Raw genomic sequence first — 57671 nt, forward strand, 5'->3', positions numbered from 1 at the left:
TAACAAAGTTATCGCGATTATCGGTGACGGTGCGTTAACAGGCGGTATGGCATTTGAAGCATTGAACCATATCGGTCATGAGCAACGTAAATTGACAGTTATTTTAAATGATAACGAAATGTCGATTGCTCCAAATGTAGGCGCAATGCACAAATATCTAGGCAAAATTCGCTCGGATAAAAATTATTTGCGTGCTAAAGATGAAATGGAATCATTGATCAAAAAGATTCCAGCAATCGGTGATAAAATTGCCAAAACGGCTGAAAAGCTTAAAGATACGCTGAAATATGCTATGGTATCGGGTGTACTATTTGAAGAATTAGGATTCACTTATCTAGGACCTGTCGATGGTCATGATATTCCTAAATTGTTGGAAACGTTGCAACAAGCGGATAATGTAGAAGGCCCTGTAATGATCCATGTAGTAACGATCAAAGGTAAAGGATATCTACCAGCAGAAGCCGATTCTTACAAATGGCATGGAATTACACCATACAAAATTGAATCCGGTCAAGTACTCAAAGCAGCAGGCGGTCATCCGATGTATACTGAAGTATTCGGTCAGACATTGATCGAACTTGCAGAGCAAGATGAGCGTATTGTAGCAGTGACACCGGCAATGCCGGGTGGTTCAGGATTGTTCCCATTTGCAGCGCGTTTCCCTGATCGTATGATTGATGTAGGGATCGCAGAGCAACATGCAGCTACGATGTGTGCGGCACTTGCAATGGAAGGCATGAAACCTGTCTATGCGGTATATTCTACATTTATGCAACGTGCGTATGATCAGATTGTGCATGATATTTGCCGTCATAATGCAAATGTAATGTTTGCAATTGATCGTGCTGGCTTTGTCGGTGCAGATGGAGAGACTCACCAAGGGGTATATGATATCGCATTTATGCGTCATATCCCGAATATGGTCATTATGATGCCGAAGGATGAGAATGAACTTCGTCATATGATGAAAACAGCTCTTGATTACAATGAAGGCCCTATCGCTTACCGTTATCCACGTATTAACGGCTTAGGTGTTCCTTTGGATCAAGTGTTAACAGCTATTCCTATCGGACAATGGGAAACGGTACGTGAAGGGGAAGGTTACGCGATTCTAGGTTCTGGGCCGATGGTTCAGCTTGGATTGGAAGTAGCCGATGAACTGAAACGTGACGGTATGAACGTGTCGGTAGTGAATGCGCGCTTTATGAAGCCGTTAGATGAGCAATTATTGCTTGATCTAGCTGCAAAAGGTACACGTATGCTTGTTGTCGAAGAAGCTTCCCAAGCAGGTAGTATGGGTAGTGCTGTGCTTGAGTTCTATGCTTCAAAAGGATTACACGATGTTGCTGTAGGCATCATGGGTGTACCGGATGAATTTATCGAACATGGCAGTATCAAAGACCAACAACGTGAAGCAGGATTAACTACTGAAAATATCGCTACTGCTCTCAAAGCGCTTGCGCCAGGCGAAGCGATTACATTTCACAAAAACTCAGTCTAATCTTTTTATAAATACACCATAAGATCAACAGAAGCGAAGCGGAGAGTATTTTGTCCGCTTCGTTTCATGTTGTTATCTCATTTTGCAAGCTAGGAGATATCCAATCATGGCAAGTGATAAAGAACGAATTGACGTCTTACTCGTCGAACAAGGCTACTACGAGAGTCGTGAGAAAGCCAAAGCAGCCATTATGGCTGGATTAGTCTATGCAGGAACAGAACGTCTGGAGAAGCCCGGTATGAAGATCGCTCGGGATACAGATCTTAATGTCAAAGGTTCTGTTCATCCCTATGTAAGTCGTGGCGGATTGAAGCTAGAGAAAGCACTTAAACATTTTGAAATCCCGATGACAGGACGAACGATGCTTGATATTGGTTCTTCAACAGGAGGATTTACCGACTGTGCATTACAACATGGAGCCGAATATGTATATGCGATTGATGTTGGTTACAATCAGCTTGATTGGTCACTTCGGAATCATCCACAAGTACAGGTAATGGAGCGGACGAACTTCCGTTATATGACACCGGATCAACTGGAAGGGCCACGTCCTAATTTTGCAAGTATCGATGTATCCTTTATCTCGTTACGATTGATGTTACCACCGCTCAAAGATTTGCTAGATCGTCCTGCTGATATTGCAGCACTGATTAAGCCTCAATTTGAAGCCGGTCGTGACAAAGTGGGCAAAACAGGCGTTGTACGTGATCCGAAGATTCATGAAGAAGTATTGCTACATGTGCTTACTTTTGCCAGAGAAATCGGATACGTATTGAAAGGTGTTACTTTTTCACCGATTACCGGGGGAGAAGGGAATATTGAATTTCTAGCTCACTGGTATCTGCCTTCCGGTGAAGGAGACGATACTGCCGAGCAACTAGATGTTATTGATATTCCTGCACTTGCTTCGCAGACCGCACTTGAAGCGGCTCATACGTTTCGCGGGGGTTCTGCTAAAAAGTAAAAATAATAAAGATCGATATGGATTCAAACACAACAAAGACCTGATGTTCGGTGTATGTTACTGAGCTCAGGTTTTTTTGTTCGTATGTATTGATTCAACTGGAAGAAAAAACTAATTCCAAAAGACTATTGATTTACGAACAGGTATTCCTATATAATGAGAACGAACGTTCCGACTATAGCGCTTAGCACTATCAGTGTAGCCTATATGCTTCACAGCGAATCGACTCAATCAAGATCGCTGAAGCTTGGACCTTCTCGTTCTGGATGTTACAATAGGATAATCTGTTCGGCTAATGATCAATGATCCTCATATCTACAGTATTTTCCATTCACAAAAAGGAATATACGTATATGTTCACGAATAAAGATGTGAGCATGTTCTGTGTATGGTGCATAAATACACACAGATAGAGATAGCGGAAGGTTAAGACTATAGAGAGCACATCACAAACGGAGGTCTTTATGAAGGGACAACGACATATTAAAATACGGGAGATTATCACCCATCAAGATATCGAAACTCAAGACGATTTAGTCGAAGCATTGCGTAATGCAGGCTTTCAAGTAACACAAGCAACCGTATCACGGGATATTAAAGAACTATTACTAATCAAAATTCCAACGGATGACGGAAGGTATAAATATTCATTACCAACGGATCAACGTTATAACCCGGTGCAGAAGTTAAAGCGTGCATTGGTGGACAATTTCTTGCAAGTAGATTTTACAACTAATCTGGTGGTTATGAAGTTCTTACCAGGTACAGCGAATTCAATCGCAGCGCTTATCGACAATATGGAATGGCCTCAGATTATGGGAACTATTTCAGGAGACGATACGCTACTGATTATTTGCCGTCAACCGGAAGACAGCCAACAGGTGATTGATCAAATTATGAGCTTTATCTCGTAATCATCAATCTCGTTGTAATGGATACGTTAATGTTCGGCTCGGCACACAAGCGGTCAGCCTAACAGCATGAGCTTGATCCATCTCGGTCTAAAAGCGTTGCTCTATAGTCTTTTATACGAAGAGGAGTGAGGCTCATGCTAGTTATGCTGAGCATTAAAAACCTGGCTGTTGTTGAAGAAATCGACGTTTATTTTCATAAAGGATTCCATGTACTGAGCGGTGAGACAGGTGCAGGTAAATCAATTATTATTGATGCATTAGGTCTGATTGCAGGTAGTCGAGGTTCAGCGGAATTGGTACGTTACGGAAATGATAAAGCTGAGATGGAAGCGTTATTCGAGCTACGTGGAGATCACCCGGTATGGGATACGATGTCACGGCTTGGCATTCAGGGAACCGCAGAAGAACATCTAGTCATTCGCCGTGAAGTGACAGCGAGTGGTAAGAGTACTGCGCGTATTAATGGACAGTTAGTGAATCTGACGATGTTGCGTGAGATCGGTGAGCAACTGGTCAATATTCATGGACAGCATGAGCACCAATCTTTGATGAAGCCAGAACGTCATCTGAGCTTGCTAGATACATTCGGATTTGCTGATATCAATCCAGTGAAAATTCAATATCAACAACAATATGCAGACTATGCCAAAGTAGAACGTGAATTACGCGATCTACAAGAAACCAGTCAGAAAACATATCAAATGCTAGATCTATACCGTTTCCAGCTTGAAGAGATTTCTTCAGCAGGGCTAGAGATCGGTGAAGATGAATTATTACAAGAAGAACGTCTACGTCTATCTCATAGTGAGAAAATGATGGAAGCCATCGTAGGTGGATATCATTCGATCAATGGAGACGGCGGTATGGGTTCTGTAACGGTCGCTATTTCACAGCTAGAAGATGTAGCTCGTTACGATTCCAAAGCATTAGACCCAATTCTAGAGCAGTTACAATCGGCTTTTTATCAGTTGGAAGATGCTGCTTATCAATTGCGTAGTTATCGCGAAAATATTGAATTTAATCCAGGTCGTCTGGAAGAAGTAGAGACTCGTCTGAATCAAATCTCTGGTCTGCGTCGTAAGTACGGAGACAATGTAGAAGAAATTCTAACGTACTATGAGAAAATTCAACATGAGACCGATCTACTTGAAAATAAAGACGAACGTCTGGCTGAAATGACAGAACGTCGTGATCGGTTACGTGATAAGTTGCTTCAGACCGGTGAGAAATTAAGTAAGATTCGCCGTAAAGCAGCAGATGAACTGGCTAATCAAGTCGAAGCAGAGCTTAAACATTTGCAAATGGAACGTACTTCACTACGTGTCAATATGGATTATATTGATGATCCTAATGGGGCAGAGTGGAATGGACGAACAATTCGCGTTACCCGTCAAGGGATCGATAATGCAGAATTCCTGATCTCTCCTAACCCGGGTGAACCTTTACGTCCACTAGGTAAAATTGCTTCCGGTGGTGAGTTGTCACGTATTATGCTTGCACTGAAAAGTATCTTTGCTCGTCATGATCAAGTCCCTGTACTGGTATTCGATGAAGTGGATACAGGGGTGAGTGGTCGGGCAGCTCAGTCGATCGCAGAGAAATTGTTCAAATTATCTGCTGATTGTCAGGTATTCTCGATTACTCACTTACCGCAAGTAGCTTGTATGGCAGATCATCAATACCTGATCGAAAAGCATATTATTGGAGATCGCACAGCGACTCGTGTAACTTCGCTTCATGAAGATGGACGTGTCGGTGAACTTGCTCGTATGCTAGGTGGAGTAGAGATTACCGAGAAAACGAATCATCATGCTCATGAAATGTTGAAGCTTGCTGAAGCGCGTAAAGATAGCTCTACGTATGCAGTACACTAAGCAAATGCATAAGTGATGCTCAAGTCAAAAGGAAGAGCTTAAAGCTCTTCCTTTTGTGTTATACATATAGATAAGGTCTGTTCATCAACCAAGTTAGCAAATATGGAAAAATAATCCGCTTTTTTACATTCGACAGCAGGAATACCCTTGTTGATGTCGAAAACTATACTAAAGAGTCCAAAACAGTCAAATTTCTGTAAAGACTTTGTGATCACTGTGATTAAAGTTCAAATATAGTCTTCAATCATTCCCAAACAGTCTAATGATGCAAGTCCAACGAACCGCTATATCATAGTTAAAGAAAACTCATAAGGAGGAATTATACCGTGTCAGATATCAAAGTATTATTAGCGGACGATAATCGTGAATTTACCAATATGCTTGCTGAATATATTTCCAATCAAGAAGATATGGAAGTAGCAGGTATCGCATTTAATGGGGAAGAAGTATTGCAGATGATCGATCAATTACCAGATCTTCCAGATGTGTTGATCCTGGATATCATTATGCCACACCTCGATGGATTGGGTGTATTGGAACGCTTGCGGGATATGAATCTATCTCCAGCACCGAAGATTATTATGCTGACTGCATTTGGTCAAGAAAATATTACACAACGTGCAGTACAACTGGGTGCGTCTTACTACATCCTCAAGCCTTTCGATATGGAAGTACTGGTAAGTCGTGTGCGCCAATTGGTAGGATCTCCGATTACTAATAGCGGTGGCAATATGCAACCAGGTAATAGCAGCAATAGCATGGGCAACAAAGTGAATAACGGTCTACCGCCTGTAACAAGAGGCAAAAATCTGGATGCGAATATTACAGCAATCATCCACGAGATCGGCGTTCCTGCACATATCAAAGGCTACCAATACTTACGTGAAGCAATCACGATGGTCTACAACAATATCGAGATTCTAGGATCGATCACTAAGACCTTATATCCTGCAATCGCAGACAAGTTCAAAACAACCCCTTCCCGCGTAGAACGTGCCATCCGCCACGCCATCGAAGTGGCTTGGACAAGAGGGAATATTGATAGTATCAGTCATTTGTTCGGCTATACGATTAATATTAGTAAAAGCAAACCTACTAACAGTGAGTTTATTGCGATGGTAGCAGATAAGTTGAGAATTGAGCATAAGGTTCCGAATTAACAGAGTAGAAAATTTATTTGCTAAATTGTATGTTAATTAATGCCACTTATTGATAGAGATTTTTTCTATAGTGAGTGGCATTTTATTAACTATTATTTCCATATGTACTAATTTTAAGTTTTCTAAAGAATATTATAAGGAGAAAATTCCCAAATGAAATTTCAAGAATTGAAAACATTAGAAAGTAGAAGAAAACAAAAGTTGAGATATTTTAAAGAGAAAGTTAGTGATTTAGAGCTAGAAAAAGCTAGATTAGAAGCAAGTGAGGCTGTATATAAACATCCTTTGATGGTTTTACTAATTGGAATATTTGTTTTTCTTTATCAACAATTTTTTTCAGCTCGTGAAGAATTAGGATTATTTTTTTCGTATATTTTGGCTACATTAACACTTACGTTTTTGGCAGTAATAATAATAGTATACTTTCGAAGATTACGTAAAATAATTGAACATAAATATATTTTAGAAATTGTTATTAGTGAGAAAAAAGAGTATAAAGAAAATTTAAAAAGTAAGATGAGATCTTTATAAAAGTTAAGATATAATTAACCATTTTGTTGATAAATTGAGTTGGCACAGAAATATTTTTTACATGAAGCGCCTTTACAATCTTTTCTAAATATAAATAATAAATCCTGAAATTAAGAAAAGACCAAAATTTATTGGTCTTTTTTCTCTTGGTCCACAGGAATATATTCTATAATATCTTCAATACCAAATGTACGATTTACTCCATTATTGATAGCAATTTCGTTAATTGCATTCAGTATACTGATTAGTGTTTCTAATTTGATTGTGCGAGTATTACCACTTGCTAAGTCTAAAATAGTAGCAGAACGTATTTTAGATTCTACAGATAATTTATTTCGAGTAGCCCCAATAATTTTCAAAGTTTCATTTAGTTTAAATCGAATTTGTTCCATTGAATCGTAGCCGCCTTTCACTTAAAGTAACACTATTAAATTATTTTAATGACTTATTGACGTAGTACTCGAAAAGTAGTATATTTAAATAAATATAGTACTAATAAAGTAGTACTTTTAAAGTTTGGTAATTATTAAATTAGAGATGAGGACTTTAAATGACCCAACTACTACATAGAAAAGCCCAAATCAAAGAAGCCTTCAATCAGTTCATATCCACACGTATGGATCAAGTGAGTGAGGATGCTATTTCGCCTTCGCCTGAGTATCAAGCCCTCACCACTGAATGCACAGAACTATTTGCCACTATCTATGATCAGCTTCCGTCAGATATCCAAATTCTGTTCACCCAATACGAAGAAGTAGTGACGCTTATTCAAGGATTAGCAGAATCGACGATGTATGAGCAGGGGATCAAAGATGGCTTGCAATTAAGTCAGGTGCTGTACAGTTATTGACTTTGCATATCCTCTAAAATAAATATGTCCTACATATGTATATCAGCCAAATCATAACGTACAATTGCATATTTTTCAATTCTATCTAACCTCATTATAAGCTTTTACTACTTTTTGTACTCTATTAACCAACAATCCCGATATTCACCTTCATGCCATTCATGGTTGGGTAATAATTTTACTTTTTGGAATCCACATTTTTTATAACAATGGAGTGCTCTCGTATTCCATGTCTGAGGGTCCATTGCGATGCGGTGGGCTTGTTTTTGCTGTGTGAGGAAGGTGATCATTGTCTGGATGAGTAGAGTACCAATACCCCGATTCCAATAGTCTGGTTCGCCGATAAACTGATCCATCCCATAGATCACTTCACTAGAGTCATGATATCCGTATACATTTCTGCTCTCTTGATCCAATAGGTAATATTGAATATAACCTATCGCTACACTATCATATTCGATAATACATTGAATGTCTTCAGTATCTGGATCGTAAAAGATTTCAGTTACTTTGTCCACATCGAGAGGTTCATCTCGACCTTGATAATATTGCAAAACTGTAGGGTCAGACATCCATTTTGCAAGGTTATTTTTATCTTCAATGGTAAGAGAACGAATAGACAAATGATCGTTCGAAATAAGCATCGTATTCTCCTTATGAATAATAGTATCCTTTATTTATCATATTTTTTATACCATATATTAGGAATAATTTCTATTGTTCACAGGAGAATATACGTATACTACACTTAAAATAGTGTTTATAAAGTACAGTGAAATGTAGAGAGTTATATGATGTCATCAGTCGTCTGAATTATCGTTACGACCATTCTTTTCGGTAACTAAGCGGGGTGCAATTGACTCTGGCTTTGAATAAATTGATAAAATGAGATACATTGTCTACGCCGACTTCGTTGGCGATTTCTTGGACGCTTTTGTCGGAATATTGTAGCATGCCTTTGGCAGCATTGATCCGAATATGGATCAGGTATTCGATCGGAGGGAGTCCGATATATTGTTTGAAATCTTTGGTCAGTTGAAATTTGTTCATCCCGTATTGTTTGGCGAGCTGGTCGAGTGTGATCGCTTGCGTGTAGTTATGTTCGAGATAAGTTTGCATATTCAGAATTTTGGAAGGGATGCTGTATGTATTGTCTTTGGCATAGATCGTCGTTAAGATGACCTCGGTTAACAATTGTGTGAGGAGTTGAGCATTCAGAAGCTCTGTTTTCTGTGTACGTGTGTATTGCAGATTAAGTAATTGTTGAGCTAGCTCCAGAATCAGCGAAGAAGATTGCGAATGATATACCGGCATCTGATTATTGTCGTATTGATCATAATAGCCTGCTATTGTGGCTCCATACATATGGATCGATAACGTTTCCCAGTGTTGTTCGGACTTCGCTTCATAGCGGTATTCTTCTTTGCAATCGATCCAGAAGAAATCACCTGCTTGTAATAAAAAAGACTGTCCTCGATAATACAGACAACCACTACCGGACAATGTATATAAGAACAGATAGGACGCAATTTTGGCATGTTTAATAGAAGAAGATGAATCGATATAATGATACCCGATTTCTTGAATATACAGATAAGTGGATTGAGCGACAGGAGAAGGGGTGAGAATAAAGCGGATAGGCTTTTGAGAGAAATGATGCAAATCGTTTTCGCTGGATATCATTATGAATGTACCTCCTGCGTTAAAAAATAGATAGCTAATTGAATATTAATATTACATATTGTAAGCGTTCTCTTAAAAGTTGGCAATTATTTTTCATAGGGTGGCTAGAAATAGATGTACCAAAGTAGATAAATTAAATAATAACCCTCTAGCTTCTGCTTATGATAACAAGCGTAAGTCAGAGGGTTATCTATCTGTATGTTATACGTTTTTAAAATGAGTTGTAGATATTATCGTTAAGAAGCAAAATAGTGTACCGATATTTTTTGGTGAGATGTTTGTTGGATATTAAATCCTGCTATTACAAAACGGAATTGAACAGCACCACGACCACCATCTGCATTAGGGTCTGGAGCCAGACTGATATCACTATTATAAGAATAATCGTATACGTTTACATTAACAGGAACCCATTTTTTCTTAACTACATCATAGCCTTCATAGGATAAAACGATACGTTCATCCGAACGAAGGGTAAGATCAGCTGTTGCTGATACCAGATCTTTATAAGAAGGGAATGTACTCGATTTGACAACAGAGTTTCCTTTTTGAAGCACAAGGTCGAAATTGAGATCAATATTCTGACTATCGATTGAAGAAGGAGTAGTTTCTTGAGTTGCTGTAGAAGTAGCCGCATAAGCAGATGAATGGAAAGGAACTACGAGCGCTAGTGCTGTCACTGTTGCAAGACCAAATGTAACCCATGTTTTTTTCATTATTTATTTCTCCTTTGAATCCTAATTTGAACAGCATATGCCTAGTAAATAGAATCCCTTTTTCACGTTTCACTCTCTAACTGAATTTACTTTATCCATACATACAGGATAATATAGAAAAAGAATGTTCCAACAATGAATAAAAAAAGACAAAAGGAGAACACAAACATGATTGAATTTGGATATATTCATCATATGAGTTTGGCAGTACGTGATATTAATAGATCTCGTGTCTTTTATTCTGACGTACTCCAATTGAAAGAAATTGAGCGTCCGCCATTTGATTCTGTAGGAATATGGTATGCAATAGGTGAGCAACAGTTGCATTTGATACAGCAACCGCAAGGAGAAACATTACGTGAGGGGAATATTGATTCAACAGATGGACATCTAGCTATCTGGGTAAGGAGTTATCGTCAGACATTGGAGTGGTTAGATCAACAAAATGTATTCTATGAAGCACGTCCCCATAGTTTGGCCGGCTTTGCACAGATTTATATTCTTGATCCTGATCATAATATTATAGAGTTGGATGCTCCTTATGAAGAGTAGACAAACAAAAGAACTATATGCCTTTTAATGAAAGTGCAATCTATCGTTTCGTCATAAACCTCCTTTGATGTGACGGATACCCTATATTCAGGAAGTTATTTTGCTTATGTAATAGGATTTAACTTCATATTAACATAGTTTCCTTAATAAGTTAGTTTTATCTGAAAAAAAATATGAATTACTCGGAAAAATATTTTTTTGCACATAAAAAGACCACCCGAAGGTGGTCTTTCTAACCCGATGGCGCTAATTGAAATCTTTGATCCGCATCCCGCGCCTCCGAAGTTCGTGTGGTTTAGACAAGAACCTCGGATTGGGTAAAGGACGCGTTCAACATGTTAATCTGAATGTTGACGCACCTCCTTTCTGTATGGACTAATATTACCATAGGTTTACATAAACAGCTAGTGTTTTTGACAAATATTTATAAAATAAGTGGATAGACCTAATGCTGTTATTTCCTCATTCCAAAGTCTTGATTCATTACTCATGCTTGTAAAAAAAGTGCTGATTTATGATTTATTTCATGTATAATGCAAACGAGAATAATATTGAAGGAGGTTGTTATGCGGTTTGTAGAAAAAGACTGGACGACTTCTGTTATTCAGCATAAAAGAAGACCTACCAGTTGGATCATAGCTGTTGTTCTACTAATAGTAGTAACTGCACTGGCTGGCGTATTGTGGATAAGCAATCAGAAGCTTTATACAACGATATACCAGAGTGAGCAGAGCAATCAGGCGCTAACCAAGAAGCTTGAGAGGTATCAACAAGAGTTAACAACCGTCCAAAAGAATGTATGGACAATAGAAGAAGATACCGCTATTCATGATATGACTCATCAGATCGAAGATTATGTAGCGACAGATGATTTTGTAGTCAACAAAATTTACTTTTACAAAGATCCATCTCATCAATTAGAGTATCTGTATATTGATATTTACAATCAACCGAAGATGGAACCGTATTATAGCGCGCAGGGTGTATATGATTTACCGGATCAACAGGTACAAGCCAAATGTGAGCAGATGATTGACGATGTCCAACAATTATATGCAGAAGGTGAACATCTACCAACGTGGAATAAAAAGACGGTTGTATATATGACGATCAATAATTATGAGATCGGTAATAATATCAACGGCAAATTTCAATTAACTGTCAAATAAAATGATCCAAATCTACATTTCTTAGATTTAACGATTTCAAAAAATGAATAATTGATATATAATGATCAAAAGTTTAATCGTATTAATTATGTACGTTGAATCAAGTTCTAGTCTTGCCTTAATGTTAACATTAGTGTTATAAATTATTAACATTAGTGTTATAATCTAAGGAAGCTCAAAAATGATTGGGTACAGGAAACTTCTATGAATCATAATGAATTAAAGTTAGAAATAGAATTAATTCCCGAATCGACAATGCACTTGAATCTTCGTAATCGATTAACTTCTTATCAGTGGCGACAATTCAGCCAGGATATTCAAAAGCGTGACCAGTATACCTGCTGTATCTGTCATCGTGTCAAAGGGGATACGATCGATAAGCTACATTGTCATGAGATATGGACATTTGATACAGATGCACAAGTTCAGTACCTGAACGGGTTTCAGTCGTTATGTTTCCAATGTCATATGATCAAGCATATTGGCTTTGCTACGATGAATGATTGGGTAGAAAAATATCAATTAATAGAGCATTTTTGTACTGTAAATGAGGTCTCCCGTAAGCAATATGCTCAGCATTTTCATGATGCTGTCCAATTGTGGATTGCCCGCAACCAGATAACTTGGCATGTCGATCTGGGCGATTATATAAGTTAAGCAATGGTACATAATCATCGCGAATAGGGGGGATAGGCTAGAAAGTAGGGTCCGATGCTTGCTGACTTATTTGTAACAAAAATGTAATAATCCGTTTTACCGGGAATAAAACGGCATATATGTACTAGCGAATTCAATATCATGGGATTTTAGTTAATTTCGTGCTTTGATAAAAACGATGATTTATAGTACATTAGCTTTGAAGAAAGAGGAGGTTTCTAATGTACTCAAGCAGACCAAGCGATGCTTTGCACATCATGACATACACCTTGAACAGTGGTATAAAAGGTACTGTACCTTTATCGAACCAGCAGATCGAGGAATGGCTTGAAAGTTATAGAAGCAATACGCGTTATGTGACTAATATAGGTAAAGAATTTTTTGGGTTGAATCCCGAATTAGTTGCTGATTTTAAAGTACAAAATCAATTCTCTGATCATCAACGTGTGATTGTTCCGATTCAGCCGGAAGAACAACATCCTGCTGAGGACTTGAGCACTGCTTATAAAGCGAATGAGATTTTGATCAAAGTGGATTGCAAATGTGGAACAGCTTATACTACAGATTCACCATTTATGCGTACCAAATGGTATTGCACGAAGTGTAAAGAGATTGTGTTCCTTGATCCGAAAAAAGGAAAAGTGGAAACATCACGTGGTGAAGCTTTCTATATGACAAATAAATATTTTGTAGAACGTGCTCCTATCGAATAGAATAAGAATTCTGTAATTGCAACGTGAAAAATGACTGTTTGTCTAGACAAGTTTGTACTTGATAAATAGGTTAACGACTAGCTAGTATGTTTGATTAAAGACACGATAGGGTCGATAAGATAAAAACATACTAGGATAGCCGTATGTGCTGAAAAATACATAGTGTAATAACCAAAACAGTCTGGTAAAGATCGGGCTGTTTTTTGATATGTTGCTTTGGACAGTGGGATGATCAGATGTGCAGGATATGATATACTATGCTGCATATGTTTGGAGGGATAAGCTGAATGAGTTCTATCTATAGTAGTCGAAAATTTCCGTACGTTCGCTGGATCATATGGACGGTACTGGCGTTAGCATGGATGGCTTTTATTTTTTACAAATCCAATCAGCCGTATATTGAGCAGGATTTGAAGCCTTTTTTGGCAGACTTGATTCCAGAGTCCACATTGTCTACATTTACGCCTACGATTGAATTTTCGTATGATGGTTATCTGGTAAGTGGCACATCGCCTTATGATTTTTTTGAATTTTTTATTCGTAAAATAGCGCATGTGGTTGAATTTGCGATTCTGGCGTTTTTGTTATGTCGTGTGTTTTCTCCACTGACACGCCGAGAGTATGCGCCGATTGTCTGGGCAGGTATTGTATCTTATGTATATGCGTTGTCGGATGAATGGCATCAGACATTTGTATCAGGACGAACAGGGCATTTTACAGATACATTAGTCGATGGAATTGGGATCGTATTGGTTATGTTATTTTATATTTTGATCCGTAGACGCAAGCATAAAAAGAGCGGGCTTCGGTTTCGCTAGACATCTATACCGATAGCATTTAATACAAAAATAGCATGCAACACAAAAAGTCGCTTTGATAAAAAAGCGACTTTTTATTTGCCAAAAATGAGTATTCTATATTTAAAAATGCAGAATGATATCATGAATAGTTACATCATCGTATGCGATGTATGTTATTTACTGATATTGATATAACGACCTACTAATTCACTAATTTTAGCTCTAACGATTAGATCCGAATTGCTACGATTATTTAGGATTAAATAGACATGTTTGATAAAATCATTTTTTTCCTCGTCGGTCAAAGTAGTAATATGTTGTTCCAACTCAATATTTACACTCATCATTATTCCTCCAATTCGGTATATATTTTTATATAGCATAACCTATAATGCTCAAATATCCAGTTATTTATAATTATTTCATTATATGAAAAATTCATAATAGATATACATTTATCGTTGAAAGCGTTATCTTCAAAACAATCAACAACTATTCTATCTACGAGGTGAATATTATGAATATTTCTACCAAGTCCTCTGCTTTACTATGGGGGATAGATGATCTGGAAAAGCGAGTACAATATACATTAAGCAATCCCAACTATACAGCATGGTGGACAGAGTTACAGCATCTAGCGAATGAAGCATTGATTCTTCCGATTCCTGTACTGTCGTTTGAAGCTTTTCGTGAATTTGCTGATCATGGAGGACGGGAGCAGTATCAACAGCTTTATTTTGAGAAAAGAGGGCGTATCGGAGCGTTAGCAATCATAAGCCTACACACAGCCGATGAGGGTACATCGTACATAGAAGCATTAGAAGAAGCATTATGGGATATCTGCAATGAGTATACATGGTGCTTACCTGCACATTTGCCACAGTCCAACCAACACGCACAACGACCGGTATGGGAAGAGATTGATTTGTTTGCAGCAGAGACAGCTGGTATGTTAGCCGAGCTAAGTACGTTATTTCGGGGGCGGTTAGATGATCGCATTATAGAGCGGATCGAGTCCGAAGTACAGCGACGGATATTCAAGCCGTTGAGCGACCCTAATCCATTATTCGGCTGGGAGACCGCAGATCATAATTGGTCGGCTGTCTGTGGATCAGGATGCGGAATAGCCGCTTTATTATTACTGAAGCAAGATAATCCTAGACGGGTTCAGATTCTGGAACGGATGATTCAAGCAATGAGTCACTTTTTATCAGGATATGGTGAAGATGGAGGATGTGCAGAGGGATTAGGGTATTGGGTCTATGGATTCGGTTATTATACTTATTTTGCAGATATGTTGATACGTGTAGAACCACAGTATGAACATCTATTGCGTTCTACTAAGATTGCACAGATGGCGGCTTTTCCAGAACATCTTCATTTGTCAGACGGAGTATTTGTTAATTTCTCGGATAGTGATGAACAAGAGATATTGCCACCCGGATTATTATCGCAATTAGGCAAATGGACAGGGCATGAGTATTCGTTACCTTTTCAGATCAATCTATTGGTAGATGATCCTTGTCGCCGATGGGCGCATTTGATTCGTAATTTGTTATGGTCAGATGAAAGTTACTTTGCGTCTTATGATTCTGTGCAGGTTGATGGACAGGAAGGTGGGATCTATTTACCTGATCTGAATTGGATGATCTGCAAAAGTAATCTTTCCAAGTCTGATATGACGATAGCGCTGGCAACCAAAGGCGGGCATAATGATGAACCTCATAATCATAATGATCTGGGTTCATTCATTGTTCATGCTGGTGGAGAAAATATATTATCTGATCTCGGAGCAGGGCTGTATACACAGGCTTATTTTGCGCCTGGCAGAGAACAGATTTTGAATATTTCGTCAGCAGGGCATTCGGTTCCGCAGATAGATGGTCAGGAACAACAAAGTGGACGTGAAGCAGAGTCTCATGTGTTAGAACAGCGTCTATGGAGAGAGGGGCAGATAGATCGTGCGATATGGAAGCTAGATATCACCAAAGCCTATGCACATCCGACTTTACAACAGTATACTCGTGATCTGGATTGGTCTGTCTCACAAGATCAAGCAGAAGCCACGTTGCAATTGATCGATCGATTTACATTTAATCGTCAACCGCAGGTAGAGAAGAATAGATTCAGTGCACAGGAAAGTAGTACTCATTCACTAGATCAAGTCACTCCGCCAATTGTTGAACGATTTATGAGCACTATAGAGCCGATTATAGAAGCTGATACTGTACGCTGGATTGGCAACAAAGCAGAAGTCTGTCTAAAGCTTGCACAAGCTCAAGAAAAGGTCACAGTGGAAGTGATCCAACATGTCGATCATCATGGTGCAACAATCGTATTGTATCGAACATCGATTCAGCATGTTGCTTCTATAGAACAAGGAATACAAGAACAATCTATACAGCAAAAGAGTATTACAGCACATAGTTCTTCGTTAGAAGACATCTCACATTCAGAACATACAATCACTGTAGTAATCGATCTAGCATTTGTAATTACATCTATTCCATCTTTAGCATGATAACCAGAGTCAAGATTGTCGCTTAATCAGTCAAATCTGTGAATCTTATCAGATCAAGCAAGGTGCTACACTGAACTCATGAAGAAATAGACGTAATCATGAACTATCAAAAGACCGAAAGAAGGGGTTATTTTGAAACAGTGGAATAGATGGAATCCATCTTCTTATGGGTGGGCAGATGAGGCACGTGAATATGAACAATTATTGCATCAAAGTCAGCCTTTACCTGCATCAGATTGGACACATGAACGCAAAGTGAAGATGCTCAGTCAAATGGTAGATTATTATGCGACTCATCAGCAAGCAGATGGAGCGATTATTGATCCTTATTCGCAAGCCGAACGTTATTATTCGACACCTTCGTATGCTCTTGCGGCGGCGGTGTTAGTGAGTAGCGGACGAGAAGACTTAATCGACTCTGCGGCGTCTGCGCTAACTCATAGTATTGAGTTGTTAGTATCCGAGCGAACACCGGATCAACATCCTGATTTTTTTATTGTAATGATTATGGGAGCTTATCGTATTCTTAAAGAAAAAATGCCAGAGCAAGCCGAACGATGGCGACAAGCATTAGCAACGATTGAACCGGAGCAGACTTATTTATTTACGATGAGCAAAATGAAAAATCCGAATCGTATGATCAACTGGAATGCGATTATGTTGTCTGGAGAAGTGATACGGCAAGCCGAAGATATAGCTTCTAAGGATACAACATGGATAGACGACTATTTGCAAAAGTACCATCTGCCTCGCTTTACATCACTTGGCTGGTATGAAGATGGGCCGCTAGATCGACCCAATAGCCCGTTTGCTTACGATATTGCGACTCGTTATCATCTGGGTGTGATGATGTTATCGGGATATGCTGGTACAACAGCAACCGCTTTGCAAAGTCAGTTACAGCATGGAGCGATCAGTTCATTATTGACATTATCACCACTTGGAGAATTACCACCACGGGGGCGCAGTGCACAGCATCAATGGAATGAAGCGGCAGCAGCATTTGTATTTACGATGCAAGCCCAGCAAGCCTATGCAGATGGAGCATTACAATGGGCTGGAGCATTTCGGCGTGCAGCAGATAAGACATGGGCAGCGATAGAAAAGTGGCAAACTTCTGAAGGATATGTGCAGATCGTTCGTAATCATTTTCCGGCAGAGCAACGACATGGATATGAAGTGTATAGCAATCATACGACGTATAATCTATGGACAGCGGCTGCACTGGCCTATACGCTCTGGTATGAACAACCACAAGAGATTACACCTTATCCTATTCCAGCAGAGTTAGGAAGTCGTACTCTTCAAGCAGATGGTTGGTTTGAGACGGTCTTTAGTTCAGTACCAGACCAGCAGATAGTCATTCATACGGCACTGAATGATCCGTATATGATTCCAGGTATAGCACGTATTCAGCATGCCGGATTACACGCGAATCTAGCTACTTCTTCTCCCGGACATAGAGATCAAGGATTTACAGAGTTTAACGCAGGTGATATTTTCCCGCTTATTCATATGCCTGCGTGGCAGATAGCAGATAACGTATGGCATCATCTAGCAGAAGGAATACCGACTGCGATTCCTTTTGATCGTGATGCAGGAGTTGATCCGTCTGATGGTGGAGGTTCTTATCGTATTGAGCAATCTTCGACCACCGCAGATCATAATCATCTGGTCATACGATGGCAGGGGCCATTACAAGGCATTAATTATGTAATTGCGACTTATGAACAGTCTCCCGGACATATCGTGGTAACGTATGAAGTTGTTGCTAATGATGAAGCAGAGCATGATCCATCTACAGAACAGATCAAGCAGATCGGGGCGTGGATTCCTTTATTTCTATCTGACGGACAAGAATCATCTACGATCAAGACAGAACGAATCGATCGTCAATCATTAATAGCTCGTGCAGAACAATCGATAAATGAACGGTATACAGCAGATAAGGCAGGTGTATCATCAGCAACGATGATAGAGCAAGAACAGGTAGAAGTGATAACAGTGACTTATCGTGATCAGTATATACGAATCGTACCACGTACCCCGCAAGCGACGATTACGTTTCCTAACGAAGCGAATGAGGTAGCCAGTCGTAACGGATTATTACGAGGAGCAAGAATTGAAGCCACAGGTTCCCGTATTTCTTTTGACATCTTTTTATAATCAGATAGGATCGAAGATAAACTATAGTCTAGCTGATGATGTTTATACAAAAAGTAGTCTGGATATAATAACCAGACTACTTTTTTTGTTGTCTATTTTATTATCTATAGTTGTGAAGACAATTAATATAATTTTCTGCTGATAAACAACTAATACATCCCACTAATAGCTCACAACAGAAAAATAATTTCTCATGAAATCATAAAAGGTAAAAATTGTTTGTAAACAGGTCAGTTCTGTGTCTTAAATGGAAAACTGTTCCACGATACACTTAGAACATAAGATATCAACTGAATACCTGCTACAGTCCGCGGCTGTGGCACTATTCTACAAGGAGGTACCAATCGTGGAACGTTCTGCATCACAATCTACAGCTTCATCTTCGTCCAAGCGCTGGCTTTCAACAACAGCTAAAGAAACGATTGCTGGTTATCTATTTGCTGCTCCGATGTTGATCGGACTTACCGTTTTTATTTTAATTCCGATGGTCTCGCTCTTTTTTATCAGTCTAACCAAATGGAACTTTATTCAAGGGTTTCGCGGAGTTGAGATGATCGGACTTGATAATTTCCGTCATTTGTTTCAAGATAAATCGTTTTTTGTATCGATGCTGAACAATATCAAATTACTATTAGCTGTACCATTTACACTTTTATTTTCATTAGTTATAGCGATTGTAGTGGATGAAAAAGTGTATTTCAAAAGCTTTTTCAAAATTATTTACTTTATGCCGTATATCTCAAGTGTGGTTGCCGTAGCGATTGTATTTCAGATTTTATTTCATCCTTCTCAAGGGCCTGTAAATGGATTTCTAATGTCTCTAGGTGTTACCAATCCACCGAAATGGTTAGCAGATCCTACGTATGCGCTACCTTCGATTATGATGATTACAGTCTGGACATCGATAGGCTTCAATATGGTCGTCTATCTAGCAGGGTTACAGTCGATTCCCAAAGACTTGTACGAAGCCGCCGATATTGATGGAGCTTCATCATGGCGTAAGTTCCGTTCGATCACTGTACCGATGTTATCACCAACTACATTTTTCTTATTGATTACAGGTATCATTTATTCGTTCAAAACGTTCGATCTGATCGCTGTACTGACACAAGGTGGCCCTGCCAAATCTACGAATGTTATGGTCTATGAAATTTATGATCAAGCTTTTGTAAATTTGAAAATGGGATATGCCGCCGCAGAATCGGTCTTTCTGTTCGCTGTGATTTTACTGATTACGGTTGTTCAATTTTGGGGTCAGAAAAAGTGGGTTAACTACTAAATTATTATGATGCTATAAGGAGGTGTAGCTGTTGGAACATCCGATTTCAGCTCCACATGTATCATCATCTCAACGTCCGACAAAAGATAAACTGTCTTTGACGAAAATTATTGTAACCGTTATCATGCTGGTGATAGGAATTATCTTTTTACTACCGTTTATCTGGATGTTGTCAGCATCGTTCAAGCCAGAAGCTGATGTATTCAAATATCCGGTGCAATGGATTCCACATAACTGGAATGTAGTCGAAAATTATCGTGCTGTCTGGTTCGGTGATCCGCCATTTATGCTGTATTACTGGAACTCGATCAAAGTATCGGTGATGACCATTCTAATCTCAGTGATTACCTCAGCAATGGCAGCGTATGCGTTCTCCAAAATCCATTTTCGCGGTCGGGATACATTATTTATTATCGTCTTACTGACTTTTATGATTCCAGGGCAGGCGGTACTGGTTCCTCAATTTATTATGTATCGCAGTCTAGGGCTTTTTGATACCCATATCGGATTGGTGTTGCTCGAATCGTTCAGTGCATTGGGTACATTTATGTTGCGACAAGCATTTATGTCGATTCATAGTGAATTTATTGAATCCGCTAAGATTGATGGAGCAGGGCATCTACGGATTTTTGCTCAAATAGCATTACCGTTAGTGCAACCATTTATCGCTACATATGCGATTCTGCGTTTTATCTGGACATGGAATGATTATCAAGCACCGCTGATCTTTCTACGTTCGCCAGAACTATTTACGGTTCAACTAGGAATTAACCGTTTTGCCGATGCGACCGGCGAATACTACTCGCTGATTATGGCAGGTACATGCTCGGCTATTTTACCGCTAGTGATCGTCTTTTTACTGGCTCAAAAACATGTGATTGGTGGCATTGCACTCGGTGGTGTCAAAGGATAAACGTGATTTATTTTTATATACAATGTATACATTCTAAGGGGGATTATCATGAAATTGAATCTACGATGGAAATCAATGATTATTATAAGTTGCTGTCTACTATTGGTACTCGCAGGATGTGGCTCGGCTAAAGATGCAGCAACAACCGCAGATGGTAAAACGAAAATTACATTTTACACATGGTACACCAAAGATCAATTCCATTGGGATGATGTCTATGCAGCATGGCAAAAAAAGAATCCAGATATCGAAGTGCAATATGTAGGCTTGTCTGAAAAAAGTGATACCGATGAATATATCAAAAAGTTAGACCTTGCCGCAGGTTCGGGTGATCCGATCGATGTTGTGATGGTCAACAATGCCAATACGTATGCTCAACGTGTCGATATGGGATTATTTGCACCGCTAGACGATCTGATTGATTTTAAATATGAAGATGAATATCTAGCAGACTTCGCTGTTGATGGTAAACGTTATGCACTACCAGGTAAGCGTGCGATTACGTATGTCTTGTTAAATAAAGATCGTCTGGATAAAGCAGGCTTAAAAGTACCTACCGATTGGACATGGGACGAATTTCGAGAATATGCCAAAAAATTAACAGCACCGGATCATAGCTACTATGGTGTATACTTCCATACATGGGCATCTCAGACGCTACTTGAGTTATTGAATCAACCGGAGAACAATAGCTATCTCAAAGCAGACGGAACATCCAATATGGACGATCCGAATTTCCGAGCATCGTTTGAACTTCGGTATAATGCAGAACATGAAGACAAATCCGCTGTTCCTTATAGCGATGCTATTTCTCAAAAATTAAACTATCGTGATCAATTTCTAGGTGGATCGGCAAGTATGTTAGTCATGGGAAGCTGGATGAACTCTAATATCGCAGGTAGCAAAGAATCTGCACCAGACTTCAAAGTAGCTGTCGCACCTTATCCCAAAAATAGCGCAGATACCAAAGAAATCTATTCTAGCAATGACTACGATTACTACGGAATCGGTGCAGGTTCAGACAAACAAGACGCTTCGATGAAATTTATCCGCTGGATGACCACAGAAGGTATTCAAGCGCAAGGCACAGATATTTCTTCCTGGCAAAAAGCAGATGTAAGCAAAGCATTGGAGAGTATTATCAACAATGGCACCCATCCAGAAAATGTCGATCTAGACTCACTCATCTATACTTTCAAAGTCAGCAAAGGCATCAACAAAGCTCCTGCTGTCCCATATTTGAGTGAAATCGAACAAGAAGTTAACGCCGAGTTCGAAAAATATATCCTACAAAAACAAGACATCGACACCACCATCACCAACGCCAAAGCCATCGTCCAACAAATCATAGACGCCAACAAAAGCTAATCTATAGCATCTATAGAATCTATACAAAGACTATAAAAAAACCAAATCATAAACCAAACAAAAAAATGAAATGAAATGAATTTCTCTAAAATAAAAACAAACTTATATACTAACTAAACCAACTAAAAATAAAATCACATCATTCATCTAAAACATTCTTATAAAATAGCCAAAACTCTATACTAAAGAACTCTATACTAAAGCTACAAAACCCATAACAAAGAAATCCCAATCACCACAAAACCAACTATTCTTATAAAACAAACTAATTTCTTTCAGCCCCAAAACGGCTACCCCAAATTAAGAAAGCTTTACATCAAGAAATTGCGTGGGAGCTAAGGAGCGTCGGAGCGGAGGTGAAGGAAATTGTCCTGAAAAAGCGAAGCGGTCGCCTTTGAATAAAAATACCGACCGTTCAGGTCAATCAAGGTATTTTTGTTCAACAGCGATGACAAGGACAATTCCTTCACCGAAGCGGACAACCTCCTTCACGCTCCCACCCACCATTTTTGATGTAAACTTTTAATCCACAATGAAAGGTCATATGAGCATGAAGGCATGGAGGAGAATCTGGCACACTTCACTAAGGGGCAAGCTAATTGCCTCCGTAGCCTGTTGCTTACTGTTAACGATCGGCGCAGGCACAATGTTATCTAGCTGGCTAACCAAAGACATGATGAAAGAAACCGTTTTGCAAAATGCAGGCAATTCATTGGATGCAGCGAATCTGTACTTAACCGATCAGATCAATCGGCTGATCTATATTTCCAATTACCTGTACTTGGATCAAGAACTCAATCTAGCACTTAAATATCGACGTAGCGGAATCTATGTAGGACAGACCGAAGCATCTGATGTCACCAAAAAGCTAGACAATCTTTCTTATGCAGGAGAACAAGTCTATATTTCCGTCTGGACAGGAAATGGTAAAATGGTATATAGCAATTTCCAGTCGGATCAATACCAGCTTGATAAGCTCGATATCCATCAACTGACCAATAGCGGTTCATTTGTAACAGGTGGGAAGCTGAACTTTTTACTTCACCCATCGTATCTGCAATCGAAAGAAGAACCACCAACGTATATGCTTTCGGTAGCTCGCAGTCTACGTTTATTATCAGGTAAAGTCTATGGTTATGTGATTGTGAGTATGAATGAAGAACAACTCAAAGCCGTACTCAATAAATACAATTCCACGATTCAGATGATGATCGTCGGAGCAGATAACAAGATTATTTCTCATCCGAATAACGCATGGATCGGTAGCGATTTTACACAGCTATATCAACAACGAGAAGGTATTCTTGAACTGGAAAGAGACATGTCTGTCGCTGGATGGAGATTGGAAGGATTAGTTCCCTATGGCGTTGCCGCTGAAAAGATTAATCGCATCTATCAAGTGACTAATTTTGTACAGATGGCAGTGTTGATCGTTTTTCTGATTTTGCTGGTATTAGGGATTGCACGTCTGACCCGTCCGATCGTCAAATTAACAGGAGTTGTTCGCAAAATCGATAACGATAATCTCAGTATTCGCTCCGGTATTCGTGGAGAAGATGAAGCAGGTGTACTCGGTCAATCGCTAGATGCGATGTTAGATCGAGTTGAAGAGATGATTGTCCAGATAGAATGCGAACAAAGCGAACGTCGCAAAGCAGAACTAGAAATGCTCCAAGCACAGATCAATCCTCACTTTCTTTTTAATATTTTGGGTGCGATCCGGATGGATCTATTGTTAAAAGGTTCTGATGAAGCGGCAGTATTACTAGGCTCACTATCTTCATTGCTACGCATGACAGTGAATCGGGGCAATGAGTGTATTCCACTACAAGAAGAAATAGAAACGGTACAACATTATATTCGTCTGGTAGATTTTCAGCGCGAAGTTAAAGTACATGTAGAAATGGAATTAGCTACAGATACGGTCGGTATCTATGTTCCACGATTTATTGTTCAACCGCTGGTTGAGAACGCTTACCATCATGGATTGTCGAAGTACGGCGGTATTTTGTGGATACAATCTTGGTTGAAAGATAATGTGCTATGGATCAGTATTCGTGATAGTGGCGAAGGGATGAACGAAGAACGTTTGCAAGCAGTACAACAAGTGATAGATCAGATTCAGAAACCAAACATAGAATACGCTCAACATCCTTTATCATTATCAGCATTTACACATACTGACTTATCCAAAAGAGATGTAGCACCAGCAGATACAGACAACATGAGTGAAGAGGCATCATCCGATCATAGCTCAGCAGAATACAAGTCAAGTTCCCCATCTGTGCCTGCCATCTCAGGAATTGGTTTGACGAATGTGATCCGTCGTTTGCAAATGATTTATGGTTCTGCTGTACAAGTACACATCGAAAGTCATCCCGGCGAAGGAACAGAGATCAAGATCGGATTGCCGCATAAGCAATAGATTGGAGCTCTAGCCATAGAACATAATTTAGCTTGAGATATCAAAGGAGGTTGATGATGATGTATAGCGTCATACTGGTCGATGATAGCATGCCCGTACTTCATTATTTGTCTCGCGCTGTCCCGTGGGAGCAACTGGGCTTTCAATTAGCAGGTTCTTTTAGCGATCCAGAGGAAGCGCTTACTTATGGGCAGGAACACAATCCAGATGTATTGATTACCGATATTGGAATGCCTAAGATCGATGGGATTCAATTCATTTCTACGCTCAAGCAGACACATCCATCACTAATGTCAGTCATTATTTCTTGTCATGGAGAATTTGCTTATGCACAACAAGCGGTGAAGTTAGGCGTACAAGATTATTTGCTCAAAGAAAATCTAACCGCAGATCAATTGGTACCTATCCTTGAACAGATACGCCAGCGACTGGATCAAGCTCAATCGCATTCCAGTGAACATCAACGGTTACAAGAAGATCATTTGCGACATCGATTATTAATCAAGCGCAAATTCACCAGTGAATTGTTGTCAGGTAGTATTCAAGATGAAGAGTATGGGATTCAGCGATTGACTCATTTTGGATTAGACACACGTGGCAAATTGATTCTACCTGTCTATTACACTGTCACAGCCAATGAAGAGCGCAAACAGCGATTTCATGATCTAGATTTGCTTTCATTTACTGTAGAAAATATCGTCGAAGAAATAGTAGAACATTCAGGAACCGCTGTGCATTTGAGCAAAAGCCCTGGCGAAGGCTTTGTCTGGTTTGCTTTGCCGATTCGCTCTAGTGCTGAACAAGAAAAAATACTGCATGAAGTGATGTACCAATTGATCTATAGTGTGCAGAAATTTGCCAAAGCAGAGATTGTTACCGTATGTGGTTCCAAAACAATGCATTTGCAAGAAGCGATAAACGATACTATTCAATTGCAAGCAGAAGCTGATCGTTATTTTTACTTACCACCGTCTACACTATGCGATTCTAGCTATCGACTAGATTTTCAAAAAGAAAGTGATTTATTTTCCAATTATGGAACTGCGGCAGAATCATTGTCATTGGCACTTTTGCCTGATGGTGAGATTAATCTCTGGATTAGCAATTGGATTGAACGTCTCAAGCAAGAATGTTATCATCCAGAAACAGTCAAAACATTTATGCTCAAATTAGCAATCGACTGGCAATTAAAGCAACAACAATTGCATGAGCGACCGTTTGCTTTTTCTGTAGAAGAATTACATCGTGAAATGGGGCATATTCGTCATATCCATGAACTTACCGAATGGATGAATATCCGCTTTGGAGCGCTGGCTGTATTATCAAGAGATTGGACATTACAAGCCAATTGTCGCTCTGAAATTATTCATGCTCGCAATTATGTCGAACAACATATGAATCGTCTGGTCAAATTAGAAGAAGTGGCAGAACATTTACATTTGAATGCCAGTTATTTTAGTCGATTGTTCAAAAAAGAAACCGGTGAGACCTTTATCGAATATGCGACCCGTGTCAAAATGCAGCGTGCTAAAGAATGGATTACCGCAGGAAATGGTACAGTTGATGAAGTATCCCAGATGTTAGGTTATCAGTACAAAAGCTATTTTCTCAAGCTATACAAATTGTATACAGGGCATACGCCTGTGAAAAGCAAAGGAGATACGATATGAATACTACAGCACCGATCGTCTGGCAGACAGAAGCATGGAATTGGGTCGTTCAACAAACATCCACTACAGCCACAGTGATTCAAGATCAATTTCCTCATGTGGCTGAACAAGGTGAATATGATCGTCGTGAAGCAGAGTGGTGGACAGCAGGATTTTGGCCGGGATTGTTATGGTTGGTTCATTCTACACCTGCAAGCCCGAATTCAGCTACAGATTCCTCTACGCAAGAACAAGCAATTAACAACCGGATCGATGTCTCTGCATGGGCGGAAAGTTGTGAAGTTCAATTGGAGCAATGTCTCTATGATCCAGAAAAAGTCGATCATGATCTAGGATTTACATGGCTTCTTAGCGGAGTAGCACATTACCGATTATCCGGTAATTTAGAATCTCGTCGTCGTGGATTGCTAGCAGCGAATCTATTGGCAGCAAGATATAATGTGCGTGGTCGTTATATTCGTGCATGGAATTTTGGTTCTACTTTTATGGATACACGCGGGGTGGCTATTATTGATAGTATGATGAATCTACCGTTACTGTACTGGGCATCCAAAGAAACAGGAGACCCACGTTATCAAGCACTTGCGATAGAGCATGCCGATACGATAGCAAAAGAATTTGTACGGGAAGATCATTCGATCTGTCATGCAGTTGAATTTGATCCATTTACTGGCGAAAAGGTAAAAGAACATGGCGGACAAGGATTCGCTCCCGGTTCAGCATGGGCTAGAGGAACAGCATGGGCACTTCATGGATTTGCTTTGTCTTATGCCTACACAGGAGAACAACGATATCTGGAGATTGCCAAGCAGACAGCTCAATTTTTCCTGACCGAATTAGGCGAAGACATTGTGCCTTTTTGGGATTTTCGCGCACCGGATGAGCATCGGATAGCCTGGGATTCGTCAGCCGCAGCGATAGCAGCCAGTGGATTATTAGAACTGGCTCGCCATGTACCCGAGCAAGAGCAGTCTTTTTATCAACGTGCAGGTGAATTATTAGTGCAAGGATTATATGAACAATTTTCGTCGCGAGAAACAGGGGGCGAAGGATTGATCTCCAAAGGAACGGTTCATTATCCAGAGCAGAAGTATCTAAATGTCTCGATTATTTATGGAGATTACTTTTTTGCAGAAGCGTTAGTGAAATTGCAAGGTAAGCAAGGATTGTTCACACCGGAAGCTTATTGAAGAACAAGCTTGATCTATCTGTAACGTAAATAGATTGACGATTATTATCATTTGTGGAACTATAAAAGGGTACTGATGCACCTGATAAGTATTAATCTATTTTTAGTATTGAACCGGGCGCATACTGTTGCCCGGTTTGTTGATGTTACGGATACAGTATATACCATAGCGATCATCGTAAAATATCATAGGGTGTGGATATAACCTGTATAGGTAGAATCCAATGATGATCAAGCAACATACACAATAATGAATAATAATGTACAAAAGAGGAGAATAACGATGACTGAAGAAGAACGAATTTCTTTAGAACAACAACTGAATGAGTTGTTAACACGATCAGAATGGACAGCAGGTGATGCTCCTTTAATTGAGCAATTACTTCATACGTTACAGACCGTGTCTGCCGAAAATAAACGTCTACGTACAGCATTGCTTAAAGTGAATGCTCAACAGCCCAAAATGTCCAGTCGTTTACGTGATGCTCTATATGAATAGTGTTGTCCAAACATAAATCGTGAGCAGATAAATACGTAACGCTTAGGTTGCAATGATTGAACAATAACACAGATATGTTAAAATAGACGGGCAACATAGCTTGTGCAAAGGGAATTATAGAGGAGTAGAGCATAGTTGAGCTGAGAAAGGAATTGAGCTGAGATGAGTGAAAAGTTACATGCAGGTGGGCTTCATTTAGATCGGATTATATTTATAGGCAGAACGTACAATGAGTATATGTCCATGTTTGATCTAACCAAAGAGCAGTTGCAAGGACGGCGAATATTGGATTGTCCGGCAGGTGCATGCTCGTTTACAGCTGAAGCTTCCAAACATGGGTTGGATGTGATAGCTACAGATATCGCGTATACATTTGATACTGATGCTCTGCACGCTAAAGGAAAACAAGATATTGCCCATATGCTAGAGCATATGCAGACAGCACACCATGAATATGACTGGACGATGATGGGAACGATAGAGCAATTAGGAAATACACGACTATTTGCACTGGAAACGTTCTGTCAGGATCGAGCACAGTATGATCAACGTTATATTCCGGCTACTTTGCCACAGTTACCATTACCGGATAAGTCTGTAGATTTGACGTTGTCTGCTCATTTTTTGTTTATGTATGCAGATCGGTTAGATTTGTCGTTTCATATTCAATGTTTGCGTGAGATGATGCGTGTAACTACTCAAGAAATACGCATTTTTCCGTTAGTCAATCTGCAAGGAGAACGTGTTTCTTTTATAGAAGAAGCGATCTTTACAGCAAGTGCAGGAGAATGGATAAGCGAAGAAAAGCCGACGCCTTATATTTTTCAAAAAGGTGCAGAATCAATGCTTATTTTAAAACGAAAATTGTAAAATACTCAGTTTAACGCAATAGTATTGTATATAGATATAGAAAAGAGAGTGACTGTTAACGATGACGATTAATTGTGATATTGCAATACTAGGTGGAGGAACAGGTGGTTATGTGGCTGCGATTCGTGCGGCTCAATTAGGGAAAGAAGTAGTGATTATTGAACAGGATAAATTAGGCGGAACTTGTCTACATCGCGGTTGTATTCCAAGCAAAAGCTTATTGCGTAGTGCAGAGGTGTTTGCACTTATGCAAGAAAGCGAAGACTATGGCATCGCAGCAGACAATATCACATTACAATTTGCCAAAGTACAAGCCCGTAAGCAAGGTATTGTCGATCAATTGCATCAAGGTGTACAGTATTTGATGCGTAAAAATAAAATCAAAGTTGTTCAAGGTAAAGGACGTGTAATCGGGCCTTCTATCTTTTCTCCGCAAAGTGGAGCAGTTGCTGTCGAGTACGAAGATGGCGAAATGGAAACGGTCGTCTCCAAAAATCTAATTATCGCTACAGGGTCTCGTCCTCGTGTTCTTCCAGGACTTGAAGCAGACGGTCAACTTATTCTGAATAGTGATCATGCGCTTCAATTGGAATCATTGCCTGAATCGATGTTAATTGTCGGCGGCGGTGTAATCGGAATGGAATGGGCTTCGATGTTAAGTGATTTTGGTGTGAAGATTACTGTGGTTGAAGCGGCTTCTCAAATTCTACCTGCTGAAGATCAAGAAGTAGCTCGCGAATTGCGCAAATTGCTAGAAAAACGCGGAGTAACTATTTATACAGAAGCGACTTTGCTTACAGATACATATGCACCTGCATCGGATCAACAGCAACTATCAATTACGATCCGTCATCAAGAACAAGAGCACGTGTTAACCGTATCCAAAGTACTGGTATCGATCGGTCGCCAAGCCAATGCCGAAAGTATCGGACTTGCTAATACCGATGTACAGATCGTGAACGGATTTATCAAAGTCAATAACAAAATGCAGACCACAGAATCACATATTTATGCAATTGGCGATGTTATTGGCGGGCTTCAATTAGCACATGCAGCCAGTCATGAAGGTATCGCAGCAGTGAATCATATTTGCAGAGAAGAGGTTCACTACAATCCGCTTCAAGTTTCCCGTTGCGTCTATACACGTCCGGAAGTAGCAAGTACAGGTATTACAGAACAAGAAGCAACAGCGCAAGGAATAGATGTCAAAGTAGGCAAGTTTCCTTTCAAAGCGATCGGTAAAGCTCTAGTCTATGGAGAAAGTGACGGTTTTGTGAAAGTGATCGCCGATCGCAAGACAGAGGATCTGCTTGGCGTTCAGATTATAGGACCACAAGCGACCGACTTGATTAGCGAAGCGGCACTGGCGCAATTCCTTGATGCCACGCCGTGGGAAGTTGCTCAGACGGTTCATGCTCATCCGACACTTGCCGAAATTTTGGGCGAAGCGATGTTAGCGGTAGATGGTAAATCTATCGGAATGTAATCTCAATTCTACTCTTTTTGACACTAAATATAACGATTTATAAGCGAAGATGGAGAAATCCGTCTTTTCTTTTTGCCCGTGATGTGATTATAATAGGTTTAGGCTCAAGTCTTAGTACCAGGTTTTAAGACAAGCATTAACCTGTACTTGAAGTCGAACAACCCGATTGTTGAATAATCTGTTCCAGTAGCTTAAAATAACTGATCAAAGGTTGTTGTAGTGACGGACACGTATTGTACAATCTTCTATTTTAATCAAAAAGACAAGCTAGCTTCGCTATAAAGCTTATCTAATTTTAAGGAGGTACCTGCTATGAAAGCGGAAGGTACTATTGACCAACAAACTAGACATGAACAAATAGGATTGACCGATGCTCAAGCAATCGAGATGTACAAATATATGCTTTTGGCACGTAAATTCGACGAACGTTGTCATTTATTACAACGTGCAGGTAAAATCAATTTCCACGTATCCGGTGTAGGACATGAAGCGGCGCAAGTGGGTGCTGCATTTGCTCTGGATCGGGAAGAAGATTATTTTTTACCGTATTATCGTGATTATGGATTCGTTCTATCTGTCGGTATGACAGCGCGCGAGTTGATGTTGTCTGCGTTTGCCAAAGCAGAAGATCCAAATAGTGGTGGACGACAAATGCCAGGTCACTTTGGTAGCAAACGTCTACGCATTGTGACAGGTTCCAGCCCGGTAACGACTCAAGTTCCTCATGCAGTCGGTGTTGCACTTGCAGCCAAAATGAAAAATAAAAAGTTAGTTTCTTTTGTTACATTTGGTGAAGGGTCAAGCAATCAAGGTGATTTCCACGAAGGCTGTAACTTTGCTGGCGTACATAAATTGCCAGTTATTATGATGTGTCAAAATAACCAGTATGCGATCTCTGTACCTGCACATAAGCAGATCAGTGGTAAAATCAGCGATCGTGCATTAGGTTATGGATTCCCGGGTGTACAAGTGGATGGTAATGATGTGCTTGAAGTATATCGTGTCACCAAAGAAGCGCGCGAACGTGCGATCAATGGTGAAGGTCCTACTTTGATTGAAGCGATGTTATATCGTCTGTCTCCACACTCTACATCAGATAATGATCTGGCTTATCGTACTCAAGAAGAAGTCGATGAGAACTGGAAAAAAGATAGCTTGCCTCGTTATAAAAAATACCTGATGGATTGTGGTATTTGGACAGAAGAGCAAGATGCAGAATTAAGCAAAGAATACGTTCAAATCATGAAAGAAGCTACGGAATATGCGGACAATGCCCCTTATCCGCGTGCTGAAGATACATTGCTGCATGTGTTTGCAGGCGATGAGGAGGGTAATCAGTAATGGCTATGATGGAATATATCGATGCAATTCGTCTGGCAATGAAAGAAGAAATGGCGCTAGACGATAATGTATTTGTTTTGGGAGAAGATGTAGGACTTAAAGGTGGCGTATTTACAACCACCAAAGGATTGCAGGAACAATTTGGAGAAGATCGTGTAATGGATACACCGCTTGCAGAATCTGCTATCGCAGGTGTAGCCATCGGAGCAGCGATGTACGGGATGAAGCCTATCGCAGAGATGCAATATTCTGATTTTATGTTACCAGCAACGAATCAAATTATTAGTGAAGCTGCCAAAATTCGTTACCGTTCCAATAACGATTGGAGTTGTCCATTAGTGGTACGTGCTCCTATCGGGGGTGGCGTATTCGGAGGTCTTTACCATTCTCAGTGTATGGAATCAGTATTTTTTGGTACAGCAGGATTGAAGATTGTAGCACCTTATTCGGCTTATGATGCTAAAGGTCTATTGAAAGCCGCTGTTCGTGACCCTGATCCAGTACTCTTTTTTGAAAATAAAAAATGTTACAAACTAATCAAAGGTGATGTACCTGATGATGATTATGTTGTGCCAATCGGTGAAGCGAATCTGCTACGTTCAGGCGATGATATTACAGTGATCAGTTATAGCTTACCGTTACACTTTATTATGCAAGCGGCAGAAGAATTAGAACAAGAAGACGGCATTACCAGTCATGTTCTGGATCTGCGTACGATTCAACCGTTAGATCGTCAAGCGATTATTGATGCTGCTCGTCATACTGGTAAAGTATTGATTGTGCATGAAGATAATCTAACAGGCGGTGTAGGCGGAGAAGTTGCGGCTATTATCGCAGAAGAATGTTTATTCGAACTAGATGCGCCTATTCGTCGTCTTGCTGGACCGGATACACCACCAATGCCTATCAATCCACCGCAAGAGAAATTCTTTATGTTGAACAAAGATAAAGTAAAAACAGCTATGCGTGATCTAGCTTTATTTTAAAATGAACGAATGACTTTAACGCTGATGTGTTGATGCCATCAGCGTAACTATACAAATTGTGAGAAGATGTTTGCATAGCAAAATATCTAATCCTTTAGGAGTGAAATGATATGTCTGCAAAAGGAAATCCGACAGATGTGGTAATGCCACAACTTGCGGAATCTCTTGTATCTGCAACGATTGCCAAATGGCTCAAACAACCAGGTGAATCTGTAGATCAATATGAACCGATCTGTGAAGTGATCACCGATAAAGTCAACGCTGAGATACCTTCTGTATTAGAAGGTATTATGGGCGATATTATTGCATTAGAAGGTCAGGAAGTAGCTGTCGGTGAAGTGATCTGTCAGATTCATACCGAGCAAGCACCATCTGCGACTACAGAAGATATTTCTCCAGCTTCACCTGAAATTACAGTGCATGATGATCTACCTGCGGAGACGTTAGCAACACCAGCTACTTCTCAATCCGCATCATCTGTAGCATCTACAGCATCTACACCATCTGCACGTCCGGCAACAGCTCAAAGTTCTAATAATGGATCAATGAGTGGACGATATTCACCTGCTGTCCAGTCTCTTGCAGCAGAACATAATGTGAATCTATCCGTTATTCAAGGTACAGGAGCAGGTGGACGTGTTACTCGTCGTGATGTGCTCAAAGCATTGGATAACGGCACAGCTCATACACCACCAGCTACACCTGTTTCGAATAATAGCAATGCAACACAGCAAGCACCTTCAACAGCTAGCAATACAACAGCACCAACAGCGGCAAATATGCCGACGTCTTCTACTGAATACGAAGTACGTCACTCCGGTATTCATTTATCAGAGACACCAGCTATTCCTAAAATCGTTATGGAAGAAGATCAAGCGAATCAATTGGGTCAAAGCGAGCATTTGATCAATGTTACGCCTCTTCGTAATGCGATTGCACGTAATATGCGTCAAAGTGTATCCGAGATTCCACATGCATGGACTATGATTGAGGTCGATGTAACGAATCTAGTTATGTTACGCAACAAAGTAAAAGATGAATTTAAACGTAAAGAAGGCATCAATTTAACCTATCTATCGTTCTTGCTCAAAGCGGTAGTCAATGCGATTAAAGATTATCCAATTATGAACTCTGTCTGGGCAGTTGATAAAATTATCGTCAAACGCGATATCAATATTGCGCTTGCTGTAGGTACAGAAGATTCAGTGATGACGCCTGTTATTCACAAAGCAGATCAAAAAAATATCGCTGGTCTTGCGCATGAAGTTGAAGATTTGGCACGCCGTACACGTGATGGTAAGCTCAAATTGGATGATATGCAGGGTGGTACATTTACAGTGAATAATACGGGTTCGTTTGGTTCGATTTTATCGTATCCGATTATTAACTATCCACAAGCAGCGATTTTGACATTTGAATCGATTGTCAAAAAACCTGTTGTTATTAACGATATGATTGCTGTTCGTTCAATGGCGAATCTGTGTCTATCCTTAGATCATCGTATTCTAGATGGGGTTATCTGTGGACGTTTCTTACAACGTGTCAAAGACAACTTAGAAAGCTATAATACCGATACAAAGTTGTATTAAGAACCTCAATACGGTAAATTAAGATAAAGGTACACTACAATAGAATAGTCATCAGGGAAGGGACGTGTCTGCATATGAGTAAATTCATTCAAGTCTCCTATACGCCCTCGATGGATTACGCGCAAGCGTGGGAGAAGCAGAAGGAGATTGTTCGCGGGATTGATGCCGGTGAGCAAGAGGAACACCTTCTGCTTCTTCAGCATCCACCGACGTATACTATCGGTTCTCAGCGTCATCCAGAACATTTATTATGGAATGAACAAGAGCTGGCAGAGCGAGGCATTACACTGTTTCAGATTGATCGAGGCGGTGATATTACATACCATGGCCCAGGACAGTTGGTCGGTTACCCGATTCTGCTACTGGATGCCGCCAAAGGCATCGATCCTCATCGATATTTGAGAACACTGGAACAAGTTATTATTGATTATTTAGCAGAGCAGGGTATTGAAGCTGGACGCAAAGAAGAATACACCGGCGTATGGATCGGTGATCTCAAAATCGCTGCGATAGGCATTAAATTTAATAAATGTCGTCATCGCAAAGGGTTTATTACCAGTCATGGATTTGCGTTTAATATTTCTTCGGGGATTCAAAATGAAGGGTTTAGCGGTATAGTTCCATGTGGCATCGAGCAATATGGAGTAACTTCGCTTGAGGATATTACCGGCCGTACATTTACAGTTGAGCAAGTGGCACAGGAGATTTTGCCACATTTTATGCGCCATTTTGAGTATGCACAGCCGGACGAACCATTATCCTTATAAAAACGGTTGAATGACCATCAGTAGAGTAGAACCGACCATTGCAATCAACATGATATAAATAAAGACTTTGAACCATTTTTTCTTTTCCATAAGTGTACTCCTTTGTGTCTGTAAAATAGGGATTGGTACATGTACCAATCCATCTCATCATACCGATTATAAGGCTATTTTGCAAAAGGAAGTACGCGAATATGTGTATATTTACGTAAACTCAAAGGGGCGAATATTGTGATATCTGAATCTCGTTTAATAGAAGAATTTAAAGAGCTTGTCCAAATTGATAGTGAAACCAAACAAGAACGTGCGATAGCAGATCATTTGACTGAAAAGCTAATCGCTCTTGGATTCACGGTGATTGAAGATGAATCTGCTGCTAAGACGGGTCATGCGGCAGGTAATTTGATTGCCACATTGCCTGCTAATACAGACAAAGCAATTCCTAAATTATTTTTCACTTCTCATATGGATACAGTCAAGCCGGGTATTGGCATCGTACCGATTATCGATGAAGCTGGTTATATTACAAGCTCTACCGATACGATTCTAGGTGCAGATGACAAAGCAGGCATCGCTGCTCTTTTTGAAATGATTCGTGTATTAAAAGAACAACAAATCGAGCATGGGCAGATTCAACTGATTATTACTGCGGGTGAAGAATCAGGTCTGATGGGTGCACGTTCAATGGATTCATCTTTGGTCGATGCTGACTTTGGCTATGCGCTTGACTCCAATGGAACAGTAGGTACGATCGCTGTGGCTGCACCTACTCAAGCTCGCATCGTTATGGAGATTTTTGGCAAGTCTGCTCATGCAGGGGTGAATCCTGAAGATGGAATCAGTGCGATTCAAGTGGCTGGCAAAGCGATCTCCCGGATGAAATTAGGACGGATCGATCATGAGACGACTGCGAATATTGGTAAATTTGAAGGCGGCGAAGCAACTAACGTAATCTGTGATTATGCACGCTTGGAAGCAGAAGCACGAAGTCTTGTACATGAAAAAGTAGAAGCGCAATTAGCGGCTATGAAGCAATCTTTAGAGAGTACATGTGCTGATTTTGGAGCGACCGGTAAATTTCAAAGTGTTATCGTCTATCCAGGGTTTAAATTTACAGAAGACGATGCAGTAGTACAACTGGCGCAACGTGCAGCGAGCAAGCTAGGCGTACCTAACGATATTTTCCATACAGGTGGCGGTAGTGACGCGAATATTTTCAATAGCTTTGGGATTCCGACAGCGAATCTAGCGGTAGGCTACGAATTTATTCATACAACAGATGAGCGTATTCACAAAGACGAATTGATTCGTGCAGCCCATCTAGTAACAGAAATTGTACGTGAGACCGCTCAATTAACAGAGTGGAAATAAAACAACCAACGTATTGAACGATAAACGATAAGTGGAGGAATTGAGATGACAGCGAACAAAGCATTAGACGAAATTACACTGTCCACCGAATCTATCTTTGAAGGGAAAGTAATCTCTTTACAAGTGGATACTGTACAACTTCCCAATGGCAATACCAGTAAGCGCGAGATTGTTCGTCATCCGGGAGCAGTAGCTGTATTGGCGATTCACAATGATCGTATGTTAGTCGTAGAGCAATATCGTCAAGCATTAGGTCGGACAGAAGTGGAAATTCCTGCTGGTAAATTGGAAAAAGGGGAACAACCGGAAGAAGCGATCAAGCGTGAACTGGCAGAAGAAACAGGCTATCGTTGTGATCAAGTGACCTTGCTGAACTCCTTTTATACATCACCAGGATTTGCGGATGAGATCATTCATTTATACCTTGCTGAAAATCTAGAAGCAGGTGAGCTCAATCCAGATGACGATGAATTTCTGGAAGTAACAGAGATTACATTGGAAGAAGCATATGAACAGATTCGTGATGGACGTATTAGCGATGCGAAGACGATTATGGCGGTACAAGCTTGGCATCTAATCAAAGTGACAGGCAAACCAAGTCTGTGAGTGAATTGCAATCTGTCTACGCTGATCTTCATATCCATATCGGTAGAAGTGAAGATGGACAACCCGTGAAGATCAGTGGTAGCCGTAATCTGACTTTTGCTAATATCGCCGAAGAATCTTCAGAACGCAAAGGAATCGGATTAACTGGAATTATCGATTGTCATTCTCCCGGTGTACAGCAAGATATCCGCAACTATATCGCTAGCGGTGAAATGGTCGAAGTGCCCGGTGGAGGCATTCGTTATCAGGATACAACCATCCTACTGGGTTCAGAGATTGAGATACGTGAACCTGGTTATCATGAAGCCCATGTACTGGTCTATTTTCGTGATCTAGCGACGATCACTGACTTTAGTCAATGGATGAGCAAGCATATGAAAAATGTCCAGCTAAGTTCTCAGCGTCTGCATGTATCGTTTCACGAATTACAGAAGCAAGTGAAACAACGTAACGGTATTTTTATGCCTGCGCATATGTTTACTCCGCATAAAGGAATCTACGGAAGTACGGTAGCACGTATGAGTAAAGTGTTAGATTTGAATCAGATAGATGGTGGAGAACTGGGGTTAAGTGCCGACACTACGATGTCTAGTTATATTAGTGAACTTGATCGCTATCCGCTACTGACTAACTCAGATGCGCATTCACTTGGCAAAATTGGACGGGAATACAATATTTTTGCGATGCGTGAAGCAAGTTTTGATGAATGGGTATCGGTATTACGTGGAGAAGAAGGACGTCATATTGTTGCGAATTATGGACTAGATCCTAGACTTGGCAAATACCATCGTACGTACTGTATGAACTGTAATAGCATTATTGATGATGCTTCACCGGCTATTGAGCGTTGCCCTTATTGTGGTAGTACCAAATTAACAGTAGGTGTGATGGATCGGATTCTTCAGATTGCAGATCGAGAACAATCGATTGTTGATCCTAAGCGTCCTCCATATCATTATCAGGTGCCCCTTTCATTTATTCCGGGCTTAGGGCCTGCGAAGATGAATCGATTACTGGCTGAATTTGGGACAGAGATGAATATATTGCATCAGAGTTCGACTCAACAACTCACCGATATTGTAGGTGCTGAAATAGCTTTGTCGATTGTTCAAGCACGCAGTGGCGAATTGCTGTTAAGCTCCGGTGGTGGCGGAACATATGGCAAAGTCATGAAGAAGTAACATCATAGCATATTGACGTGATAAACTTAGGGATTTGCTTTGAATTGCAAGCAGACACACCTGTTCTAAAAAGTTTGACTTTGTCAAAGAATTCCCCCTATAATAATAGAAGTGAGCATTTACACGATGCAGTGATTTCCACAGGGGGAGGTATAGAATGGAAGCACGGATCGATAAAATTAAACAACAATTGCAATCCAAAGGTTATAAATTAACGCCCCAGCGGGAAGCCACCGTTCGAGTGCTTCTTGAGAATGAAGAAGATCATCTAAGTGCAGAGGATGTCTTCATGTTAGTGAAGCAAAAAGCTCCCGAAATCGGTCTTGCCACTGTGTACCGTACCCTTGAACTTCTGAGTGAACTGCATGTCGTGGAAAAAATCAACTTCGGTGACGGTGTAGCGCGATATGATTTGCGTACCGACACCAGCAAGCACCATCATCATCATCTTATATGTGTGCAATGCGGAAGTATGGATGAGATCCGCGAAGATTGGCTAGGACCACTCGAAGAACGACTGGATAAAGAATTCGATTTTACGGTTCTGGACCATAGACTCGACTTTTACGGAATTTGCTACCGTTGCAAAGATAAAAACGATAGCAATCAAGACGAACAACCTGACAACTAAAATGGATACCAGAGACTCTCGCCCGATATTTGGCTGTTCGGGAGAGAGTCTTTTTGCCGTAACCATTCCTATGAAGGGACCTGATTTCCGATGAATGAATATTTGCAGACGTTTATCCGCTATTTAGCCGAAGAAAAAGCACTATCTCGAAATACCCTAGAATCGTACCAACGTGATTTAAATCAATTTCTAGAATTTGCAAAACAGCGCGATTTACAAACGCCGGATCAAATTCGTAAAACACATATCGCTCTTTTTTTAGGAGAAATGAGACAAATGGGAAGAGCATCGTCCACGATTACGCGGATGACTGTTTCAATTCGTTCATTTTGTCATCATCTTGTAAGAGAAGGGATTATTCAGCAAGATCCTTCAGTACATATGGAAGCGCCCAAAGCAGAAAAGCGTCTACCGAATGTGATGACGATCGAACAAGTAGGGCATTTAATCGATGCTCCTGACCGTCAATCACCTCAAGGCAGACGTGATCGTGCCATGTTAGAAATGTTGTATGCTACAGGTATACGCGTTTCTGAATTAATATCGGTCAATGTCGATGATGTGCGTCTGGATTTGAAGTTTTTGCGCTGTGCGAATAATGCAGGCAAAGAACGAATTATTCCGATCACAGGTGTCACAGCGAAGCGTGTAGGTGAATATATAGAACAGGGTCGCCAGCAACTCATTCGTAATCATCCTGAAGAACTGGCACTCTTTGTGAATCAGCTTGGCACAAGACTTACACGACAAGGCTTTTGGAAAATTATCAAAAAGTATGCTCGTGAAGCTGGAATAGAAGCAGATATTACACCTCATACGTTGCGTCATTCTTTTGCGACTCATCTGTTGGAGAGCGGAGCCGACTTGCGTTCAGTACAAGAAATGTTAGGACATGCTGATATTTCGACGACTCAGATTTACACACAGGTATCCAAAAAGAATATGAAAGATGTGTATGAAGCTCACCATCCACGTGCCAATGTAACCTGATTCACCACAGAATAGGGAGGCATTGATCATGACACAATCAGACACACGGTTTAAACGTATTAGCGTTATTGTAATGGATAGTGTAGGTATCGGTGAATTACCTGACGCATCGAAATTCGGTGATAAAGGTGCACATACATTAGGTCACATTTTGGAACAAGTTCCAGATATTAAGATCCCTCATTTGCAACAATTGGGACTCGCAAATATTACGTCTTTATCACCATTGGAACCGGTAGAACAACCACAAGCATATTATGGCAAAATGGCACAAACGTCGATCGGCAAAGATACGATGACTGGTCATTGGGAAATGATGGGCTTGCAGATTAGTTCTCCATTTAATACGTATCCGCATGGGTTTCCTCAGGATCTCATCACTGAACTCGAAAAGCTTACCGGTAGACGTGTAATCGGTAACAAATCAGGTGCAGGGTTAGATATGATCGAACAATATGGCGAAGAACAGATGAAAAGTGGAGCATGGATCATTTATACTTCTGCCGACAGTGTGATGCAGATAGCAGCTCATGAAGATATTATTCCACTAAATAAATTGTATGAAGCTTGCAAAATCGCACGTCAACTGACCATGTCGCCTGAACATTCTGTCGGACGTATTATTGCTCGTCCTTATCGCGGGGAACCCGGACAATTTGTGCGTACCGCCAATCGTCGTGATTTTGCGGTGAATCCACCAGAACCTACTGTATTGAATACATTGCAGAACTTTGGCTATGATGTTATTTCAGTCGGCAAAATCAACGATATTTTCTCAGGTCACGGCATCACAGCAACCCATCCGACCAAAGGAAATGAGAATGGGATTCAAGTGACAACCAACTTGTTGCGACAGGACTTTAACGGATTGTTATTTACCAATCTGATTGATTTTGATTCGTTATACGGACATCGTCGTGATCCGCAAGGGTACGCTAGAGCATTAGAACAATTCGATCAAGCTTTACCTGATATGTTATCTGCTATAGGTGAACAAGATCTGCTGATTATTACCGCAGACCATGGTAATGATCCAGTGCACAAAGGAACCGATCATACACGCGAGTATGTACCTTTGTTAGTCTATAGTCCATCTCTTCAACCGGGTACGGATCTAGGCATTCGGGCTACGTATAGTGATATTGGTGCCACGATTGCAGATAATTTTAGAACAGGTGGTCCATTGCATGGAGAAAGCTTTTTAGATAAATTAAAATAACATGCAGACGACTATGTATATAGTGGCTTGCAGTCATTTTATAAATGAATAGATATTCAAGGAGGATATAGTAATGACAACTATTACACAAGCAACGATTCAAGAAGCGGCTGCTTATATTCGTAGTCAAAGTGATATCAAACCAGAAATCGGATTGATTTTGGGTTCAGGATTAGGTATTTTAGCAGACTTGATCGAAGATAGCGTAGCGATTGATTATCATCATATTCCACATTTCCCTGTATCGACAGTAGAAGGTCATGAAGGCGAATTGTTACTAGGTACGATTCAAGGTCGCCCTGTAGTGATGATGAAAGGTCGCTTCCATATGTATGAAGGATACGGCCCGGAAGTAACAGCATTCCCTGTACGTGTTATGAAAGAATTGGGAATCTCTACATTGCTGGTTACCAATGCAGCGGGTGGCGTGAATACTTCTTACGAGCCAGGAGATCTGATGGTACTTAGCGATCATTTGAATATGACAGGTCGTAACCCATTGATCGGACCAAACGATTCTGCACTAGGTGTACGTTTCCCTGATATGTCTGAAGCGTATAGCCGTCGTCTACGTGCGGTATTCAAAGAAACAGCAGCACAACAAGGCTTGAAAGTTCAAGAGGGTGTGTATGCTGGATTGCTTGGTCCAACGTACGAAACGCCTGCTGAGATCGTGATGTTGCGCACATTGGGTGCAGATGCTGTAGGAATGTCTACCGTGTCAGAAACGATTGTAGCACGTCATGCAGGGATCGAAGTATTGGGTATTTCTTGTATTACGAATATGGCAGCAGGTATTTTGGATCAACCGTTATCTCATGATGAAGTAATGGAGACAGCTGATCGTGTACGTGATCAGTTCTTGAAATTGGTATTGGCGATTATTCCTCAAATGTAATGGTTTTGGGGTGGTTTTGAAGATGACTGGGGTGGGTGGAGACCGCTACAGGAAAAAATGATTCTTACCGTCGCTGGTGAAATGGAATCCCTTGATTAGACTGCGATGCAGTCGGGATTCCACTTCAAAGGCGACTTACAGAATGATTTTTTCCTTTCGCTCTGCTGAGGAAGACCGTAGTCATGAAACAAAAGCCAGGCTTATGATGGGGTTGGTAGGTAGTGAATAAGTAAGTTAAGTGCTTGAAAGATGAATAATGTGAAAAAGGCTTCTGAATCCTATGGTATAGGATTGGAAGCTTTTTTGTTGGAAAGGATGTAGTATTCGAGAGAATTTGAGTTAGATGGGAAAAATACTGATGATTGTTGGTCATGTTTCCTTTCGTTTTTGGAAGTAAGCTGATTTCAAAATGGGGTTTGAAATTGTTTTGATTTAAGAATAGTTTATCTATTAAATGTAGTTAAGCTTCTTTATAGATTTTTCGTATAAGAATGGGAGATATTACTTTTTTATGTGTTTGGTGATGTGATTTTATAGATGTTAGATAGATTTGTTTATTTTAAATATTTTGTTTTAGCTATTTGTAGGTTGGCGATGATTGTGGGTTGGAAATAATCGTACATATATATTGGGATTAAAAAAACTCGTTAGATCATTGTTGATCTAGCGAGTTTTTTGATTGGTTTATCGTGTTATTGTCATAGTGCAAATAAGTTGAAGAAGAGAATAATGCTTGTTTTACTTAGGATTCGCCTGCATCAGGGTCGGGGGCTACAGTGGGTTGTTCTGTAGGTGATGGCTCTGGTGTAGGTGTTGGAGAAGGGTTAGCATCTTCTGTTATGATTTCTGCTGCTGGTGATGGGGTGGTAGTGTCTGGACTGGTCAGTGTTAAAGTGTCTCCTTTGTCATTCATAGTGATTGCGATTCCTGTTACTTGGCTGATCAATGAAATAGGTACATAGATAGTTCCGTCGAGATGGATAGGTGCACCTTGTAGTGTAGTCGATACGCCGTTAATTTCAGCGGCTGTTTGGTTGAGTGTAAATGTGGCTGTACCGGAAGCGCTGGATGTTGCTGTAATCTTCTGGTTGTCTTGATCCCAGAAAAAAGCGAATCCGTACGGTGTGAGTAATGGTTTATATGAAATATAAGCAACTTTGTTTTGGACAAAAGCAGGGATTTCTTTTTTCACATTTACGCCGTCTAAAGTGACATTTAAAGATCGACGTAATGGATTAGCTGGTGGCTGTGTTGGTGTTGTCGGTGAAGCAGGTGTAGTTGGATTCTTTTTCAACCAGAGTGAATATCCTTCTTGAGCAATCCATAGTCCAATTTTTTTATTTCGGCGCCATTCTTCGTTGAAAGCAGACAAGGGCAGATTGGTCTCGCCTGTTTTGATTCCGATCTCCGGTGTAAACGCAGGTCTGCGAAAGGTAGTGATAAACCAATCGGTATATCCTCCACCAGAAGGGTTGTTGTTTGGACGCACTTGTCGATATCCGGTAAAGCTTGTGAAGATGTTCGCCAACCGTTTATCACGACTGAGATTTTGTGGAAGGGTATGAAAGTTCCAATACAGAATACGTCCTGCAGAATGATACGAAACAGCGATCTCAGGATCGATTTCGTATGTAAATGATGTGGTCGCTTGATTTTCAGCAGTCTGTACAGCAGATGTTCCTTTATGGTTTTTCCAGAATGGATATGGAATATTATCTTCTATCGTGCGCCAATAAGCATCATACTGGCGATTCGGATCGATACCTTGAGCATTAGCTTTCCAGCGTTTAAAGTTAGTGCTTCCGCCATTCATTTTTACTAACGCTTGCCGAACTGAAGCTGGAAAAGCACCGGTTCCTTGCTGTTGTAGTGTTACTCCATCTGGATTGACCATCGGGACGAACCAGATCGTTGTGCGATCTAAAATCTGACGTGTATTATATCCTTCAAATGGACGATTGGCAGTATACGCTATCGCATATTGCTCTAACATATACATATTGATTGTAGTCGTCATCCATTCGCGCGCATGATGAGAACCATTGATAAATACAGTAGCTTGTCCGTGACCCAGTCCTACTGCCCATATATCACGACCATACTTGGTTTTACCTATCGATTTGTACTGGATCAGATCAGGATACTTCTGAGCTAACAATTGAATATGACGGGTCATCGCTGCATATGTATAAGTGACAGACGGGTTAACCACCGTATGATTTGCCGCTTCTGCTACATTCTGCAATAGTAGAGTCGGTACAAATAGTATAAATGTAAGCATAAAGTATCCAATCTTTTTCAATGCCATCCTCCTCGGTAAATAAATGATAAAATATAGAGATTGTAATCATTTACAACCCTGATGTAATGCGATATTACGGTGTCTCTATACAGCATAGTAGCATCTTATTTGAAGTATCGTAAATGCTTATTTTTTCCATATGTAAGTACATTAATAAGCAAATCAACTCTTTGTAAAGTCACATAAAACACAAATGTTCAGCAAAATAGTCCATTCTGCTATAATATGCACAATGGTTATACTGACTATACACTTCAAGTGAATGAACGGAGGACAACAGATGTATTTACATGGAACAAGTCAAATAAATGATCAAGGTCATCTTGTGATCGGTGGTTGTGATACCGTTCAGTTAAAAGAACAATATGGTACACCTTTATATATTATGGATGAACATTTAATTCGTAGTCGTTGTCAGGAATATATGCAAGCTTTTGAAGCATCAGGATTAACTTTTCAAGTAGCTTATGCTAGCAAAGCTTTTTGTACGATGGCGATGTGCCGGATTGTAGAAGAAGAAGGATTGTCGATGGATGTGGTATCTGAGGGTGAATTATACACAGCGATGCAAGCTGGATTCCCTGTAGAACGGATACATTTTCATGGTAATAACAAAACACCTGATGAATTAGAGATGGCTCTAGATGCAGGAATTGGTTGCTTTGTAGTCGATAACTTTGTCGAACTGCAAGTATTAAATGCGATAGCCGCTTCCAAAAATCTGATTCCTAATATTTTGTTACGTGTAACGCCAGGGGTAGAAGCACATACCCATGAATATATTTCAACCGGTCAAGAAGATTCCAAATTCGGATTCGATGTAGGCAATGGAACAGCTTATCAAGCAGTCAAAGAAGCTCATCAATTGCAAAATGTTAAATTGCTTGGTATTCATTCTCATATCGGTTCACAGATTTTTGAAGTAGATGGTTTTCAAGTAGCTGTAGAGCGTGTTGCGGCTTTTGCGCTTGAAGTACAGCAACAAGAAGGCATTTCATTTACCGTTATCAATCTGGGTGGAGGATTCGGTATTCGGTATACAGCTGAAGATACGCCATTACAAGTAGCTGATTATGTAGAAGCGATCACGACAGCGGTGAAAGAACACTTTGCCAAATTAGAAGGAACATTACCGCAAATCTGGGTAGAACCCGGTCGTAGTATCGTAGGCGATGCCGGAACGACATTATATACAGTAGGCTCGAACAAAGATATTCCCAATGTACGTAAATATGTATCAGTCGATGGCGGTATGACAGATAATCCGCGTCTCGCTCTATATGAAGCGAAATACGAAGCAGTGATTGCCAATCGAGCAACAGATGAAGAGACAGAACTGGTATCCGTAGCTGGTAAATGCTGCGAAAGTGGCGACATGCTGATCTGGGATATTGAGCTGGCTTCTCCGGTAGCTGGCGATCTATTAGCTATAGCGTGTACAGGTGCATACAATTATTCAATGGCAAGCAATTATAATCGAATTCGTCGCCCGGCAGTGGTATTAGTCAAAGACGGCAAAAGTGATGTGATTGTAGAGCGAGAAACACTTGCAGATATTACAGGCAATGACGTTATTCCTGCTCGCCTAAGCAAAGCTACGATTACCGCTTCATAAATAAATAGAATCACTATAGCAACGATAGTATATAAAAAAATGCTGTCATTATCTCTATATGAACTGGAATTTTGAGTGTATTGCTCACCATATAAAACGATAAACAAGTGAACATGCCTTTGCGCAGAATTCATTTTCATAGTAAACTAAATAGGATGCTGTCCTACAGAACTAATTCTTGCTTAATCGTACTAGAGTGAAGTAGAGGCAAGCATCCTAATTTCTGTTTTTAATTGAGAGGAGATTTATTATATTATGTCTAAACAAGCGAACATCAAACTTGCAAACGGCGGCGAAGTAGTAATCGACCTGTTTGAACAAGATGCACCGAATACGGTTGCTAACTTTGAAAAATTAGCAAACGAAGGTTTCTACAATGGATTAACATTCCACCGTGTTATCCCTGGTTTTGTAGCACAAGGCGGATGCCCTAACGGTACAGGTACTGGTGGTCCTGGTTACACAATAAACTGCGAAATCAACCCGAACAAACACGAGCGCGGTTCTTTGGCTATGGCTCATGCAGGACGCAACACAGGCGGAAGCCAGTTCTACATCTGCTACCAACCACAACCACACTTGGATGGACAACATACAGTGTTCGGTAAAGTAGTAAAAGGTTTGGAATATGTTGATGCTCTTAAAGGTAGCGACAAAATGGAAACTGTTGCAGTTGTAGAAGCGTAAGCTTTTTTTCAACAGCAATAAGGGTCTGCATTTATAATGCAGGCTCTTTTTTTACTAAAAATCTGCTAAAGGAGTGTAAACCAATGTCAGGAACATTATTCACCCATGGCAAATTTGCATTTAGCTCTCATCTTCCCGCAGAAGCAGATGCAGTTTACATAGAAAATGGAATCATCTCTGCAATCGGTACGACGCAAGAATTATCGCTACAATTATCAGGCAAAGATTATCGTCAAGTGGACTGGGATGGTGCTTATGTATTGCCCGGCTTAGTCGATTCGCATATGCATTTATCTATGCATGGAATGAAATTATCTATGCTCGATTTCTCAGACGTGACCTCCAAAGAAGATATGATTCAGTTGATCCGTCAGCGTGCAGAAGTAACACCTGTAGGGGAATGGATTGTTGGATTGAACTGGAATGAGAATAATTTTGATCCACCGATTCCGCCACTACGAACAGAGTTGGATGAGATTACGACAAATCATCCTATTTATCTGACCCGTACCTGTTTTCATGCTTTTTTAGGTAATAGTGTAGCCTTTGCCAAAGCAGGAGTGACCTCATCTTCACCTGATCCTGAAGCCGGTTCGTTTGGAAGGGATGAAGCTGGAGAGTTGAACGGATGGATTTATGAAGAAGCTTCAGCGGCTTTTACCGCAGTACAGCCAGAACCAGATTATACTACCAAAAAAGAAGCGATTCGGCGCGCTTGTCAGGATGCACTTCGATTAGGATTGACCGCATCCCATACTGAAGATTTACGATTTTTGGGAAGTATAGAGACTATGCTACAGATTTATCGTGAATTGCATGCAGAAGGACTACAATTCCGCACCCATCAATTGATTTTTTATACTCATTTACAAGAAGCCCAAGCATTGGGATTACGGGCAGGTGACGGAGATGAATGGTTACGTATTGGTGCAGCCAAATTGTTCTCTGACGGAGCGATTGGAGGGCGTACAGCGCTATTACAACAACCGTATAGTGATGCACCTCATACACGCGGAATGGCGATTCATACGACAGCACAGTTAAATGAAATTACATCCTATGCTCGTTCGCTAGGCTATCCGATTGCTGTACATGCCATTGGTGATGGTGCGGCAGATCTTACATTATCAACGATGGAAACTCATCCGTTGCAAGGTATTTCACACTTGCCTGATCGATTTATCCATGCGCAGGTATTGGATCAACAACTGCTTGAGCGAATGACGCAATTACCACTTATTGCAGATATCCAACCTCGATTTGTTGCCAGTGATTTTCCTTGGGTGATGGAGCGTGTAGGTGCAGAACGTACCGATTATTTATATGCCTGGAAAAAGTTAATAGATGCTGGTGTGATCTGTGCAGGTGGAAGCGATGCACCTATTGAACCGCTTGATCCGATGCTCGGTATCCATGCCGCCGTTACCCGTCGTAGACCTTATGTTACAGAGCCAGCCGAAGGGTATCTACCACAGGAGCGACTTAGTATTGCTGAAGCGATTCATTTGTTTACAGTAGGCAGTGCACAAGCAGCAGGCGAAGAACAAGAACGTGGTAGTATTCACGTTGGCAAAGCGGCTGATTTTACAGTAATTGATCGAGATATTACTACGGATTCCGAATCTCTGTTGCAGACGGCTGTTCGTATGACAGTGGTGAATGGACAGATTGCTTATCAAGCGTAAACGATTAGGGTCTATCTACTCAGAAGATAGATATTTCACAACCCTAATAACCCTTCTTTTACAACTGTAGAAGAGGGTTATTAGGGTTGTTTTGCGTTCTATTTATGTATAGATTATATGGTCATGTAGAAAGTCTAAAAACTGTTGTTGCATCTTACCGAGCGGAATAATCTTTTTGAGAATCTGAAAGCGCCACGATTGTCCGTTACTTTGAAATGACCATGTTGAAGCCAGCGAAATTCCTTGATTATAATGATGCTCTTGTAGATCAGCAATCGGTAATTCAACGGTATGGATCACTTTGGAAGAAAAGAAGTTAAGAAATAAAACGATAAGTTTTTCATCATTAAGTAGCAATACAGCTTTACTGGAATACGCTGAAAAGTGTTGAGGTGTAGCATAACAGATATGCATATTCATTTCTTGATAAGGTGTAGTCAATTTGCTTATTAGTTTTTTGTTGATTAAAAACATAATAATCACCTTTCGATTAGTGTAATGGTAAGGATATTAGACGGAAACAATCTATCATTTTAAAAAATAAAACGCGAATTTATTATACAACAATAGAGGTAGTAGAGTCATAAGAGCACCTGTAGATGAAATGAATAATAGTGATATCACAGCGTGTAGCTTATAGAAAAAGTTAGGTTTCTTGATTTTTGCGTGTGTGGATGATATGATTTCAACATCACAGCGAAATGGTGATAATAACTTCATAATTTATCCTTCGGGGCGGGGCGAAATTCCCCACCGGCGGTGTTGAGATCAAGATAATATGTGATCTCTAAGTCCGTGACCCGGCTATGTGTGTAATAACCATAGACGGTGGATCTGGTGAGAATCCGGAGCCGACAGTATAGTCTGGATGGGAGAGGGATACAGAGATCGCTTGCACAGCGATTTCTGAATTAAGGTGCACTTATTTGAGTGTATAGTTTACTATTTTGATGAAGCAAGATACCTGAGCATCATTAGGTTTCTTTGGCATCTAAATAGATTCTATACGTAGCACATATGTAGAAATTGGATCAGTGGATCAAACTGAAACCAGCAGTAGGTATACAGTCTTTGCGCTGTAGATATACAGACATATGCGCACTCTATAAGAAGTACATTAGATTCTTACTCCTATACATTATTATGTTAAGCCCTGTAAACATTCGGATACTCTTCCGGTTTACAGGGCTTTTTGCTTGTCATTGTATCGGTATACACTTTATAATTTAGTTATTAAATTATGAATAGTAACTAAATATGATGATACTACGATCAAACTTGTAACAGCATGTTGATTAAGCACAAAGGATGCAGTTATGAATTTTTTATGGTGTCAAAGGAGCCCTGAATAATGAACGTAATCAATGATGAATTTTACATGACCCTAGCACTGGACTTGGCAGAAAAAGCTCAAGGGCAGACAGATATTAATCCTGTGGTCGGTTGTGTGGTTGTGAAAGACGGCAGAATCGTAGGAATGGGTGCACATTTACAGCGAGGAACCGGACATGCTGAAGTACATGCACTTAATATGGCAGGAGATCAAGCAGAAGGCGCTACAGCATATGTGACGTTAGAACCATGCAGTCACTATGGCAAAACGCCACCTTGTAGTGATCGTCTGATCAAAGAAAAAGTAAAACGAGTCGTTGTTGCTGCTGTAGACCCGAATCCACAGGTAGCAGGTTCTGGAATCGAACGACTGCGTAATCATGGAATCGAAGTGGTGACCGGTGTATTGGCGAAGCGCTCGGCACGACTCAACGAAACGTTTAACAAATATATTACAACAGGGCTCCCTTTTGTGACGCTCAAAACAGCCAGTACGTTAGATGGTCGTCTAGCATCTCGTACCGGTGATAGCAAATGGATCTCCAATAGCGATGCACGCGCGATCGTTCATACGATGCGTCATCGTCATCAAGGTATTATGGTGGGAATCGGCACAGTATTAGCCGATGATCCTGAGCTGACTACACGTACAGAAGTACCTGGCGTTCAGCCTACCCGTATTGTGATTGACTCACAACTACGTATTCCAGATACCGCCAAGTTATTGAATACAGACGTAGCGCCTACGATTATTGTCACTACTTATCAAGCCGATCGGGATCGTATCCATGAACTGCAAGAACGTGGCATCACCGTTATCATCTGTGGTAGCGGGCCGTATGTAGATCTTCCTTTTGCGATGAAAAAGCTTGGCGAACTTGAGATCTCTTCGATTTTGTTAGAAGGTGGCGGTACATTAAATGGTTCGATGCTTGAAGCAGGACTGATCGATCGAGTTACTTTATTTTTTGCTCCTAAGATTATTGGCGGTACGTTATCAACATTCGCTTTTGATGGATTTGAAAAAATGAATCAAGCTGTAACACTAGATGAGATCGAAATAGAGACGTTAGATGACAATATTTATATCAGTGGATTACCACGTTATCATCATCTCTAATATTCAAATAGCAGACCATCTTGGTAGAAAGGAGGATGTCTATGTTTACCGGACTGATCGAAGAAATAGGTACACTCCGACAAAATGGACGGCGTGGTGAAACGATGGTACTTGGTATTCAAGCATCACGTATTATGGACGGACTTCAGATTGGAGATAGTGTCTCATGCAACGGGGTATGCTTAACGGTTACCACGATAGCAGATTCTCTATTTACCGTAGATGTCATGCCAGAAACGTATCGTTCTTCTAGCCTTAAACATTTAAAAACAGGTAGCCCTATTAATCTAGAGCGAGCAATGATAGCGAATGGACGCTTCGGAGGGCATATCGTACAAGGTCATGTCGATGGCACAGCACATATTGAACAAATACAAAGCAACCAGAATGCTGTTATTTTCCAGATTGCTCCGACCGATCATGATCTATTTCGTTATATTATTCCGAAAGGATCTATCACTGTTGATGGCATCAGCTTGACGGTTGTATCGGTAACGACAACTTCATTCACAATCTCTATCATTCCACATACACTCAAAGAAACTGTACTTGCTTATCGAAAAGCAGGCGATATGGTCAATATTGAATGCGATGTGCTTGGTAAGTATGTAGAGCATTTACTACAATACCAATCGAATACAGCGAATGATGCTACCAGTCAGAAAAAGCCATCAATCACAAGCCAATTTTTGCAGGAAAATGGATATATGTAAGCGCTTGGTAATAAAAGCGCGACAAGGTTTAATAAAGGATGATTTTTGCAAAGCAAAATATCTTACAGTAAGCGCTTGGCACCATAAGCGCGAGAAGGTTCAATAAAAAAATGATTTTTGCAAAGCAAAATATCTTACAATAAGCGCTTGGCACCATAAGCGCGACAAGGTTCAAGAGGGAGGTTATATCGATGAATCACAAATCTACAAACTTAGATGCGATAGAAGCAGCAGTAGCTGATCTCAAACAGGGCAAAGTGATTATCGTAGTCGATGATGAAGATCGGGAAAATGAAGGCGACTTTATCGCTTTGGCAGATCGTGCTACCCCTGAAGTGATCAACTTTATGGTCACAGAAGGTCGAGGCTTGGTATGTGCTCCGATCACAAGTGGACGTGCTGCCGAGTTAGAACTGATTCCGATGGTAGCGCAAAATACTGATTATCATGGAACAGCTTTTACGGTATCCGTCGATCATATTAGTACTTCTACAGGTATCTCTGCACAAGAGCGATCTATGACAGTAATAGGTCTGACCGATCCAGAAGCTACACCAGCCCATTTTCGCCGTCCGGGTCATATGTTTCCATTGATTGCAAGTGAAGGCGGTGTACGGCAACGTCCCGGGCATACAGAAGCAGCAATTGATTTGGCTCGCTTATGTGATGCTCCACCTGCTGGTGTGATCTGTGAAATTATGAATACAGACGGCACGATGGCGCGTTTGCCCGAGCTCGAAGCAATCGCCAAGCAACACCATCTTCAATTGATCAGCATTCAAGCTTTAATAGCTTATTTGGAGCAGACATCTCCAACCGTGAATACCCACTCAAACTAATCTACCGAAAAGAGGATGAACACTATGGCTAATATTTTTGAAGGACATTTAATCGCGCAGGATCTTAAATTTGGTATCGTTGTTGGACGTTTTAATGAATTTATTACCACCAAATTGTTAGGTGGAGCACTTGATGCGCTCAAGCGTCATGGTACTGCTGAAAATGATATTGATGTGGCATGGGTTCCAGGTGCTTTTGAAATTCCTTTAGTTGCGCAAAAAATGGCTGAAAGCGGAAAGTATGATGCAGTGATCACATTAGGTACAGTGATTCGCGGATCTACAACTCATTATGATTATGTATGTAATGAAGTAGCTAAAGGTGTATCTGCCATTAATTTGAAAACAGGCGTACCTGTTATTTTCGGTATTGTAACGACTGAAAGTATTGAACAAGCGATTGAACGCGCAGGAACCAAAGCAGGTAATAAAGGTTGGGATTCAGCTAACGCAGCGATCGAAATGGCGAATTTAACTAAAATGATGAAATAATAGATCAAGTCTATCTTTGAGCAATAAGCACGTACGCTTGAATGTAGTTTGATATGGTATATGTTTTAGTTCATTTGGTAATCATTCATCTTGTACAATAAAAGATTGTTTTGATGTTATTGCTATCGTGTTTACTGCAAATGTATATGTTATATCTACAATATTTATCGTATGATAATAAAATAATAAGCGAAAAAAAGGGCAGAAACAGGGATTGCCCTTTTTTTGCTGAATATATACTGTGCAAAGTGCGCGATTAAGATACAATAAGAGATGAGAATCTATTGATTAAGAGGAGTGGTCCAGTGACGACTGTACTGTACAAACTGGAAACGTTTGAAGGGCCGCTCGATTTGTTGCTTCATTTAATTGATGAATCTGAAATTAATATCCAGGATATTCCGATCAGCAAAATTACAGATCAATATCTGGAATATCTTCATAGCATGAAAGAATTGGAACTTGAAGTGACCAGTGAATTTCTAGTGATGGCAGCGACATTATTGTCGATCAAAAGCAAATTGCTATTGCCACGTCCGCCTGTGATGGAGATGGATGATTTTGATTATTATGAGGAAGACGATCTGGACCCGCGTGCAGAGTTAGTACGCAAGCTGGTGGAATACCGCAAGTACAAAGGAATTGCTGTGCATTTGCGAGAAATGGAAACCGAGCGTAGCCTGATTTTTACAAAAGAACCGGAAGACTTGACCCCTTTTATGCCGAAAGACGATGTGAATCCAGTGGAAGGTCTGCATACGATAGATTTGATGGAGGCTTTTCGCAAAGCTCTTCGTAAAGTCGTACGCCGTACACAGGTGACCCGGATTCAGCGTGATGAGATTTCGGTGAAGGATCGGATACGTGAAGTGTCTACCCGGTTTCAAGGGTTAGGAAAAGGAGAAAGCTTGTTGTTTTCCAAACTGCTACACCAGGAAATGTATCGTCATGAGATCGTGGTGACTTTTTTGGCTGTGCTGGAATTAATGAAAATGAAGCAAATTTCCTGCTACCAAAGCCGGCTTTTTGACGATATCGTGATGGAGTGGAGAGGTGAAATAAGTAACAATGAAGTCCCAGAAATTGAAGTCGATTATTGAAGGTATGTTATTTCTGGCTGGAGAAGAAGGATTAAATGCGAAGCAGATTTCAGAAGTAACCGATCAACCGGTACAAACGGTACAGATCGCTATCGAAGAACTGCAAGCTGATCTGAAAAAAGCAAGACGGGGGATTCAGGTGGTTAATATCGCAGGTGGCTATCAGTTATCTACGATACGTGCGCATGCTGAATATTATGAACGATTGGCATACTCACCTTCCCGTTCTTCTTTATCTCAAGCCGCGCTTGAAACATTATCGATTGTAGCGTATCGCCAGCCGATTACACGAATTGAGATTGAAGAGATTCGTGGTGTCAAATCCGAGCGTGCAATTTACACATTAGTCAATAAAGATTTGATTCAAGAAACAGGACGGGCTGAAGCGATAGGACGCCCTATTTTATACGGTACGACTAAGTCATTTTTAGATTATTTCGGACTTGGCAATATTCGTGAACTTCCCGATGCTTCTGCTTTTGAAAATGCAGAAGATTTAGAAGGGGAAACACAGCTATTGTTCGAACGCTTGGAAGAACAGGTTCATAGTGAAGATATAGAAGTGTTAGAAGAATTGGGTGAAGAGCTCACAGAAATAGCAGAAGATATTGTATCTGATCAGGGATCAGGTGCAGAAGAACGTTCTACTTCTGATCAGACTATCGCTACACCGTCGGACTCTTCCAAAAATACACCACTAGATTAACCTGAGCTATCCAGCACACAAGTAATCTGAATAGAATCGTTAGATAAGATAATATAGTCCAAAAAAAGCCAAAATGATTGGGAATTGATCCGACAATCATTTTGGCTTTTTGCGTATCTTTTACTGTTAATTATACAGTTATTTTCGATAAGTATTACTTTTTCAACAGCAAGTAAAGAAAATACGGTGCTCCGATCAAAGCGACTACGATTCCCGCAGGCATTCCATCAGGATCAGCGAGGTTACGACCGATCGTATCTGCAAGCAACAATAACCAACCACCGATCAAAATCGATACAGGTACAAATAGTTGATGTCGTGGGCCTACTAATGCCCTCGCGATATGAGGAGCCATCAGCCCGATAAAAGCAATACCGCCTGTAACAGATACCGCAGACGCGGCAAGAGCGACAGCAGCTAACATAAGCAAAATGCGATCTTTTTGAATCGGTACACCTGCACCAATCGCTGTTCCTTCATTGAGTGCTAATAGATTCAGTGAACGGGATTTGTACAATACAAATGGAATCAGCACAATCAACCATGGTAGCAGTGCGATCACAAATGGCCAATCCGTTCCCCACACATTGCCAGCTAACCATCTTGAAATAAAATCCACTTTCACTCGATCTACCGAAGAGATCAACACAATCATACAACCGGATAATGCTAATGAAAATCCGACTCCTGTGATAATGAATTTCATCGGTTGCATACCTTCAGTACGACTATAGGAAAAGAGGTAAATTAATATAGCGGTAATCAGTGCCCCTGCAAAAGCAACGACAGGCAATATGTAGACAAATGTTCCAACTTCAAGTGGAGCAAATAAGAAAAATACAGTTACACCCAGACCTGCACCTGCATTAATACCGACAATCCCGGGATCAGCTAATTCATTGCGAGTAACACCTTGCAACACAGAACCAGCCAAAGCAAGCGCCATTCCTGCTAGCAATGTCACTAACATACGTGGCAATCGAATCGAGAACAGTACAAAGTCATCTACAAATGTACCGTTCCCCAGCAATGTAGGAATCAGTCGGTCAAACGATACAGAAGAAGCACCAACACTGAGTGCAATCACCATTGTAATTAAAATAATAATGGTCAATATACCAAGAATCATTTTTTGCTGACGGGCAGGTTGTAGTTGCTTCATCATAATGAGCGCACTCCTTTCCGCACAATCAGTAGAAAGAAAGGCAGTCCAATAATAGCGATAATAGCTGCAATCGGTGTCTCAAAAGGAGCATTGATCATGCGTGCTAACGTATCTGCGAATACCATAAAGGTAGCGCCTGCAATCGCAGATAGGGGCAAAATCGTACGATAATCAGTACCTGCAATCATACGCACAAGATGAGGAATCATCAGCCCAATAAATGCCAGATTTCCAACCAGTGCTACTGATGCTCCTGCAAGTAATGTAATCAATACAAATAAAATCATTTTGATCTGATGTGTTTGCAGACCCAATCCTACAGCAGTGCTTTCATTTAAGCTAAGAATGGTTAATTGACGTGAACAGAGAATAGCGATCACAATACAGATTACGATAACAGGGGTAATACTCTGAATCTGTCCCCATGTAGTGCCGATCAATCCGCCAGATGTCCACATCGTTACATTTTTAGAAATTTTAAATTGTAGACTGATTCCTTCAGCGACAGCCGATAACAAAGCTGAAACAGCTGCTCCTGCCAGCACCATACGTAATGGCGACATATTCCGTTTACGCAGTGCGGTCAATCCAAAAACAAGTAACATGCCTACAGCAGCCCCGATAAAACAAGCGATCATAATACCGAAGTAACCAACGCCTGGTAGAAAAACGAGAGCGACAGCCAATGCAGCATTTGCACCAGAACTTAATCCGAGTAAACCGGGATCGGCTAAAGGATTACGCGTAAGACCTTGCATAATAGCCCCGGCAACAGCCAGCGCAGCTCCTACCAGCACGCCGCCAATCTCACGCGGCAGACGCAATTCACGAATAATCGAAATATCGCCACCTGTGATCTGCGGATGAAATATCGCATTCCAGATATCAGATAATGAAATATTTTTAGCACCGACCATAATAGCGATTACAAATACAACAACAAACAGCAACAACATCAATATTAACTTGATCAGAAAAGCTTGAAAATGTTTGGTAGTCATAGCATTTTTCATTATACGGATCGTTTCCTTCTCTGTATTTAGAAAAGAAGGAACGCTAGGCGCTCCTTCTTTTCATTTGTCATTTACATTTAAGATTTACCTAGCAACGATTTGGTAATAAAGTCAAGCTGATAATCAAGTGATGCTGCATCATTAAAGTAGAATCCGCGTGCATCCACTTCAAATACACGCTTGTTTTTAACAGCTGGAATATTTTTGTACGTATCTGTATTCTGGAACGAAGCATCTACGCTAGGGTCTTTACTATAGAAAACATAATCTCCTAGATATTCAGGCAATACTTCAAGCGATAGATCATAATATCCTTTTTTCGAAGTCATTTCTTTTACTTTTTCAGGCATTTTCAGACCCATCGCTTGATAAATGATTTCTGTACCCCGTCCCCAAGCGCTACCGAACACATACAGTTGCTTAGAATCGCCTTCCATAACAGTTACAGTAGCATCATCACCGATTTTAGCTTTGATTTCAGCACCTGCTTTTTGTGCACGTTCTTTAAAGTCAGCAATCCACGCAGCGCCTTTGTCTGCTTGATTTACCGCTTTAGCGATTTCTTCAATCTGTGTTAAATAATCGACTTTGTTATAAGTATAAGTAACAACTGGAGCGAGTTTTTTTAATTTTTCTATGTTTTTAGTATCGCTTGCCGCAATAATTAGATCTGGTTTGAGTTCGATTATTTTTTCTAGATTATCGTCAGATACTTCAGCGACATCTTTTAATTGCTCTGCAAAGTTAGGATCAGCTTTGGTCCATGAATCTACACCAACCAGAGGAACACCAAGAGCAATTAAGTTACCTGCATAACCTGCTAGAGCGATTACACGTTGTGGATTAGCAGGAACTT

At 40.5% G+C, this 57671-nt stretch carries 54 protein-coding genes and 1 riboswitch (2 of these 55 running past the window's edge); of the genes, 43 read left to right on the plus strand and 11 right to left on the minus strand.

The window, feature by feature from the left end; translation table 11 throughout:
• From dxs to QCD85_RS16225, 6 genes are all read left to right on the plus strand, one after another.
• A protein-coding gene (gene dxs / locus QCD85_RS16200) for a 1-deoxy-D-xylulose-5-phosphate synthase (RefSeq protein WP_273612940.1) crosses the window boundary here: on the plus strand, positions 1 to 1501 show its 3' portion. It extends 404 nt beyond the left edge of the window; 1501 of the gene's 1905 nt are visible here — the last part of the coding sequence; its start codon lies beyond the left edge, outside the window; its stop codon occupies positions 1499 to 1501.
• Positions 1502 to 1607: 106 nt separating this feature from the next.
• Complete coding sequence (locus tag QCD85_RS16205; RefSeq protein ID WP_301263226.1) at positions 1608 to 2465, plus strand: TlyA family RNA methyltransferase; 858 nt, start codon at positions 1608 to 1610, stop codon at positions 2463 to 2465.
• Positions 2466 to 2929: 464 nt separating this feature from the next.
• The gene (ahrC, locus tag QCD85_RS16210) at positions 2930 to 3379 is read left to right on the plus strand and encodes a transcriptional regulator AhrC/ArgR (RefSeq protein ID WP_069329109.1); all 450 of its coding nucleotides are present in this window, start codon (positions 2930 to 2932) and stop codon (positions 3377 to 3379) included.
• 134 nt (positions 3380 to 3513) lie between these two features.
• Positions 3514 to 5253: a DNA repair protein RecN gene (gene recN, locus QCD85_RS16215; RefSeq protein ID WP_274172357.1), complete on the plus strand. Its 1740-nt coding sequence runs from the start codon at positions 3514 to 3516 to the stop codon at positions 5251 to 5253.
• Between the two features lie 326 nt (positions 5254 to 5579).
• Complete coding sequence (spo0A, locus tag QCD85_RS16220; RefSeq protein ID WP_204823437.1) at positions 5580 to 6413, plus strand: sporulation transcription factor Spo0A; 834 nt, start codon at positions 5580 to 5582, stop codon at positions 6411 to 6413.
• Positions 6414 to 6566: 153 nt separating this feature from the next.
• Entirely contained in the window at positions 6567 to 6944 is a 378-nt protein-coding gene (locus tag QCD85_RS16225; RefSeq protein WP_273612937.1) for a hypothetical protein, read from the plus strand.
• A 128-nt stretch (positions 6945 to 7072) separates the two neighbouring features.
• On the opposite strand, the gene QCD85_RS16230 is transcribed toward QCD85_RS16225, so the two are convergent.
• Positions 7073 to 7336: an XRE family transcriptional regulator gene (locus QCD85_RS16230; RefSeq protein WP_301263227.1), complete on the minus strand. Its 264-nt coding sequence runs from the start codon at positions 7334 to 7336 to the stop codon at positions 7073 to 7075.
• A 158-nt stretch (positions 7337 to 7494) separates the two neighbouring features.
• Here QCD85_RS16230 and QCD85_RS16235 point away from each other — a divergent pair, with 158 nt between their 5' ends.
• Positions 7495 to 7794 (plus strand): hypothetical protein, encoded by a 300-nt coding sequence (locus QCD85_RS16235; RefSeq protein ID WP_273612935.1) that lies wholly within the window; start codon positions 7495 to 7497, stop codon positions 7792 to 7794.
• 107 nt (positions 7795 to 7901) lie between these two features.
• Here QCD85_RS16235 and QCD85_RS16240 read toward each other — a convergent pair whose 3' ends face one another.
• The 3 genes from QCD85_RS16240 to QCD85_RS16250 form a co-directional block, all read right to left on the minus strand.
• Complete coding sequence (locus QCD85_RS16240) at positions 7902 to 8438, minus strand: GNAT family N-acetyltransferase (RefSeq protein ID WP_301263228.1); 537 nt, start codon at positions 8436 to 8438, stop codon at positions 7902 to 7904.
• Positions 8439 to 8613: 175 nt separating this feature from the next.
• Positions 8614 to 9477 (minus strand): AraC family transcriptional regulator, encoded by an 864-nt coding sequence (locus QCD85_RS16245; RefSeq protein ID WP_301263229.1) that lies wholly within the window; start codon positions 9475 to 9477, stop codon positions 8614 to 8616.
• A gap of 236 nt (positions 9478 to 9713) precedes the next feature.
• Entirely contained in the window at positions 9714 to 10193 is a 480-nt protein-coding gene (locus QCD85_RS16250; RefSeq protein WP_301263230.1) for a hypothetical protein, read from the minus strand.
• 168 nt (positions 10194 to 10361) lie between these two features.
• Between QCD85_RS16250 and QCD85_RS16255 the strand changes: the two genes are divergently transcribed.
• From QCD85_RS16255 to QCD85_RS16275, 5 genes are all read left to right on the plus strand, one after another.
• Positions 10362 to 10745, plus strand: coding sequence for a VOC family protein (locus QCD85_RS16255; protein WP_274172369.1), 384 nt, complete (start codon positions 10362 to 10364; stop codon positions 10743 to 10745).
• A 566-nt stretch (positions 10746 to 11311) separates the two neighbouring features.
• Positions 11312 to 11914 carry a hypothetical protein gene (locus QCD85_RS16260; RefSeq protein WP_301263231.1) on the plus strand — a complete coding sequence of 201 codons (603 nt, stop codon included), beginning with the start codon at positions 11312 to 11314 and terminating at the stop codon, positions 11912 to 11914.
• A 204-nt stretch (positions 11915 to 12118) separates the two neighbouring features.
• Positions 12119 to 12571: a hypothetical protein gene (locus QCD85_RS16265; RefSeq protein WP_274172370.1), complete on the plus strand. Its 453-nt coding sequence runs from the start codon at positions 12119 to 12121 to the stop codon at positions 12569 to 12571.
• A 221-nt stretch (positions 12572 to 12792) separates the two neighbouring features.
• Complete coding sequence (locus QCD85_RS16270) at positions 12793 to 13284, plus strand: hypothetical protein (RefSeq protein WP_273612927.1); 492 nt, start codon at positions 12793 to 12795, stop codon at positions 13282 to 13284.
• 287 nt (positions 13285 to 13571) lie between these two features.
• Entirely contained in the window at positions 13572 to 14102 is a 531-nt protein-coding gene (locus QCD85_RS16275; RefSeq protein WP_301263232.1) for a VanZ family protein, read from the plus strand.
• Between the two features lie 155 nt (positions 14103 to 14257).
• Here QCD85_RS16275 and QCD85_RS16280 read toward each other — a convergent pair whose 3' ends face one another.
• Positions 14258 to 14428 carry a hypothetical protein gene (locus tag QCD85_RS16280; RefSeq protein ID WP_273612925.1) on the minus strand — a complete coding sequence of 57 codons (171 nt, stop codon included), beginning with the start codon at positions 14426 to 14428 and terminating at the stop codon, positions 14258 to 14260.
• 173 nt (positions 14429 to 14601) lie between these two features.
• Here QCD85_RS16280 and QCD85_RS16285 point away from each other — a divergent pair, with 173 nt between their 5' ends.
• The 15 genes from QCD85_RS16285 (at position 14602) to lipB (ending at position 35153) form a co-directional block, all read left to right on the plus strand.
• A complete protein-coding gene (locus QCD85_RS16285; RefSeq protein ID WP_301263233.1) occupies positions 14602 to 16605 on the plus strand; it encodes a heparinase II/III domain-containing protein in 2004 nt (667 codons plus the stop codon).
• A 132-nt stretch (positions 16606 to 16737) separates the two neighbouring features.
• The gene (locus QCD85_RS16290) at positions 16738 to 18771 is read left to right on the plus strand and encodes a glycosyl hydrolase (RefSeq protein WP_301263234.1); all 2034 of its coding nucleotides are present in this window, start codon (positions 16738 to 16740) and stop codon (positions 18769 to 18771) included.
• A 346-nt stretch (positions 18772 to 19117) separates the two neighbouring features.
• Positions 19118 to 20050 carry a carbohydrate ABC transporter permease gene (locus tag QCD85_RS16295; RefSeq protein ID WP_273612922.1) on the plus strand — a complete coding sequence of 311 codons (933 nt, stop codon included), beginning with the start codon at positions 19118 to 19120 and terminating at the stop codon, positions 20048 to 20050.
• Positions 20051 to 20174: 124 nt separating this feature from the next.
• Entirely contained in the window at positions 20175 to 20963 is a 789-nt protein-coding gene (locus QCD85_RS16300) for a carbohydrate ABC transporter permease (RefSeq protein WP_301263260.1), read from the plus strand.
• A gap of 48 nt (positions 20964 to 21011) precedes the next feature.
• The gene (locus tag QCD85_RS16305; RefSeq protein WP_301263235.1) at positions 21012 to 22331 is read left to right on the plus strand and encodes an ABC transporter substrate-binding protein; all 1320 of its coding nucleotides are present in this window, start codon (positions 21012 to 21014) and stop codon (positions 22329 to 22331) included.
• A gap of 550 nt (positions 22332 to 22881) precedes the next feature.
• Positions 22882 to 24756: a sensor histidine kinase gene (locus QCD85_RS16310; protein ID WP_301263236.1), complete on the plus strand. Its 1875-nt coding sequence runs from the start codon at positions 22882 to 22884 to the stop codon at positions 24754 to 24756.
• A 56-nt stretch (positions 24757 to 24812) separates the two neighbouring features.
• Positions 24813 to 26426: a response regulator gene (locus QCD85_RS16315; protein ID WP_301263237.1), complete on the plus strand. Its 1614-nt coding sequence runs from the start codon at positions 24813 to 24815 to the stop codon at positions 26424 to 26426.
• Positions 26423 to 27616: a glycoside hydrolase family 88 protein gene (locus QCD85_RS16320; protein ID WP_301263238.1), complete on the plus strand. Its 1194-nt coding sequence runs from the start codon at positions 26423 to 26425 to the stop codon at positions 27614 to 27616. The genes QCD85_RS16315 and QCD85_RS16320 overlap by 4 nt, the downstream gene beginning before the upstream one ends.
• 282 nt (positions 27617 to 27898) lie before the next feature.
• Positions 27899 to 28114 (plus strand): hypothetical protein, encoded by a 216-nt coding sequence (locus QCD85_RS16325; protein WP_273612917.1) that lies wholly within the window; start codon positions 27899 to 27901, stop codon positions 28112 to 28114.
• A gap of 162 nt (positions 28115 to 28276) precedes the next feature.
• Positions 28277 to 28984 (plus strand): SAM-dependent methyltransferase, encoded by a 708-nt coding sequence (locus tag QCD85_RS16330; protein WP_301263239.1) that lies wholly within the window; start codon positions 28277 to 28279, stop codon positions 28982 to 28984.
• Positions 28985 to 29045: 61 nt separating this feature from the next.
• Complete coding sequence (lpdA, locus tag QCD85_RS16335) at positions 29046 to 30470, plus strand: dihydrolipoyl dehydrogenase (RefSeq protein ID WP_301263240.1); 1425 nt, start codon at positions 29046 to 29048, stop codon at positions 30468 to 30470.
• Positions 30471 to 30782: 312 nt separating this feature from the next.
• Positions 30783 to 31811 carry a thiamine pyrophosphate-dependent dehydrogenase E1 component subunit alpha gene (locus QCD85_RS16340; RefSeq protein ID WP_301263241.1) on the plus strand — a complete coding sequence of 343 codons (1029 nt, stop codon included), beginning with the start codon at positions 30783 to 30785 and terminating at the stop codon, positions 31809 to 31811.
• On the plus strand, positions 31811 to 32797 hold the full coding sequence (locus QCD85_RS16345; protein ID WP_273612911.1) for an alpha-ketoacid dehydrogenase subunit beta: 987 nt from the start codon (positions 31811 to 31813) through the stop codon (positions 32795 to 32797). Before QCD85_RS16340 ends, QCD85_RS16345 begins: the two co-directional genes overlap by 1 nt.
• Positions 32798 to 32907: 110 nt before the next feature.
• Positions 32908 to 34386 (plus strand): dihydrolipoamide acetyltransferase family protein, encoded by a 1479-nt coding sequence (locus QCD85_RS16350; RefSeq protein WP_301263242.1) that lies wholly within the window; start codon positions 32908 to 32910, stop codon positions 34384 to 34386.
• Between the two features lie 74 nt (positions 34387 to 34460).
• Positions 34461 to 35153 (plus strand): lipoyl(octanoyl) transferase LipB, encoded by a 693-nt coding sequence (gene lipB, locus QCD85_RS16355; RefSeq protein ID WP_273612909.1) that lies wholly within the window; start codon positions 34461 to 34463, stop codon positions 35151 to 35153.
• On the opposite strand, the gene prli42 is transcribed toward lipB, so the two are convergent.
• Positions 35148 to 35243, minus strand: a complete 96-nt coding sequence (gene prli42, locus QCD85_RS16360; RefSeq protein ID WP_137220660.1) for a stressosome-associated protein Prli42 — start codon at positions 35241 to 35243, stop codon at positions 35148 to 35150. The two genes, lipB and prli42, sit on opposite strands and share 6 nt — an antisense overlap.
• A 138-nt stretch (positions 35244 to 35381) precedes the next feature.
• Between prli42 and QCD85_RS16365 the strand changes: the two genes are divergently transcribed.
• The 7 genes from QCD85_RS16365 to QCD85_RS16395 all read left to right on the plus strand — a co-directional run bounded on the left by QCD85_RS16365 (position 35382) and on the right by QCD85_RS16395 (position 42046).
• On the plus strand, positions 35382 to 36521 hold the full coding sequence (locus QCD85_RS16365) for a M20/M25/M40 family metallo-hydrolase (protein WP_301263243.1): 1140 nt from the start codon (positions 35382 to 35384) through the stop codon (positions 36519 to 36521).
• Between the two features lie 45 nt (positions 36522 to 36566).
• On the plus strand, positions 36567 to 37127 hold the full coding sequence (locus QCD85_RS16370; protein ID WP_273612907.1) for an NUDIX hydrolase: 561 nt from the start codon (positions 36567 to 36569) through the stop codon (positions 37125 to 37127).
• Positions 37088 to 38308 carry an endonuclease Q family protein gene (locus QCD85_RS16375; protein ID WP_301263244.1) on the plus strand — a complete coding sequence of 407 codons (1221 nt, stop codon included), beginning with the start codon at positions 37088 to 37090 and terminating at the stop codon, positions 38306 to 38308. Before QCD85_RS16370 ends, QCD85_RS16375 begins: the two co-directional genes overlap by 40 nt.
• Before the next feature lie 157 nt (positions 38309 to 38465).
• Entirely contained in the window at positions 38466 to 38939 is a 474-nt protein-coding gene (fur, locus tag QCD85_RS16380; RefSeq protein WP_273612905.1) for a ferric iron uptake transcriptional regulator, read from the plus strand.
• Between the two features lie 90 nt (positions 38940 to 39029).
• Entirely contained in the window at positions 39030 to 39929 is a 900-nt protein-coding gene (gene xerD, locus QCD85_RS16385; protein WP_273612904.1) for a site-specific tyrosine recombinase XerD, read from the plus strand.
• Between the two features lie 28 nt (positions 39930 to 39957).
• Complete coding sequence (locus tag QCD85_RS16390) at positions 39958 to 41148, plus strand: phosphopentomutase (RefSeq protein WP_301263245.1); 1191 nt, start codon at positions 39958 to 39960, stop codon at positions 41146 to 41148.
• Between the two features lie 73 nt (positions 41149 to 41221).
• On the plus strand, positions 41222 to 42046 hold the full coding sequence (locus QCD85_RS16395; RefSeq protein WP_204823471.1) for a purine-nucleoside phosphorylase: 825 nt from the start codon (positions 41222 to 41224) through the stop codon (positions 42044 to 42046).
• A 742-nt stretch (positions 42047 to 42788) separates the two neighbouring features.
• On the opposite strand, the gene QCD85_RS16400 is transcribed toward QCD85_RS16395, so the two are convergent.
• A complete protein-coding gene (locus QCD85_RS16400) occupies positions 42789 to 44348 on the minus strand; it encodes a M14 family zinc carboxypeptidase (RefSeq protein ID WP_301263246.1) in 1560 nt (519 codons plus the stop codon).
• A 280-nt stretch (positions 44349 to 44628) separates the two neighbouring features.
• Between QCD85_RS16400 and lysA the strand changes: the two genes are divergently transcribed.
• From lysA to QCD85_RS16415, 3 genes are all read left to right on the plus strand, one after another.
• Complete coding sequence (lysA, locus tag QCD85_RS16405) at positions 44629 to 45963, plus strand: diaminopimelate decarboxylase (RefSeq protein WP_301263247.1); 1335 nt, start codon at positions 44629 to 44631, stop codon at positions 45961 to 45963.
• Between the two features lie 255 nt (positions 45964 to 46218).
• Positions 46219 to 46650, plus strand: coding sequence for a peptidylprolyl isomerase (locus tag QCD85_RS16410; RefSeq protein ID WP_204823474.1), 432 nt, complete (start codon positions 46219 to 46221; stop codon positions 46648 to 46650).
• A gap of 83 nt (positions 46651 to 46733) precedes the next feature.
• Complete coding sequence (locus QCD85_RS16415) at positions 46734 to 48335, plus strand: amidohydrolase (protein WP_301263248.1); 1602 nt, start codon at positions 46734 to 46736, stop codon at positions 48333 to 48335.
• 102 nt (positions 48336 to 48437) lie between these two features.
• On the opposite strand, the gene QCD85_RS16420 is transcribed toward QCD85_RS16415, so the two are convergent.
• Positions 48438 to 48809, minus strand: coding sequence for a hypothetical protein (locus QCD85_RS16420; RefSeq protein WP_301263249.1), 372 nt, complete (start codon positions 48807 to 48809; stop codon positions 48438 to 48440).
• A gap of 248 nt (positions 48810 to 49057) precedes the next feature.
• A riboswitch (FMN riboswitch) is annotated at positions 49058 to 49219 on the plus strand.
• A 467-nt stretch (positions 49220 to 49686) separates the two neighbouring features.
• Between QCD85_RS16420 and ribD the strand changes: the two genes are divergently transcribed.
• The 6 genes from ribD (at position 49687) to scpB (ending at position 54637) form a co-directional block, all read left to right on the plus strand.
• Positions 49687 to 50787, plus strand: coding sequence for a bifunctional diaminohydroxyphosphoribosylaminopyrimidine deaminase/5-amino-6-(5-phosphoribosylamino)uracil reductase RibD (gene ribD, locus QCD85_RS16425; RefSeq protein ID WP_301263250.1), 1101 nt, complete (start codon positions 49687 to 49689; stop codon positions 50785 to 50787).
• A 41-nt stretch (positions 50788 to 50828) separates the two neighbouring features.
• Positions 50829 to 51500: a riboflavin synthase gene (gene ribE, locus QCD85_RS16430; RefSeq protein WP_301263251.1), complete on the plus strand. Its 672-nt coding sequence runs from the start codon at positions 50829 to 50831 to the stop codon at positions 51498 to 51500.
• A 191-nt stretch (positions 51501 to 51691) separates the two neighbouring features.
• Positions 51692 to 52339 (plus strand): 3,4-dihydroxy-2-butanone-4-phosphate synthase, encoded by a 648-nt coding sequence (gene ribB, locus QCD85_RS16435; protein WP_273612896.1) that lies wholly within the window; start codon positions 51692 to 51694, stop codon positions 52337 to 52339.
• Between the two features lie 24 nt (positions 52340 to 52363).
• Positions 52364 to 52831 (plus strand): 6,7-dimethyl-8-ribityllumazine synthase, encoded by a 468-nt coding sequence (gene ribH / locus QCD85_RS16440; protein WP_137220647.1) that lies wholly within the window; start codon positions 52364 to 52366, stop codon positions 52829 to 52831.
• A 305-nt stretch (positions 52832 to 53136) separates the two neighbouring features.
• Positions 53137 to 53931: a segregation and condensation protein A gene (locus QCD85_RS16445; RefSeq protein ID WP_204823481.1), complete on the plus strand. Its 795-nt coding sequence runs from the start codon at positions 53137 to 53139 to the stop codon at positions 53929 to 53931.
• Entirely contained in the window at positions 53900 to 54637 is a 738-nt protein-coding gene (gene scpB / locus QCD85_RS16450) for an SMC-Scp complex subunit ScpB (RefSeq protein ID WP_301263252.1), read from the plus strand. Before QCD85_RS16445 ends, scpB begins: the two co-directional genes overlap by 32 nt.
• 154 nt (positions 54638 to 54791) lie before the next feature.
• On the opposite strand, the gene QCD85_RS16455 is transcribed toward scpB, so the two are convergent.
• The 3 genes from QCD85_RS16455 to QCD85_RS16465 form a co-directional block, all read right to left on the minus strand.
• On the minus strand, positions 54792 to 55799 hold the full coding sequence (locus QCD85_RS16455; RefSeq protein WP_274172903.1) for a FecCD family ABC transporter permease: 1008 nt from the start codon (positions 55797 to 55799) through the stop codon (positions 54792 to 54794).
• The gene (locus QCD85_RS16460; RefSeq protein WP_301263253.1) at positions 55799 to 56815 is read right to left on the minus strand and encodes a FecCD family ABC transporter permease; all 1017 of its coding nucleotides are present in this window, start codon (positions 56813 to 56815) and stop codon (positions 55799 to 55801) included. Before QCD85_RS16460 ends, QCD85_RS16455 begins: the two co-directional genes overlap by 1 nt.
• 77 nt (positions 56816 to 56892) lie before the next feature.
• Positions 56893 to 57671: the 3' portion of an iron-hydroxamate ABC transporter substrate-binding protein gene (locus tag QCD85_RS16465; protein WP_301263254.1), read on the minus strand. 172 nt of this gene lie beyond the right edge of the window; 779 of the gene's 951 nt are visible here — the last part of the coding sequence; the start codon falls outside the window, past its right edge; it ends in the stop codon at positions 56893 to 56895.

This window comes from Paenibacillus sp. PsM32, assembly GCF_030433815.1.
GTDB lineage: Bacteria > Bacillota > Bacilli > Paenibacillales > Paenibacillaceae > Saccharibacillus > Saccharibacillus kyungheensis.

Coding starts and splice junctions, on each gene's coding strand:
- QCD85_RS16410 (WP_204823474.1), top strand. CDS start 46,219: ATGTCTAAACAAGCGAACATCAAACTTGCAAACGGCGGCGAAGTAGTA.
- QCD85_RS16240 (WP_301263228.1), bottom strand. CDS start 8,438: ATGCTTATTTCGAACGATCATTTGTCTATTCGTTCTCTTACCATTGAA.
- QCD85_RS16285 (WP_301263233.1), top strand. CDS start 14,602: ATGAATATTTCTACCAAGTCCTCTGCTTTACTATGGGGGATAGATGAT.
- QCD85_RS16280 (WP_273612925.1), bottom strand. CDS start 14,428: ATGAGTGTAAATATTGAGTTGGAACAACATATTACTACTTTGACCGAC.
- lipB (WP_273612909.1), top strand. CDS start 34,461: ATGAGTAAATTCATTCAAGTCTCCTATACGCCCTCGATGGATTACGCG.
- QCD85_RS16460 (WP_301263253.1), bottom strand. CDS start 56,815: ATGAAAAATGCTATGACTACCAAACATTTTCAAGCTTTTCTGATCAAG.
- scpB (WP_301263252.1), top strand. CDS start 53,900: ATGAAGTCCCAGAAATTGAAGTCGATTATTGAAGGTATGTTATTTCTG.
- QCD85_RS16275 (WP_301263232.1), top strand. CDS start 13,572: ATGAGTTCTATCTATAGTAGTCGAAAATTTCCGTACGTTCGCTGGATC.
- QCD85_RS16225 (WP_273612937.1), top strand. CDS start 6,567: ATGAAATTTCAAGAATTGAAAACATTAGAAAGTAGAAGAAAACAAAAG.
- QCD85_RS16325 (WP_273612917.1), top strand. CDS start 27,899: ATGACTGAAGAAGAACGAATTTCTTTAGAACAACAACTGAATGAGTTG.
- ribD (WP_301263250.1), top strand. CDS start 49,687: ATGAACGTAATCAATGATGAATTTTACATGACCCTAGCACTGGACTTG.
- QCD85_RS16340 (WP_301263241.1), top strand. CDS start 30,783: ATGAAAGCGGAAGGTACTATTGACCAACAAACTAGACATGAACAAATA.
- ahrC (WP_069329109.1), top strand. CDS start 2,930: ATGAAGGGACAACGACATATTAAAATACGGGAGATTATCACCCATCAA.
- QCD85_RS16370 (WP_273612907.1), top strand. CDS start 36,567: ATGACAGCGAACAAAGCATTAGACGAAATTACACTGTCCACCGAATCT.
- QCD85_RS16250 (WP_301263230.1), bottom strand. CDS start 10,193: ATGAAAAAAACATGGGTTACATTTGGTCTTGCAACAGTGACAGCACTA.
- xerD (WP_273612904.1), top strand. CDS start 39,030: ATGAATGAATATTTGCAGACGTTTATCCGCTATTTAGCCGAAGAAAAA.
- QCD85_RS16350 (WP_301263242.1), top strand. CDS start 32,908: ATGTCTGCAAAAGGAAATCCGACAGATGTGGTAATGCCACAACTTGCG.
- prli42 (WP_137220660.1), bottom strand. CDS start 35,243: ATGGAAAAGAAAAAATGGTTCAAAGTCTTTATTTATATCATGTTGATT.
- ribB (WP_273612896.1), top strand. CDS start 51,692: ATGAATCACAAATCTACAAACTTAGATGCGATAGAAGCAGCAGTAGCT.
- QCD85_RS16260 (WP_301263231.1), top strand. CDS start 11,312: ATGCGGTTTGTAGAAAAAGACTGGACGACTTCTGTTATTCAGCATAAA.
- QCD85_RS16205 (WP_301263226.1), top strand. CDS start 1,608: ATGGCAAGTGATAAAGAACGAATTGACGTCTTACTCGTCGAACAAGGC.
- QCD85_RS16310 (WP_301263236.1), top strand. CDS start 22,882: ATGAAGGCATGGAGGAGAATCTGGCACACTTCACTAAGGGGCAAGCTA.
- lpdA (WP_301263240.1), top strand. CDS start 29,046: ATGACGATTAATTGTGATATTGCAATACTAGGTGGAGGAACAGGTGGT.
- QCD85_RS16345 (WP_273612911.1), top strand. CDS start 31,811: ATGGCTATGATGGAATATATCGATGCAATTCGTCTGGCAATGAAAGAA.
- QCD85_RS16245 (WP_301263229.1), bottom strand. CDS start 9,477: ATGATATCCAGCGAAAACGATTTGCATCATTTCTCTCAAAAGCCTATC.
- QCD85_RS16255 (WP_274172369.1), top strand. CDS start 10,362: ATGATTGAATTTGGATATATTCATCATATGAGTTTGGCAGTACGTGAT.
- QCD85_RS16315 (WP_301263237.1), top strand. CDS start 24,813: ATGATGTATAGCGTCATACTGGTCGATGATAGCATGCCCGTACTTCAT.
- QCD85_RS16415 (WP_301263248.1), top strand. CDS start 46,734: ATGTCAGGAACATTATTCACCCATGGCAAATTTGCATTTAGCTCTCAT.
- QCD85_RS16230 (WP_301263227.1), bottom strand. CDS start 7,336: ATGGAACAAATTCGATTTAAACTAAATGAAACTTTGAAAATTATTGGG.
- QCD85_RS16300 (WP_301263260.1), top strand. CDS start 20,175: ATGCTGGTGATAGGAATTATCTTTTTACTACCGTTTATCTGGATGTTG.
- QCD85_RS16235 (WP_273612935.1), top strand. CDS start 7,495: ATGACCCAACTACTACATAGAAAAGCCCAAATCAAAGAAGCCTTCAAT.
- recN (WP_274172357.1), top strand. CDS start 3,514: ATGCTAGTTATGCTGAGCATTAAAAACCTGGCTGTTGTTGAAGAAATC.
- fur (WP_273612905.1), top strand. CDS start 38,466: ATGGAAGCACGGATCGATAAAATTAAACAACAATTGCAATCCAAAGGT.
- QCD85_RS16390 (WP_301263245.1), top strand. CDS start 39,958: ATGACACAATCAGACACACGGTTTAAACGTATTAGCGTTATTGTAATG.
- ribH (WP_137220647.1), top strand. CDS start 52,364: ATGGCTAATATTTTTGAAGGACATTTAATCGCGCAGGATCTTAAATTT.
- ribE (WP_301263251.1), top strand. CDS start 50,829: ATGTTTACCGGACTGATCGAAGAAATAGGTACACTCCGACAAAATGGA.
- lysA (WP_301263247.1), top strand. CDS start 44,629: ATGTATTTACATGGAACAAGTCAAATAAATGATCAAGGTCATCTTGTG.
- QCD85_RS16305 (WP_301263235.1), top strand. CDS start 21,012: ATGAAATTGAATCTACGATGGAAATCAATGATTATTATAAGTTGCTGT.
- QCD85_RS16395 (WP_204823471.1), top strand. CDS start 41,222: ATGACAACTATTACACAAGCAACGATTCAAGAAGCGGCTGCTTATATT.
- QCD85_RS16455 (WP_274172903.1), bottom strand. CDS start 55,799: ATGAAGCAACTACAACCTGCCCGTCAGCAAAAAATGATTCTTGGTATA.
- QCD85_RS16265 (WP_274172370.1), top strand. CDS start 12,119: ATGAATCATAATGAATTAAAGTTAGAAATAGAATTAATTCCCGAATCG.
- QCD85_RS16330 (WP_301263239.1), top strand. CDS start 28,277: ATGAGTGAAAAGTTACATGCAGGTGGGCTTCATTTAGATCGGATTATA.
- QCD85_RS16270 (WP_273612927.1), top strand. CDS start 12,793: ATGTACTCAAGCAGACCAAGCGATGCTTTGCACATCATGACATACACC.
- QCD85_RS16420 (WP_301263249.1), bottom strand. CDS start 48,809: ATGTTTTTAATCAACAAAAAACTAATAAGCAAATTGACTACACCTTAT.
- QCD85_RS16320 (WP_301263238.1), top strand. CDS start 26,423: ATGAATACTACAGCACCGATCGTCTGGCAGACAGAAGCATGGAATTGG.